55 protein-coding genes (2 of these 55 running past the window's edge) are annotated in these 55,894 nt (G+C 64.8%); 22 read left to right on the top strand and 33 right to left on the bottom strand.

The genetic code is table 11. The annotated features are described in order from the left end of the window. Window positions 1–1,860: the 3' portion of an ATP-binding protein gene (locus LRP30_RS03710; protein WP_249759400.1), read on the top strand. Its footprint begins 57 nt before the window's first position; the window shows 1,860 of its 1,917 coding nt (coding positions 58–1,917); its start codon lies beyond the left edge, outside the window; the stop codon is at window positions 1,858–1,860. 134 nt (window positions 1,861–1,994) lie between these two features. On the opposite strand, the gene LRP30_RS03705 is transcribed toward LRP30_RS03710, so the two are convergent. Next, entirely contained in the window at window positions 1,995–2,285 is a 291-nt protein-coding gene (locus LRP30_RS03705; RefSeq protein ID WP_060737488.1) for a hypothetical protein, read from the bottom strand. Between the two features lie 236 nt (window positions 2,286–2,521). Here LRP30_RS03705 and LRP30_RS03700 point away from each other — a divergent pair, with 236 nt between their 5' ends. Then, window positions 2,522–2,746, top strand: coding sequence for a hypothetical protein (locus tag LRP30_RS03700; RefSeq protein ID WP_249759399.1), 225 nt, complete (start codon window positions 2,522–2,524; stop codon window positions 2,744–2,746). Window positions 2,747–2,811: 65 nt separating this feature from the next. On the opposite strand, the gene LRP30_RS03695 is transcribed toward LRP30_RS03700, so the two are convergent. The 4 genes from LRP30_RS03695 to LRP30_RS03680 form a co-directional block, all read right to left on the bottom strand. Next, on the bottom strand, window positions 2,812–3,492 hold the full coding sequence (locus LRP30_RS03695) for a hypothetical protein (protein ID WP_249759398.1): 681 nt from the start codon (window positions 3,490–3,492) through the stop codon (window positions 2,812–2,814). A gap of 81 nt (window positions 3,493–3,573) precedes the next feature. Beyond that, complete coding sequence (locus LRP30_RS03690) at window positions 3,574–4,284, bottom strand: hypothetical protein (RefSeq protein ID WP_164935137.1); 711 nt, start codon at window positions 4,282–4,284, stop codon at window positions 3,574–3,576. Window positions 4,285–4,417: 133 nt separating this feature from the next. After that, complete coding sequence (locus tag LRP30_RS03685; protein ID WP_128931167.1) at window positions 4,418–4,666, bottom strand: hypothetical protein; 249 nt, start codon at window positions 4,664–4,666, stop codon at window positions 4,418–4,420. 138 nt (window positions 4,667–4,804) lie between these two features. After that, window positions 4,805–5,770 (bottom strand): nitronate monooxygenase, encoded by a 966-nt coding sequence (locus LRP30_RS03680; protein ID WP_128947181.1) that lies wholly within the window; start codon window positions 5,768–5,770, stop codon window positions 4,805–4,807. A gap of 124 nt (window positions 5,771–5,894) precedes the next feature. Between LRP30_RS03680 and LRP30_RS03675 the strand changes: the two genes are divergently transcribed. Next, window positions 5,895–7,457, top strand: coding sequence for an AMP-binding protein (locus tag LRP30_RS03675; RefSeq protein ID WP_249759397.1), 1,563 nt, complete (start codon window positions 5,895–5,897; stop codon window positions 7,455–7,457). Between the two features lie 150 nt (window positions 7,458–7,607). On the opposite strand, the gene LRP30_RS03670 is transcribed toward LRP30_RS03675, so the two are convergent. The 7 genes from LRP30_RS03670 to LRP30_RS03640 all read right to left on the bottom strand — a co-directional run bounded on the left by LRP30_RS03670 (window position 7,608) and on the right by LRP30_RS03640 (window position 13,384). Then, complete coding sequence (locus tag LRP30_RS03670; RefSeq protein WP_249759396.1) at window positions 7,608–8,381, bottom strand: thioesterase family protein; 774 nt, start codon at window positions 8,379–8,381, stop codon at window positions 7,608–7,610. A gap of 147 nt (window positions 8,382–8,528) precedes the next feature. Next, on the bottom strand, window positions 8,529–9,497 hold the full coding sequence (locus tag LRP30_RS03665; RefSeq protein WP_128931163.1) for a nitronate monooxygenase family protein: 969 nt from the start codon (window positions 9,495–9,497) through the stop codon (window positions 8,529–8,531). Window positions 9,498–9,793: 296 nt separating this feature from the next. After that, window positions 9,794–11,194 carry an aspartate ammonia-lyase gene (locus tag LRP30_RS03660; protein WP_249759395.1) on the bottom strand — a complete coding sequence of 467 codons (1,401 nt, stop codon included), beginning with the start codon at window positions 11,192–11,194 and terminating at the stop codon, window positions 9,794–9,796. A 35-nt stretch (window positions 11,195–11,229) separates the two neighbouring features. Then, entirely contained in the window at window positions 11,230–11,766 is a 537-nt protein-coding gene (locus tag LRP30_RS03655) for a hypothetical protein (protein WP_128942334.1), read from the bottom strand. Between the two features lie 78 nt (window positions 11,767–11,844). Next, window positions 11,845–12,447 (bottom strand): YqaA family protein, encoded by a 603-nt coding sequence (locus LRP30_RS03650; protein WP_176945964.1) that lies wholly within the window; start codon window positions 12,445–12,447, stop codon window positions 11,845–11,847. A gap of 45 nt (window positions 12,448–12,492) precedes the next feature. Further along, window positions 12,493–12,897, bottom strand: coding sequence for a phosphoribosyl-ATP diphosphatase (gene hisE / locus LRP30_RS03645; protein ID WP_249759394.1), 405 nt, complete (start codon window positions 12,895–12,897; stop codon window positions 12,493–12,495). Between the two features lie 118 nt (window positions 12,898–13,015). After that, window positions 13,016–13,384, bottom strand: coding sequence for a hypothetical protein (locus LRP30_RS03640; RefSeq protein ID WP_128931160.1), 369 nt, complete (start codon window positions 13,382–13,384; stop codon window positions 13,016–13,018). Between the two features lie 224 nt (window positions 13,385–13,608). Here LRP30_RS03640 and LRP30_RS03635 point away from each other — a divergent pair, with 224 nt between their 5' ends. The 6 genes from LRP30_RS03635 (at window position 13,609) to LRP30_RS03610 (ending at window position 21,260) form a co-directional block, all read left to right on the top strand. After that, window positions 13,609–14,658, top strand: a complete 1,050-nt coding sequence (locus LRP30_RS03635) for an ABC transporter substrate-binding protein (RefSeq protein ID WP_249759393.1) — start codon at window positions 13,609–13,611, stop codon at window positions 14,656–14,658. 83 nt (window positions 14,659–14,741) lie between these two features. Then, window positions 14,742–16,538 carry a glucan ABC transporter ATP-binding protein/ permease gene (locus tag LRP30_RS03630; RefSeq protein WP_249759392.1) on the top strand — a complete coding sequence of 599 codons (1,797 nt, stop codon included), beginning with the start codon at window positions 14,742–14,744 and terminating at the stop codon, window positions 16,536–16,538. A gap of 189 nt (window positions 16,539–16,727) precedes the next feature. Continuing rightward, on the top strand, window positions 16,728–18,221 hold the full coding sequence (locus tag LRP30_RS03625) for a D-alanyl-D-alanine carboxypeptidase family protein (RefSeq protein WP_249759391.1): 1,494 nt from the start codon (window positions 16,728–16,730) through the stop codon (window positions 18,219–18,221). Between the two features lie 189 nt (window positions 18,222–18,410). Next, window positions 18,411–20,096, top strand: a complete 1,686-nt coding sequence (locus LRP30_RS03620) for a long-chain fatty acid--CoA ligase (RefSeq protein ID WP_128931156.1) — start codon at window positions 18,411–18,413, stop codon at window positions 20,094–20,096. 15 nt (window positions 20,097–20,111) lie between these two features. Then, a complete protein-coding gene (locus LRP30_RS03615; RefSeq protein ID WP_249759390.1) occupies window positions 20,112–20,666 on the top strand; it encodes a DUF924 family protein in 555 nt (184 codons plus the stop codon). 108 nt (window positions 20,667–20,774) lie between these two features. After that, window positions 20,775–21,260, top strand: a complete 486-nt coding sequence (locus LRP30_RS03610) for a peroxiredoxin (protein WP_091895200.1) — start codon at window positions 20,775–20,777, stop codon at window positions 21,258–21,260. 175 nt (window positions 21,261–21,435) lie between these two features. Here LRP30_RS03610 and rnhA read toward each other — a convergent pair whose 3' ends face one another. From rnhA to ispH, 3 genes are read right to left on the bottom strand one after another with little or no spacing between them, the layout of a single operon-like run. Next, window positions 21,436–21,900: a ribonuclease HI gene (gene rnhA, locus LRP30_RS03605; protein WP_128931154.1), complete on the bottom strand. Its 465-nt coding sequence runs from the start codon at window positions 21,898–21,900 to the stop codon at window positions 21,436–21,438. Beyond that, window positions 21,897–22,880, bottom strand: a complete 984-nt coding sequence (locus tag LRP30_RS03600) for a homoserine kinase (RefSeq protein WP_249759389.1) — start codon at window positions 22,878–22,880, stop codon at window positions 21,897–21,899. The genes rnhA and LRP30_RS03600 overlap by 4 nt, the downstream gene beginning before the upstream one ends. Window positions 22,881–22,886: 6 nt before the next feature. Next, window positions 22,887–23,855, bottom strand: coding sequence for a 4-hydroxy-3-methylbut-2-enyl diphosphate reductase (gene ispH, locus LRP30_RS03595; protein ID WP_249759388.1), 969 nt, complete (start codon window positions 23,853–23,855; stop codon window positions 22,887–22,889). A 264-nt stretch (window positions 23,856–24,119) separates the two neighbouring features. On the opposite strand from ispH, the gene LRP30_RS03590 reads away from it, so the two are divergent. Further along, window positions 24,120–24,815: a cell cycle transcriptional regulator TrcR gene (locus LRP30_RS03590; RefSeq protein ID WP_164935139.1), complete on the top strand. Its 696-nt coding sequence runs from the start codon at window positions 24,120–24,122 to the stop codon at window positions 24,813–24,815. 139 nt (window positions 24,816–24,954) lie between these two features. Further along, a complete protein-coding gene (locus LRP30_RS03585) occupies window positions 24,955–25,137 on the top strand; it encodes a hypothetical protein (RefSeq protein WP_091895111.1) in 183 nt (60 codons plus the stop codon). A 147-nt stretch (window positions 25,138–25,284) separates the two neighbouring features. On the opposite strand, the gene LRP30_RS03580 is transcribed toward LRP30_RS03585, so the two are convergent. From LRP30_RS03580 to LRP30_RS03560, 5 genes are all read right to left on the bottom strand, one after another. Further along, window positions 25,285–26,031 carry an OmpW family outer membrane protein gene (locus tag LRP30_RS03580; protein ID WP_249759387.1) on the bottom strand — a complete coding sequence of 249 codons (747 nt, stop codon included), beginning with the start codon at window positions 26,029–26,031 and terminating at the stop codon, window positions 25,285–25,287. Window positions 26,032–26,219: 188 nt separating this feature from the next. Further along, window positions 26,220–26,489, bottom strand: coding sequence for a hypothetical protein (locus LRP30_RS03575; protein ID WP_128931151.1), 270 nt, complete (start codon window positions 26,487–26,489; stop codon window positions 26,220–26,222). A gap of 294 nt (window positions 26,490–26,783) precedes the next feature. Then, window positions 26,784–28,694 (bottom strand): propionyl-CoA synthetase, encoded by a 1,911-nt coding sequence (locus LRP30_RS03570; RefSeq protein ID WP_249759386.1) that lies wholly within the window; start codon window positions 28,692–28,694, stop codon window positions 26,784–26,786. A 562-nt stretch (window positions 28,695–29,256) separates the two neighbouring features. Then, window positions 29,257–30,639, bottom strand: coding sequence for a tetratricopeptide repeat protein (locus LRP30_RS03565; RefSeq protein ID WP_249759385.1), 1,383 nt, complete (start codon window positions 30,637–30,639; stop codon window positions 29,257–29,259). 128 nt (window positions 30,640–30,767) lie between these two features. Next, window positions 30,768–31,529 (bottom strand): tetratricopeptide repeat protein, encoded by a 762-nt coding sequence (locus tag LRP30_RS03560; protein WP_249759384.1) that lies wholly within the window; start codon window positions 31,527–31,529, stop codon window positions 30,768–30,770. Between the two features lie 111 nt (window positions 31,530–31,640). On the opposite strand from LRP30_RS03560, the gene LRP30_RS03555 reads away from it, so the two are divergent. Both LRP30_RS03555 and LRP30_RS03550 read left to right on the top strand, forming a co-directional pair. After that, window positions 31,641–33,218 carry a sodium:proton antiporter gene (locus LRP30_RS03555; RefSeq protein ID WP_249759383.1) on the top strand — a complete coding sequence of 526 codons (1,578 nt, stop codon included), beginning with the start codon at window positions 31,641–31,643 and terminating at the stop codon, window positions 33,216–33,218. A gap of 259 nt (window positions 33,219–33,477) precedes the next feature. Beyond that, window positions 33,478–34,248, top strand: coding sequence for a hypothetical protein (locus LRP30_RS03550; RefSeq protein ID WP_249759382.1), 771 nt, complete (start codon window positions 33,478–33,480; stop codon window positions 34,246–34,248). 77 nt (window positions 34,249–34,325) lie between these two features. On the opposite strand, the gene LRP30_RS03545 is transcribed toward LRP30_RS03550, so the two are convergent. From LRP30_RS03545 to LRP30_RS03525, 5 genes are all read right to left on the bottom strand, one after another. Continuing rightward, on the bottom strand, window positions 34,326–35,132 hold the full coding sequence (locus LRP30_RS03545) for a glucose 1-dehydrogenase (RefSeq protein ID WP_128931145.1): 807 nt from the start codon (window positions 35,130–35,132) through the stop codon (window positions 34,326–34,328). A gap of 11 nt (window positions 35,133–35,143) precedes the next feature. After that, window positions 35,144–35,563 (bottom strand): DUF1850 domain-containing protein, encoded by a 420-nt coding sequence (locus LRP30_RS03540; RefSeq protein WP_249759381.1) that lies wholly within the window; start codon window positions 35,561–35,563, stop codon window positions 35,144–35,146. Next, complete coding sequence (locus tag LRP30_RS03535; protein ID WP_249759380.1) at window positions 35,524–37,638, bottom strand: TRAP transporter permease; 2,115 nt, start codon at window positions 37,636–37,638, stop codon at window positions 35,524–35,526. The genes LRP30_RS03540 and LRP30_RS03535 overlap by 40 nt, the downstream gene beginning before the upstream one ends. Window positions 37,639–37,851: 213 nt before the next feature. After that, the gene (locus tag LRP30_RS03530; RefSeq protein WP_249759379.1) at window positions 37,852–38,799 is read right to left on the bottom strand and encodes a TAXI family TRAP transporter solute-binding subunit; all 948 of its coding nucleotides are present in this window, start codon (window positions 38,797–38,799) and stop codon (window positions 37,852–37,854) included. A gap of 295 nt (window positions 38,800–39,094) precedes the next feature. Beyond that, entirely contained in the window at window positions 39,095–39,574 is a 480-nt protein-coding gene (locus tag LRP30_RS03525) for a hypothetical protein (protein WP_164935142.1), read from the bottom strand. A gap of 193 nt (window positions 39,575–39,767) precedes the next feature. Here LRP30_RS03525 and LRP30_RS03520 point away from each other — a divergent pair, with 193 nt between their 5' ends. Next, window positions 39,768–40,085 carry a hypothetical protein gene (locus LRP30_RS03520; protein ID WP_128942347.1) on the top strand — a complete coding sequence of 106 codons (318 nt, stop codon included), beginning with the start codon at window positions 39,768–39,770 and terminating at the stop codon, window positions 40,083–40,085. A 141-nt stretch (window positions 40,086–40,226) separates the two neighbouring features. Here LRP30_RS03520 and LRP30_RS03515 read toward each other — a convergent pair whose 3' ends face one another. Next, window positions 40,227–41,477: a hypothetical protein gene (locus LRP30_RS03515; RefSeq protein WP_249759378.1), complete on the bottom strand. Its 1,251-nt coding sequence runs from the start codon at window positions 41,475–41,477 to the stop codon at window positions 40,227–40,229. Window positions 41,478–41,533: 56 nt separating this feature from the next. Next, a complete protein-coding gene (locus LRP30_RS03510) occupies window positions 41,534–42,160 on the bottom strand; it encodes a CoA pyrophosphatase (RefSeq protein ID WP_249759377.1) in 627 nt (208 codons plus the stop codon). Between the two features lie 70 nt (window positions 42,161–42,230). Here LRP30_RS03510 and LRP30_RS03505 point away from each other — a divergent pair, with 70 nt between their 5' ends. The 5 genes from LRP30_RS03505 (at window position 42,231) to LRP30_RS03485 (ending at window position 46,622) form a co-directional block, all read left to right on the top strand. After that, a complete protein-coding gene (locus tag LRP30_RS03505; RefSeq protein WP_164935146.1) occupies window positions 42,231–42,656 on the top strand; it encodes a PaaI family thioesterase in 426 nt (141 codons plus the stop codon). Between the two features lie 305 nt (window positions 42,657–42,961). Then, complete coding sequence (locus tag LRP30_RS03500) at window positions 42,962–43,984, top strand: aldo/keto reductase (protein ID WP_249759376.1); 1,023 nt, start codon at window positions 42,962–42,964, stop codon at window positions 43,982–43,984. Window positions 43,985–43,999: 15 nt separating this feature from the next. Further along, complete coding sequence (locus tag LRP30_RS03495; RefSeq protein ID WP_249759375.1) at window positions 44,000–45,313, top strand: tetratricopeptide repeat protein; 1,314 nt, start codon at window positions 44,000–44,002, stop codon at window positions 45,311–45,313. A 195-nt stretch (window positions 45,314–45,508) separates the two neighbouring features. Continuing rightward, window positions 45,509–46,087, top strand: coding sequence for a hypothetical protein (locus LRP30_RS03490; RefSeq protein WP_249759374.1), 579 nt, complete (start codon window positions 45,509–45,511; stop codon window positions 46,085–46,087). 229 nt (window positions 46,088–46,316) lie between these two features. After that, a complete protein-coding gene (locus LRP30_RS03485; protein ID WP_164935144.1) occupies window positions 46,317–46,622 on the top strand; it encodes a hypothetical protein in 306 nt (101 codons plus the stop codon). A gap of 33 nt (window positions 46,623–46,655) precedes the next feature. On the opposite strand, the gene LRP30_RS03480 is transcribed toward LRP30_RS03485, so the two are convergent. The 6 genes from LRP30_RS03480 to LRP30_RS03445 form a co-directional block, all read right to left on the bottom strand. Beyond that, complete coding sequence (locus tag LRP30_RS03480; RefSeq protein WP_249759373.1) at window positions 46,656–47,927, bottom strand: NAD(P)/FAD-dependent oxidoreductase; 1,272 nt, start codon at window positions 47,925–47,927, stop codon at window positions 46,656–46,658. Window positions 47,928–47,936: 9 nt separating this feature from the next. Continuing rightward, on the bottom strand, window positions 47,937–48,647 hold the full coding sequence (locus LRP30_RS03475; RefSeq protein WP_249759372.1) for a dihydrofolate reductase family protein: 711 nt from the start codon (window positions 48,645–48,647) through the stop codon (window positions 47,937–47,939). Between the two features lie 14 nt (window positions 48,648–48,661). Next, on the bottom strand, window positions 48,662–49,324 hold the full coding sequence (locus LRP30_RS03470) for a heme-binding beta-barrel domain-containing protein (protein ID WP_249759371.1): 663 nt from the start codon (window positions 49,322–49,324) through the stop codon (window positions 48,662–48,664). Between the two features lie 212 nt (window positions 49,325–49,536). Next, window positions 49,537–52,107, bottom strand: a complete 2,571-nt coding sequence (locus tag LRP30_RS45175; protein WP_276017367.1) for an EAL domain-containing protein — start codon at window positions 52,105–52,107, stop codon at window positions 49,537–49,539. Between the two features lie 339 nt (window positions 52,108–52,446). Continuing rightward, entirely contained in the window at window positions 52,447–53,211 is a 765-nt protein-coding gene (locus tag LRP30_RS03450) for a DUF2182 domain-containing protein (RefSeq protein ID WP_249759370.1), read from the bottom strand. A gap of 78 nt (window positions 53,212–53,289) precedes the next feature. Further along, window positions 53,290–53,922, bottom strand: coding sequence for a DUF1326 domain-containing protein (locus tag LRP30_RS03445; RefSeq protein WP_249759369.1), 633 nt, complete (start codon window positions 53,920–53,922; stop codon window positions 53,290–53,292). A 636-nt stretch (window positions 53,923–54,558) separates the two neighbouring features. On the opposite strand from LRP30_RS03445, the gene LRP30_RS03440 reads away from it, so the two are divergent. The 3 genes from LRP30_RS03440 to LRP30_RS03430 form a co-directional block, all read left to right on the top strand. Beyond that, window positions 54,559–55,029 carry a YbaK/EbsC family protein gene (locus tag LRP30_RS03440; RefSeq protein WP_128947201.1) on the top strand — a complete coding sequence of 157 codons (471 nt, stop codon included), beginning with the start codon at window positions 54,559–54,561 and terminating at the stop codon, window positions 55,027–55,029. A gap of 114 nt (window positions 55,030–55,143) precedes the next feature. Further along, window positions 55,144–55,566 (top strand): CBS domain-containing protein, encoded by a 423-nt coding sequence (locus LRP30_RS03435; protein ID WP_128931131.1) that lies wholly within the window; start codon window positions 55,144–55,146, stop codon window positions 55,564–55,566. Between the two features lie 277 nt (window positions 55,567–55,843). After that, on the top strand, window positions 55,844–55,894 hold the 5' portion of the coding sequence (locus LRP30_RS03430) for a TRAP transporter substrate-binding protein (RefSeq protein ID WP_128931130.1). The gene runs 1,089 nt beyond the window's last position; 51 of the gene's 1,140 nt are visible here — the first part of the coding sequence; it begins with the start codon at window positions 55,844–55,846; its stop codon lies beyond the right edge, outside the window.

Raw genomic sequence — 55,894 nt, 5'->3', positions numbered from 1 at the left:
CGCCTTGTGCCTTATCTACTGCTCCAGGCCCTGATCGTCATCGTCACCGTGCTTGGGCTCCGGCTGCTGCAACCCGGCGATCCCGAAGACTTCGCCGTGAGCGATTTTTCGGCGCGCGAGGACGGCACGATGCGCGCGGTGAGGCTGCCGCACTTCACCGCATCGCGCTATTCGCTGGCCGACCCGCCGCTCTACACCGCCGCCTTCACATTCCGGCCGGGCGATGCGGGATCGGGATGGTCGGTGTATCTGCCGCGCTTCAGCAACGCGGTAGAGGTCGCCGTCAACGGCGTCGTGGTGCTGGATTCCCGGCGTGACGCCAATGCCAACCGGCCGGACCGCAACACGCCGCAAATCGCGGCGATTCCGTCCTCGCTGCTGCGCGACGGCGCCAACGATATCACGGTGCGGCTGTTCGTATGGGGGCCGCTGAAGGGCTTTCTCGACACCGTCTATGTCGGGCCGGACGCCGCCTTGCGTCCCGCCTATGAGACGCGCACGCTGCTGTTCGTCACGCTGCCCGTCGTGTTCTCCGCCTGGCAATCGATCCTCGCGGTCATCCTTGCGATCATGTGGCTGATGCGGCGTCACGAGCCGGTTTACGGCGTGCTGGCGGTGGCGATGGTGCTCGGCGTGGTGCAGGCGTTCGTGCCGCCGCCGGTGCCGCCGGCCACGACGTCGCGGCTCGCCGCCGTGCTGCTGGCATCCGCACCGATCGAGAGCGCGCTGATCGTCGTGTTCGGCATGCTGTTCTTCGGTTGGCGCTGGCCGCGGTATGGCACGCTGCTGTTCGTGCCAGGCCTCGTCGTGTTCGTGGTCGGGCTGATCGGGGGCCCGCCGCTGCCACGCATTCTCTTTCTGGTGCTCGGCATTCCCACGGTCGGGCTGTGCCTGTTCCTGATGGCCTGCGTGACCGCAGCCGCAGTGGTCCGGCGGCAGGACGCGGCAAGCTTCACGATCGGCTGCGCCGTGACCATCGTGCTGGTCTGCTGGGTCCAGGACATGCTCACGGTGTTGGAGATCGCGACCAACAATCGCATCTTCGTTTCGCGCCTGTCCTATTCGGCAATGCTGGTCGCGATCGGCGCCGGGCTGACCTGGCGCTTCGCGCGCGCGCTGAACCAGGTCGACAGCTTTGCCGGACAGCTCGTTGCACGGGTCGGCGAGGCCGAGGAACGGCTGAAGGCAAGCTTTGCCCGCGAGGAGGCGCGCGCCCGCGCCGCTGCGCTCGCCAATGAGCGCACGCGGCTGATGCGGGACCTGCATGACGGCCTCGGCGGCCAGCTCGTCAGCATCGTCGCGCTCTCCGAGCGCGGCCATGAGGGCGCCACCATCACGGAGGCCGCTCGCGCAGCACTGAAGGATCTGCGCCTCGTCATCGATTCCATGGACGACATCGGCGGCGACCTGATGCTCGCGCTCGGCTCCTGGCGCGAGCGCGCGACGGCGCAATTGCGGCCGCACGACATCGCGCTCGACTGGCGCGTGGCAACGCCGCAGGGCCTGCCGCTGCATCCCGAATTGCGGCCATGGCACGTTATCCAGATCGTGCGCATCCTCGACGAGGCCGTGACGAACGCCGTCAAGCACGCAGAGGCGCGCCACATCGCGGTCAGCATCGAGACGCTCGACGACGATCACGGGCCGTATGGCGTGATCAGCGTGACGGACGACGGCAAGGGCTTTGCGCTCGCCGGCAATGGCGCGAGTGCCGGCCAGACCGCGCGGGGCTTGCGCAACATGAGGAGCCGCGCCGCCCGCTGCGGCGCGGTGCTCGATCTGAGCTCGGATGCCTCAGGCACGCGCGTGCGGCTGCAATTGCCGCAGCGTTTTCCCGACAGCGATGCGGCTGCGGGCTGAAAAGCCCCCTCCCCGAACGTGTGGGGCGCACGGAGAGAGGGGACGGGCCGGGTCCTCTGCGGAGGACGGGGGGTGTTCGTCCGCAGGGGCTCCGTTGGCCCGAAGCAATGCAATCAAATCAATCGAATGGAATATCAGCGCACGCCGACGCGATTGACCGGGCCGCCGCGGTTCATCGGGGTACCGGCGCGCACGCCGACACCGGGCGCGCCGACGCCGGGAGTCGCGACCGCGGCCCGCGCAACCGGAGCTCCCGGCGCGACCACCACTGCTGCAGTCGGCCGCACCACGCAGCCCTTGGGCACGCCGACCGTCTTGCAATAGACCACGGCCTGCGCCGGGCTCGTACCCAGCGACACCATCGCCGCACCCGCCAGCGCCATGATCGTCAGCCCGGCGCTCAGCGCTCCCGCTCTTTTCGACATCTTGCTCTCCTGCTTCCCGTTCGGCGTCCCGGTGCAATCACCGGGTTTCGCAGCCGAGGTGCAGCCTGAATGGCAAAAGACCGGGCGCGGATACATGCCATGAAGATGGGGGTGCCATGCCCGAGAGGGCGCACCCGGTGCCATGAACATGGCATGGACCGGCGCCCGGATTTCGCGAGATCGTCCGCCCCGCTTGATCCCAGGCGGGACCAACGACAATCCCAAAGAGGTGCTTTATGAAGATTTCGGTTCTTACCGCGCTGCTGCTCGCCGCCACCGCCGTGTCCGCCGCTGCGCAATCCGGTCCGACGCCGCAGGAGCAGATGGCCTGTCGCGGCGATGCCAGCAAATTCTGCGCCGAACATATCGGCAAGCCGCCGGAGATGAATGCCTGCCTGCGCCAGAACAAGACCAAGCTCTCCGACTCCTGCCGCAAGGTCGTAGAATCGCACGGCGGCTGAGCCGGCCCTCAAGTCCGGGAGCGCTCCAGCCGAGCGAGCCCGGACTCTGTTTTGCGGATCATGCTTTAGTCGTCGTCAGGCCCGAACAGCCTGATCTGCGGGAAGCCGCTGCGTGGGCGGCTTGCGATATCGCGGGCATCGGAGTCTTCTCGGATGTTGCGCGCGACGTCGTCCCAATCAGTGCGGTCGCGCGGGCCGCGCATCTCGCGGGACTCGTAATAGTGGCGGCGCGCGGCCCAGCGTTCGCGGCGCTCCGTCCGGCGCCGTTCGGACGCGGCGCGCTTCACGTCGGAATCCCGCGCCTTGGCATAGGCGTTGTCCGGCGAAGCGGCCGGCTCTGTCGCTGCCTGCTGCTCCGCAGGCCTGGGCGCGGCTGATGCCGGCTTGGACTGTTCCTTGGACGGCTCGACCGCGGCTGCTTGCGACGGCCGCGGTACTGGCGGTTCAGCGGTCGCTTGAGTGGTCTGCGTATCGGGCTTGGCGGGTTCAGACTTTGCCTCGGCCTGCGCCGGTGCGGCAATGATCGCGCCAAAAGCCTGCGAACCGGTGAGATAATTCACGCGCTCGGATGGTGCGTTCATCGCCGCCGCTGTGGCAACGGCATCGGCGCGCTTGCTGGCGTCCGGTCCCTGCTTGGGCGCGATCGGATTCATGATGTTGCCGGCGAGGATGCCGCCGCCGAGACCAATGGCGATGGCCGCGACAATGGTTCCGGCACCGACGAAATAGGCGGTCGAGGCGCGCATTGATCCACTCCCTCTTTGGGGCGAGCAACGCACGTTGATTGCCGGATGTTCCTGATGCCGCAGCAGTTCCCAAAGGAACTGTCAGATCTGCTGCGCGACTTTCTCCAGCCCGATGATGCGGGCGAGCTTGCGCACTTCCTCTTTCTGGTCGTCACGCAGCTGGAACAGCAGCGGCATCGCCGCCGACTTCAACTGCTGAACCTCGTCGCAATTCGGATCGATCGGCACGCCCGGCGCGTTCGGATTGGAGAGCTTGTTTGCCGAGATCTTGCGGACAACGTTGCGGAGCGCCGTCTCGACCGAGGGCCAATAATATTCTTGCGACGACGACAGTTTCAGGCGATCCCTGATGCCCGCGATCTGTGCGTCGGACAGCAGCGCATAGGATTTCTGCGGCTGCGGCTTGGCCACCACCTTCGGCTTGGCCGGGACTTCGACGGCGGGGACCTCCGCTGCGGCGGGCGCCTCGTGCGAACTTGCCTTCGGCATCGGGAAATCGGAAGGCGTGGCGGCGGCAAAGGCCTGGCGCAGCGGCTCGGTCAGCACAGGCGTCTGGGCGAGCTTGTCGGCGGCGACCTGCACCGGCTCGATTGCGGCCGAGGCCAGCGCCAGCGTCGGAACCAGACGGTCGGCCTTGGCGGCGCGATTGGTGGCGAGCGGCTTGGCCGGAGGCGCCTGCGTGATCATCTCCGCGCTGACACTGGGCACGCTGTCACGGCCGAGAATGGCGGTCGTCGCAGCGCCGAGGACGAGGAAACAGGTCAGCGCGACGATGGTGATGGCTTTGGACAAACGTCTCTCCGCGCCCAACTTTCAAGTCCACGTGATCACTGCCCGGAAACTGGGCGATAATTAAGGCTTAACCGTGCAATTGCGGCGGCAATCGCGCGGACTGCGGCGACATCGCCTGAAATGTTCAACGAAATCAGGCAGCTGCCGCAAGTTCGTAGGCATCCTGGATGTCGGCCACGATCTCGGAGGCCTCCCAGACCGCGCGCGGCTCGACCGATTGCAGCGTCACCGTCCAATTGCCGCCGCGGCGGGTGCGAGCGACGCTGACGATGTCGAAGCGCACGTTGCGGCACAGCGGGTGTCGGGCCAGCGCGTGGGCCACGCGAACGCGGATTTCGTCCAACGTCGCGGCTGTCTTGCCGTTGAGATAGTTGAAGTCCATCGCCTGTCCCTCTCGGTCCTGATTGGCGGCCTTGAAGGGATTCTTGGCGGGCGATGGTTAATCTGCCGTTAAGTGAGCGGGGCGGAAGAGCGCGGGATTAACCGTGAGCGGGGCGTCTCCCAGCGTCATGGCCGGGCTCTACTGTCCGCCCGCCTCGCGATATTCGGTAACCGTCCGCGCAACGAGATCGTCGACAGTGAGCACGTCCGTCACCCCCGATGTCGAGTGCCCACCGCTCCAGATGTCGCGCCAGCGTTTCGGCCGGCTCTCGCGCGCGGCGACGTCGATGTCCTTGGCGATGTCGATCGCCCCGCGCGCCGGCAGGTCGTCGGGATCGAGACCCGCGGCCACGATCGACGGCCTCAGCATGCTGGTCTGCAGTCCCGTGAAGGCGGTGGTGAGCAGGACGTCGTCGGCGCTGCTCTCGACCAGCATCCGCTTGTAACGATCATCCGCCATGCTCTCGCGCGTCGCAATGAACTTCGTGCCCATGTAGGCGAGATCGCAGCCGAGCACTTCGGCGGCATGCAGCGCGCGGCCGTCGCTGATGCCGCCGGCGAGCACGATGATGCCGTCGTAGAATGCGCGCACCGCGCGGACGAAGGCGAACGGATTGAGCCAGCCGGTCTGGCCGCCGGCGCCCGCGGTCAGCAGCACCAGCCCATCCGCACCGGCTTCCGCCGCGCGTTCGGCATGGCGGATCGAGGCGACATCCGCCAGCACCAACGCGCCGGCGTCATGCAGCGGCTTCGCTACAGGCGCGGGCGAGCCGACCGAGGTGATGACGATCTCCGGCCTGTGCCGCAGCAGCACGGCGAGATCCTGCTCCAGCCGCGCGTTGGAGTGGTGCACGATCAGGTTCGGACAAAGCGGCGCCGCCTTGCGTCCGGTTTGCTCTTCGTGCTGCCGCAACCGGGTTTCGATCGCGGTGAGCCATTCGTCGAGCTGTTCCGCGCTACGGCAATTCGCGGTTGGGAAGCTGCCGATCACGCCGTTGCGGCAGGCCGCGACCACGAGCTCGACGCCCGACACCAGAAACATCGGCGCCGCGATCAGCGGCAGATCAAGACGATCGCGGAAGCGCTGCAGTCGGTCTGATGGCACGCCAATCTCCTTGTCATTCCTGCCGCCCTGCGCGGGCTTTGTCGTTCCATCCCGCATTCGCTGTGCTAGCGTCGTCAGCAACATTGGCACGCCAGAAGCCGATGACAAAGCACCGAGGAAACATATGTCCGATCCGCTCCACGCATCGTCCCCGGCTTGTGCGCAGACGCTACGGGCGCTGTCGCGCTATCCCGGCCGCACCGCTTTTGCCTGGCCTGAGGGATCGCTGAGCTATCATGGCACCATCGACCTGATCGGACGCATCCAGGGCGTGTTCATGCGGCTTGGATTGCAGCCCGGCGCGCGCGTCGCCTTCCTCACCGCCAACCGCGCCGACACCTGGTGCGCCGGCGTCGCGGCGCAGTTGTCGCGGCTCTGCATCACCTGGCTGCATCCTTTGGGATCGCTGGAGGACCAGCTGTTTCAACTCGAGGATTCCGACGCAGAGATGCTGGTGGTCGACGTGGCCGCCTTCCGCGATCGTGGCGGCGAACTCGCCGCGAAGGCCGGCCGGCTCAAGGCGGTCTTCACCATGGGACCAGCCAGCTATGGCGTCGATCTACTGGCGGCGATCGAGACTGCGGGACACGCCAGCGCGCAGTGCCTCGCCGGCCCCGACGATCTCGCCACGCTGAACTACACCGGCGGCACGACCGGCAAATCCAAGGGCGCGCTGCGCTATCACCGCGAGAATGCCGGGGCCGCCGCCGCGATCCTCGCCGACTTCGAGATCCCCGAGGCCGCGCGCTATCTCACGGTCGCGCCGATCAGCCATGTCGCCGGCACGAAGGTGCTGCCGACCTTGATGCGCGGCGGCACCGTGCACATGCTCGAGAGTTTCGACCCCGAGGCGATGCTGGCGACGATCGCGCGCGAGCGCATCAATTTCACGCTGCTCGTGCCGACCATGATCTATGTGCTGCTCGATCATCCCGCGCTCGGCAAGACCGACCTGTCCTCGCTCGAGCTGGTGCTCTATGGCGCCTCCGCGATGTCGCCGAGCCGGCTGGTCGAGGGCATCGAGCGCATCGGGCCGGTTTTCTCGCAGCTTTACGGACAGACCGAATGCTATCCCGTCTCGGTGCTGCGCAAGGCGGATCACGATCCCAAGACACCGGAGCTATTCCTGTCCTGCGGCTTCCCGATCGCGGCCTGCGAGGTCAAGATCCTCGACGATGACGACCAGGAGGTGAAGACGGGGGAGCCCGGCGAGATCTGCGTGCGCGCGCCGCACGTGATGGCGGAGTACTGGAAGCGGCCCGACATCACCGCCGAGACGCTGAAGAACGGCTGGGTCCACACCGGCGACATCGCGCGCAAGGACGAGCGCGGCTACATGTTCATCCTCGACCGCAAGAAGGACATGATCGTCTCTGGCGGCTTCAACATCTTCCCGCGCGAGGTCGAGGACGTGCTGTCGCAGCATGCCGACGTCGCCATGGTGGCTGTCGTCGGCGTTCCCGACGAGAAATGGGGCGAGGCCGTCACCGCCATCGTCGTGCCGCGCGAGGGCGCAAGGCCCGATCCGGACGAGCTGATCAACCTGGTGAAGATGCGAAAGGGCTCGGCGCACGCGCCCAAGCAGATCCAGTTCGTCAAGCAGCTGCCGATGACCGGCGTCGGCAAGGTCGACAAGAAGGTGCTGCGCGCGGGCTTCTGGAGCGGGCGCGACCGGATGGTGGGGTGAGCGCAGCTCTCGTGTCCCGGACGCGGCGCAGCACGCAAGTGATGCGGCGCAGAGCCGGGACCCACTGCTGCATGCCCCGGCCGAGACATGGGCCCCGGCTCGGCCGCGCAATGCTTCGCATTGCACGGCGTCCGGGGCACGAAGGCCGCCTTACCTTTTCTCGATCACCAGGCTCTGCACCGCCCGGCCGAAATAGCCTTGCCGATCAGCCAGCCGCGACATTGCCAGCCCCGCGCCGTCGGGGCCGATCCAGGAGTCGCCGTCGAGCAGGATCCACTCGCCCACCGGCTGCCGCGCAAAGCTCACGGTGAGATCGGCGTTGATGTAGGTCCAGGCGCGGAAGTCGAGCGTCGAGGCGGTGCCGTTGGAGAAGTCGGCGGCGACCACGGCGCGCATCGCCTGCGAGATCGCCTCGTCTGCGATCAGGGGATGATCGACGCGAAACCAGATCGCCCCGGCACCGGCCTGGCCGAAGCGACCGCGCGCGGCACGCATCGAGACCGAGCGCACGAACGGACTGGTGGCGGCGTGACCATCTTCGACCAGCGAGTCCTCGGGCGAACGCAGCGTAACCGGCAGCTCCTTGACGTCGTCGGGCAGGCTCAGCGCCTGGCGCCTGATCTTGAGCACGGTGGCACCGACCACCTGCACGCCGTCGGCGAGCAGCTTGATTTCGCAAAGCTGGATCTTGCGGCCCTCACGCAAGACCTCGGTCGCGATCGTCAGTGGCGCCACCGGCACCGGACGCATCAGATCGATCGTGACCCGCGCGATCTCCATCGGAACAGGCGTCGGAATGCGTTCGGCTGCCCACGTCACCAGCGACGCCGGCGCAGAGCCGTGCTGCATGCGGCGGTCCCACGGCCCCGCGGCGTCCGGGCTGGTGACGACGCTGTTGCCGTCGACGCGGTAGATGGGGGGCATCGTTTCAATCAGTCTCAGTTGACGTTCCCCGGACGCTGCGCAGCGCGTAGCGGTGCGCTGCTGATCCGGGGTCCATGCGGTGTGCGGCGATGGGTCCCGGCTCTGCGGAGCAATGCTACGCATTGCACCGCGTCCGGAACACGAGAACTACAACGGCGGATCGATCGCTTCGTCGTATTCCTTCTTGAAGCGCGCGATCAGGTCGGCGGCGGGCAGGATGCCCTCGACGCTGCCGATGCCCTGGCCCGAGCCCCAGATCTCCTTCCAGGCCTTCGGCTTGGCGCGCTCGCCGGAGGCGTCGGTGCCGAAGTTCATCTTGGAGGGATCGGAGGTCGGCAGGTTTTCCGGATCCATGCCGGCGGCGAGGATCGAGGGCTTCAGATAATTGCCGTGCACGCCGGTGAAGAGGTTGGAATAGACGATGTCGTCGGCGCTCGAGCCGGCGATCATCTCCTTGTACTTCTCGACCGCGTTAGCCTCCTTGGTCGCGATGAAGGCCGAGCCGATATAGGCGAAGTCGGCGCCGAGAATGCGCGCGGCGCGGATCGCCTTGCCGTTGCCGATCGCACCCGACAGCGCGATCGGGCCGTCGAACCACTTCCGCGTCTCGGCGACGAAGGCGAGCGGCGAGATGGTGCCGGCATGGCCGCCGGCGCCGGCGGCGACCAGGATCAGGCCGTCGGCGCCCTTCTCGATCGCCTTGTGGGCGAACTTCTGGTTGATCACGTCATGGAAGACGATGCCCCCCCAGCCGTGCACGGCCTGGTTCAGCTCCTCGCGTGCCCCGAGGGAGGAGATGATCATCGGCACCTTGTACTTGGCGCAAAGCTGCATGTCGTGATCGAGCCGGTTGTTCGACTTGTGCACGATCTGGTTGACCGCGAACGGCGCCGACGGCTTATCGGGATGCGCACGGTCATGGGCCGCGAGCTCCTCGGTGATCCGCGCAAGCCATTCGTCGAGCAATTCCGGCGGCCGCGCGTTCAGCGCCGGAAACGAGCCGACCACACCCGCCTTGCACTGCGCGATCACGAGATCGGGCACCGAGATGATGAAGAGCGGCGAACCGATCACGGGGATCGAAAGGCGCCCCTTGAATAAGGCAGGCATGGACATTGCGGAACGGTCCTCTCTTGGCGGTCAAACGAAGGCTGGGATCATACCAACAAGGCAATCTTTCCACTGTCAAGTATTGCGTTGTGACGCCGCGGCGGATGCGGCTACCGCAATTCCAACGCGCGGAATTCTTACCCGTACAATCTAACCGTCTTCTTCGTCATTGCGAGCGCAGCGAAGCAATCCAGACTCTCTCCGCGGAAGGATTCTGGATTGCTTCGTCGCAAGGGCTCCTCGCAATGACGTGCAGAAAAAGCATCGATCTCCCATGCGCACCGGAAGTCGACGCGATGACTTCACCCGATCAAATCCGGGTTGATCAGCCGCTCGAACGAGAACATCTCGTCCCACTTCTCCTGCGTCAGCAGCTTGCGCTCGACCACCACGATCTGGTGCAGCGACTTGCCGCTTTTGTAGCCCTCGCGCGCGATCTCGGCGCATTGCTTGTAGCCGAGCAGCGGCTTCAGCACCGTGACGATCCCGAGCGAGTTCAGCACCATGTTGCGGGTGTGCTCCTCGTTGGCGGTGATGCCGACGACGCAATGCTCGCGCAGGCTGTTGACCGCGCGCTCCATGGTGCGGATCGAGAAGAACAGCGCGAACGAGATCACCGGCTCCATCACGTTGAGCTGGAGCTGGCCGGCGCTGGCGGCCAGCGTCACCGTGGTGTCGAGACCGATGACGAGGAAACTGGTCTGGTTCACCACCTCAGGAATGACGGGATTCACCTTGCCGGGCATGATCGAGGAGCCCGGCTGAAGCTGCGGCAAGTTGATCTCGTTGAAGCCGGCACGCGGGCCGGAGGCGAGCAGGCGGATGTCGTTACAGATCTTCGTCAACTTGCTGGCGGTGCGCTTGAGGATGCCCGAGAGCTGCACATAGGCACCGGTGTCGGAGGTCGCCTCGACGAGATCGCCGGCGAGAACGAACTCGACGCCGGTCAGCGCGCTCAGATGCCGGACCGCGAGCTTGGGATAGCCGACGGCCGCGGTCACGGAGGTGCCGATCGCGGTAGCGCCGAGATTGATCTCGCGCAGCAGCGCACGGGCCTCCGAGATGCGATCCACCTCCTCGCCGATCGTGGTGCCCCATCCCCGGAATTCCGCGCCGAGCGACATCGGCACCGCGTCCTGAAGATGCGTGCGGCCCATTTTCAGCACACGGTCGAACTCGCGGCCCTTGGCGAAGAAAGCTTCCTGGAGCTGGCGCAGCGCCGTCATGTAGCTCTCGAGCCGCAGGATCAGCGCCAGGCGAAAGGCGGTCGGATAGGTGTCGTTGGTGGACTGGCCGTAATTGACGTGATCGTTGGGGCTGACGTGCTGGTAATTGCCCTTCGCAAAGCCGAGCGATTCCAGCGCGAGGTTGGCGATCACCTCGTTGGCGTTCATGTTGGTCGATGTGCCGGCACCGCCCTGAATGAAGTCGGTGACGAACTGATCCATCATGTCGCCGGCAATGACGCGGTCACAGCCCAGAATGATCGCGTCCGCGACCTTGGCGTCGATCGCGCCGAGATCGCGGTTGGCCATGGCGGCCGCTTTCTTCACGTAACCAAGCGCCTTCACGAAGTAAGGCTCCTGGCTCATCGGAATGCCGGTGATGTGGAAGTTCTCCTTCCCGCGGATGGTCTGGACGCCGTAATAGATGTCGTCGGCGATCTCACGCTGTCCGAGGAAGTCCTGCTCCGTACGACTCATGGGCGCTCCTTGTTGCATGCGCGCAGGCCATCACGTCAGTTCTGGCACAGCGCGCTGGTCACGAAAGTGTCGGTGCGGCAATCGTCCGGCTTGCGTTGCCGGCCCGGTATCAGGACCTTGGCCGAGCATTTCTCGGCGGAGTCGGCGTTCAGGCTCTTGCCTTCGCGATAGCCCTTGGTCTGGCAGAGCTGGTCGGCGGCCTGCTTGCAGTCGGGCGCGCCGTTCGCGGAGGCCGGACAGGCCACGCGCCCCGAGACCATGGTGGACGGCTTCGCCAGCCGCGACAAATCGTTCATGGTCTCGCTCGGGCTTTTGATCGCCGGCAGGATCGAGGGCAGCTTGTCGAACAGCTTGCCCATTTCGTTGATCAGCCCGGGATTTTCCTCGCGCGCCGGCGGCGCGGAAGGAGCGGGTGTCGGCGGCGGCGGCGCGGCCTGCGTCCCCTGCTCCTGGAGGCCGAGCACGGGCGGCGCGGCTTGCGGCCATGCCGTCCTGCCGGCGAAAACCAGGAGCAGCACTGCTGACATCAGCGTCCCGAACCGCATGGCCGGTTTGCCGGATCGAACCATCATGACGGCAAGCGTAGCCGATGCCGGCGCGGCGGCAAAGCGCCGCGAGGTTATTGAGCGAGCATGGTCCTCGCGCAAACGCTAGATCAGCTTGATCGCCACCACGAAGCCGAGCACCAGCACGGCGGCGCCGATCGCCACCCAGAGGCCGAGATGCTTCTCGATCCTGACCCGGATCCAGTCGCCATAGCGGTTGAGCAGGATCGCGACGACGAAGAAGCGTCCGCCCCGCGCAACGATCGAGCACAGGATGAACAGAAGAATATTGTAGCCGGCAAAGCCTGAGGTGATGGTGACGAGCTTGTAGGGGATCGGCGTCAGCCCCTTCAGCAGGATGATGATCGCACCCCATTCCGCATAGGAGGCGCGGAAGGCATCGACCTTGTCGCCGAGGCCGTAGACCTGGATCAGCCACTGGCCGACCGAATCGAACAGCAGCGCTCCGATGGCGTAGCCAACCATGCCGCCGACCACCGAGGTCACGGTGCAGATCGCCGCATAGACCCAGGCGCGCTGCGGGCGCGCCAGCGACATCGGGATCAGCATCACGTCCGGCGGCACCGGAAAGAACGAGCTTTCTGCGAAGGCCACGGCTCCCATGATCCAGAGCGCGTAGGGCTTGTGGGCGGCGTCGATGCACCAGTCGTAAATACGTTTCAGCATGGCGCCGCGATGAAGCACCATGGGACGGATTTGTCCATGCCGAGATTGAGGCGAATTATGACGTTTCTAGTGGCGCTTGCGCGTGGCACGGCCCTCGAGCGCGACAATTGGCCGCCTTGAGGCAATTCGCGGTGACGCGACCTTGGGCAGCTTCATCCGCGATTTCGGCAGCTTCTCGGCGATGCCGAGCAAATCTTCACGCCGCGTCATCTCCCGCCAGACGTCCTCGGGACGGACCCCGGCCGAGGCCCACAGCACGGTGAGATTGTAGAGCAGGTCGGCGCTCTCCCGGATCACGGCCTCGCTATCGCCGTTGACCGCGTCGATCACGACTTCGATGGCCTCTTCGGCCAGTTTCTTCGCCATTTTGGAAGGCCCGCGCTGAAACAGCCGGGCTGTGCGCGATGTTGCCGGATCAAGATCTCTGGCCGCGAGCACAGCCAGATATAGCCGCTCAAGCGAATCACTCATGGTATCCAAAACTACTCTAAACCCATGGCGAGCGCGTTAACGCGCGACAATAAAAGCGAAAAACAGGCCGGCGCGGCAAGCGCGACGGCCCGTTGTAGTCAACCTTTGGTAGCCGGAGCTAGTAGCAGTTGGTGTAGTAGCCCTGGCCGCAGTACTCGGACGGAGCCGTACCGCCATAGCGCTGATACTGGTAATTCGGGCCCGGACCATAATAGGGCCCGTAAGCAGGACCGCTGTAATAGGCAGGTCCGCCATAATAGCCGTAGCCCGGACCGTAGTCATAGGCGTAGGCGTCACGGCTTGCGGCGATGGCGAGGCCCGTGCCGATGGCTGCGAAAGCCGCAGCTGCGGCCGCGCCGCCTCCACCGCCATGCCAGTGGCGGCCGCCGGCGTATGACGCGGTCGGGGCAATTGCGGTCAGTGCCAGCACCGCGGCGGTGGCAAGAACGGCCTTGCGGCCGGCAAATTTCGAAAAACTGTCAAACATGTGGACCCTCCTTGGGACCTCGAATGGTGTCTATAGACAGGCTCGTGTCTCTCAAACACCCGCATCCCATGTTGGGTTCCCCAACCCCAACACAAGCTGAATGGGGTTGCGTAATCGTGACGCAACCTCCGCTCATCCGCCGTTCATGTTGGCGCGGACAGACTGACCGCCAGCCGGCGCTGCGAGCGTCACGAAACCATAACAATGCGGGACCGGCGCACCCGATGTCGGAATTCAAGACGATCGTCCTTCGTTGTCTGCTGGCTCTCGTGATCTCGCTTGCGGCACTGATTGCACGCGATGTCAGCATGGCCGAGACCGCCGCCCCATCCGTTGCGATTCACTTCACCTTCGACCGGCCATTGGATGCGAGCATGGCGCCGTTCTTCCTGGCCGCAAAGGACGGCAGGTTCGGCGCCGAGCATCTCAGCGTGTCCTTCAACACCGCAGCCGGATCGTCGGAAGCGCTCGCGCGTGTCGCCAAGGGCGACAGCGAGCTCGCGCTGGTCGACATCAACGAATTGATCCGCTTTCGCGACAAGGAGCAGGCCGCGCCGGTCAAGGCAGTGTTCGTGCTGTTCAACCGCGCACCCTACGCGATCGTCGCGCGCAGGAGCCGCGGCATCCACCTTCTGTCCGATCTCGACGGCAAGACCGTCGGCGTTGCCGACAGCGACCTGTCGATGCGGCTGTGGCCGGCACTGGCACAGCAGAACGGCATCAATGCAGCGCACGTCAAATTTCACAAGATCAGCGCGGCGGTGCGCGAGCCGATCCTCTCCGCGGGCCAGGTCGATGCAGTCGCCGGCTTCAGCTATCTGTCGGCGGTGAACCTGCGCGACCGCGGCGTGCCCGAAGCCGATCTCGTCGTCCTGCGCTATGCGGATTACGGCTGCGAAGCCTACGGCTTTGCCGTGGTGGTCAATCCCGCTTTCGCCGCAGCAAAGCCAGACGCCGTCAAGGGCTTCGTCCGCGCCTTGATCGCGGGCATCAACGCGACCGTCATGGAGCCGGGGCGCGCGGCGGAGGAGGCCGCGAGCCGCATCGAGGACGGCGACCGCAACCTGGAGCTGGAGCGCCTGCGCACCGCCCTCGCCGACAACATCCTGACCGACGAGGTCAGGCGCAACGGCCTCGGCGGCATCGACCCGGCGCGGCTCGATCGCTCGATCGGCCAGGTCGCGCAGGACTTCAAATTCCGCAAACGACCGACGGCGATCGAGATCTTCGACGACCAATTCCTGCCGCCGCTGGCGGGGCGGCTGATCAACTGAACAAAACCGAAAGCTTCCGCTGTATCTCGCGTACGATCCCTGCTTAGAATACAGGCTCCGTCGTCGCCGAGTTCCTCGCCCGCATGTCCATCCTCCGTCTCTACACCCGCGTTCTCGAACTGCTCGGCAAGGAGGCGCGGCTGGGCTGGCTGCTCGCGGTCGCCAATCTGCTGCTGGCAGGCTCACAATTCGCCGAGCCCGTGCTGTTCGGCCGGATCGTCGACGTGCTCTCGGGCAAGACCGTAGCCGGCTCGAACTCGGCCTGGCCGTTCCTGGCCACCTGGGTCGCCTTCGGACTGTTCACCATCGCATGCAGCGCGCTCGTGGCCTTGCAGGCCGATCGGCTCTCGCACCGCCAGCGCCAGGCGGTGCTGACCGATTATTTCGAGCACATCCTGCAACTGCCGCTGACCTTCCACTCCGGCACCCATTCGGGCCGGCTGATGAAGGTGATGCTCAACGGCACCGACGCACTATGGCGGCTATGGCTCGGCTTCTTCCGCGAGCATTTTGCCGCGATCCTCTCGGTCGTGGTGCTGCTGCCGCTGTCGCTCTACCTCAACTGGCGGCTCGCGATCCTGCTGTTCGTGCTCTGCATCGTCTTCACCGCGCTGACGACCTTCGTGGTGCGCAAGACCTTCGGCATGCAGATGGAGGTCGAGGAGCACTACAGCGAGCTCTCTGCGCGCGCCTCCGATGCGCTCGGCAACGTCGCGCTGGTGCAGAGCTTCGTCCGCGTCGAATCCGAGGTCAAAGGGCTGCGCTCAGTCGCCGACGAGCTGCTGGCCGCGCAGATGCCGGTGCTGTCATGGTGGGCGCTCGTCACCGTCATCACGCGCGCCTCGACCACCATCACCGTGCTCACGATCTTCACCGTCGGTATCGCGCTGCACGACCAGGGGCTGACATCCGTCGGCGAGATCGTGATGTTCGTGAGCTTCGCGACGATGCTGATTCAGAGGCTCGAGCAGGTCGTGAGCTTCATCAACAACGTGTTCATGGAAGCGCCGCGGCTGCGCGAGTTCTTCAACGTGCTCGACGCCGTGCCCGCGGTGCACGACAGGCCCGACGCGATCGATGCCGGCAGATTGTCCGGCCTCGTCGAGTTCCACGACGTTACCTTCTCCTATGACGGCAAGCGCCCTGCGGTCGAGGACCTCTCGTTCACGGCGCTGCCCGGCCAGACCATCGCGCTGGTCGGTCCGACCGGCGCCGGCAAGTCGACCGCGATCGCGCTTTTGCACCGCGCCTTCGACCCGCAGTCCGGCTTCATCAAGATCGACGGCATGGACGTGCGTGGGATCACGCTGACGTCGCTGCGGCGGAACATCGGCGTGGTGTTCCAGGAGGCGCTGCTGTTCAACCGCTCGATCGCGGAGAATCTGCAGGTCGGCAAGCCGGATGCGACCGAGGACGAGATGCGCAAGGCGGCCGCGCGCGCGCAGGCGCTCGAGTTCATCGAGCGCAGCGGGGGCTTCGAGACCAACGCCGGCGAACGCGGCCGCATGCTCTCCGGCGGCGAGCGGCAGCGGCTGTCGATCGCCCGCGCGCTGCTGAAGGATCCGCCGATCCTGATCCTGGACGAGGCGACCAGCGCGCTCGACGCCGTCACCGAGGCCAAGGTGAATGCCGCTCTCGACGAAGTGATGAAGGGCAGGACCACGTTCGTGATCGCGCACCGCCTCTCCACCATCCGCAACGCCACGCGGATCCTGGTCTTCGAGAACGGCCAGGTGACCGAAAGCGGAACTTTCGATGAACTCGTGGCCAAAGGCGGCCATTTCGCCGAGCTCGCCAGGGCCCAGTTCATGGTCCAGGAAAACGCACGGGCCAGCGTGACGGCAGCCGAGACTGCCGCGACTCCGGTCAAATCCCAGTAGCAAGTCCCCATAGGCCCGTCGAAATTCGGCCTATTTCATTGCGGAATACCGCACCGATCCCCCTATTCTCGACGCATCAGCCGGTATAGGTTTGCGACGCCGCAAGCGGCGGCGCTGGATTTCAAAACCGACCATCAGATCACGAGAACCGCAGGGAATCGGCGGGTCTCCAAGGACCGGAATCGGATAGTGCACGCCCCTCGCCCGCTGCTTCGCAAATCGCTGTTCAACCTGTTCGCTGCGGGCCTCGCATGCGCCGCATTGCTCGCGCCGGGCGCAGCGCGCGCCGAAGCGCTGCTGCTGATCGAAGCCGACAGCGGCAAGGTGTTGCAGGCCGATAACGCGACCATTCCCTGGTACCCCGCCTCCGTCACCAAGATCATGACCGCCTATGTGACGCTGAAGGCGGTCAAGGACGGCAGGCTCACGCTCGACACGCTGCTCACGGTGTCGCCGACGGCAGCCTCGCAGTCGCCATCGAAGATGGGCTTCCGTCCGGGAACGCAGCTCACCGTCGACAACGCGCTGAAGATGATGATGGTCAAGTCGGCGAACGACATGGCCGTGGTGCTTGCCGAAGGCGTTGGCGGCTCGATCGACGGCTTCTCCGCGATGATGAACGACACCGCGAAGAAGCTCGGCATGACGCAGACGAGCTACGTCAATCCCAACGGCCTGCCCGCCGACGGCCAGATCACGTCCGCGCGCGATCTCGGAATCCTGGCGCGCGCGTTCCTGCGCGACCTGCCGGAATACGAGTACTTCGTGCACATCCCGGCGATCCGCTTCGGCAAGCGCATCACCGGCAATTTCAACAAGCTGATCGGCCGCTATCCCGGCGCCGACGGCTTCAAGACCGGCTTCATCTGCGCCTCCGGCTACAATCTCGTGGCATCGGCCACGCGCAACGGCCGCCGGCTGATCGCGGTGGTGCTGGGCGCCAATTCCGGCACCGCGCGCGCGGTGAAGGCGGCGCAGCTGCTCGAGCGCGGCTTCAGCCAGGACAATCTGACATGGCTGCGACCCTCGCTCGGCACCGTCGACAATCTCGTGCCGGTCGACGCCTCGCCGCCGAATTTGCGCGACGAGATGTGCGGGCCCAACCGCAAGCGTCCGGCCAGCGACGATGACGATGCGCTGATCGCGGCCAATGGCAGCACGACCGGATCGGCCTCGGCCACCGGCGGCGAAGCCCAGGTCACCTTCTTCACGGCCGGCCTGCAGCCGCCGCTGATGAAGGCCTCCGAGCTGATGGCCTCTGCTCCGGCCGCTGCCGAGCCCGTGCTGGTCTATACCGGCCCGACCCGCACCGGCCCGGCCCTGATCGCGGCGGTCGCGGCCGATGCCGACCAACAGACGGTGGCAAAGCCGCGTGGCAAGAAGTCGCGCGTCGCCAAGAAGCCTGACGCCGCCGACAAGCCGAAGGACGGGAATAAGGACGCGGGCAAGGAATCCAAGACGGCGGCAGCGAAGCCGGCTGCCAAGCCTGACGCCAAGACCGACACCAAGAGCGATACCAAGACCGCAGCCAAGCCGGCCGGGACCAAGCATGCCGCGGCCAAGCACGATGCGGCGGCAAAACCCGCCGAGAAACCGGCGGCAACCGGCGATCAGGCTCCCAAGCCCGCCAAGCCCAAGGCCGCGACCAAGCCCGCCGCCACCAAGCCGGCCAACAACAGTTAACGGCCCCTCAGGCTGGACCGCGCCCGCACTTCGCACCTGCGGCAGCGCGGTCTGTGATGATTCCAGTAGCTACTCCCGGACCTTTGCCCTAAGCCTCGACGGCTTGCCACCCGTTCCAGCAGGCTCGATACTGGCGGCAATGAGGCAAGCCCGAGACACAACGGGCTCAGTTAGATGAGGGGAGTTTCCATGGAGCGCATCTGGCTCAAGCAATATCCGCCCGGCGTGCCCGCCGATATCGAGCCGACGCAATACGCCTCGCTGGTCGACCTGCTGGAGGAGAGCTTCACCAAGTTCGCCGACCGCAAGGCGTTCATTTGCATGGACAAGTCGATCAGCTATCGCGACCTCGACCAGATGTCGGTCGCGCTTGCCGCCTATTTGCAGGGCCGCGGGCTGCAGCGCGGCGCTCGTGTCGCCATCATGATGCCTAACGTGCTGCAATATCCGGTCGCGACCGCTGCCGTGCTGCGCGCCGGTTTCGCGGTGGTCAACGTCAATCCGCTCTATACCCCGCGCGAGCTCGAACACCAGCTCAAGGATTCCGGCGCCGAGGCCATCATCGTGCTGGAGAATTTCGCCCACACGGTCGAGCAGGTGATAGCGAAGACGCCGGTGAAGCACGTCATCGTCGCCAGCATGGGCGACCTGCTCGGCTTCAAGGGCGTGATCGTCAATCTCGTCGTCCGTCGCGTCAAGAAGATGGTACCGGCATGGTCGCTGCCGGGCGCGGTGCCGTTCAACGACGCGCTCTCCGCCGGCCGCGGCATGACCTTCAACAAGCCAAAGCTCTCGCCGGGCGACGTCGCCTTCCTGCAATATACCGGCGGCACCACCGGCGTCTCCAAGGGCGCCACCCTGCTCCACCGCAACATCGTCGCTAACGTCTTGCAGAACGACGCCTGGCTCCAGCCGGCGCTCGCCGCGCCGCCGCATGTCGATCAGCTCATGATCGTCTGTGCGCTGCCGCTCTATCACATCTTCGCGCTGACGGCCTGCTACCTGCTCGCGGTGCGCGCCGGCGGCTGCAATCTCTTGATCCCCAATCCGCGCGACATCGCCGGCTTCGTCAAGGAGCTGGCGAAATACCAGGTCAACAGCTTCCCCGCCGTGAACACGCTCTACAACGGCCTGATGCATCATCCCGACTTCAAGAAGCTCGACTTCTCCAAGCTGAAGATCTCGAACGGCGGCGGCATGGCGGTGCAGCGCTCCGTGGCCGATCAATGGAAAGCGATCACCGGCTGCTTCATCGCCGAAGGTTACGGCCTGTCGGAGACCTCGCCGACGCTGACCTGCAATCCCGCGACGGCAACGGAGTTCACGGGTACGATCGGCATCCCCGTGCCTTCGACCTGGATCTCGATCCGCGACGACGACGGCAACGAGGTGCCGCTCGGCCAGGCGGGCGAGATCTGCGCCAAGGGCCCGCAGGTCATGTCCGGCTACTGGAACAGGCCGGAGGAGACCGCGAAGGTGATGACCGCTGACGGATATTTCCGCACCGGCGACATCGGCGTGATGGACGAGAAGGGCTACACCAAGATCGTCGACCGCAAGAAGGACATGATCCTGGTCTCGGGCTTCAACGTTTATCCCAACGAGATCGAGGAAGTGATCGCGAGCCATCCGGGCGTGCTCGAATGCGCCGTGATCGGCATCCCCGATTCCAAATCGGGCGAGGCGGTGAAGGCCTTCGTGGTCAAGAAGGACCCCAACCTCACGGCGGAAGCCGTGATCAAGTTCTGCCAGGAGCAGCTCACCGGCTACAAGGTGCCCAAGCACATCGAATTCCGCAACGACCTGCCGAAGACCAATGTCGGCAAGATCCTGCGCCGGCAGCTTCGCGACGAGAAGAAGGCGGCGGCGGCGTAAGGCCGCTTTCCATTCATGCTGGAAGTCGGCGACATCACGCCATCGGACATTCTCGCCTTCTGGCGCGAGGCCGGCCGCGAGTGCTGGTACAAGCGCGACGACGCTTTCGACGCAGAGGTCAGGCGCCGCTTTCTCGCCCTGTGGCAGAAGGCGGCCGCCGGCGAGCTTGCATCATGGGAGATGAGCGACGACGGCGCGCTCGCGCTCGTCATCGTGCTCGATCAGTTCCCCCGCAACATGTTCCGCGACACGCCGGAGGCTTTTGCCAGCGACGCGCAGGCGCGCGATGTTGCCCGCCGCGCCATCGAAAGAGGCATAGATCGCAGGATCGATCCCATCCTGCTCGAATTCCTCTATCTGCCCTTCATGCATTCCGAGCACCTGGCTGACCAGCTGCATTGCGTTGCGCTGTTTCAAAACACCGACAATGCCGTGAACCTGAAATATGCCCGCGAGCACGCCAACATCATCCAGCGGTTCGGCCGCTTTCCCCACCGCAATCGCCTGCTCGGCCGTGACACGACTGAGGAAGAGCAGGCCTTCCTCGACGGCGGCGGTTTTACGGGCTGATGACATCACGGTGAACAGCCGCTGCCTTCGCCGCTTCCGCCGCCGGCAATATTGTGCAGGCCGGCGCCACGGTCTAAAAAGCGGGATCGATATTCAGGGAGACTGATGATGGCGATCCAGACTGGCGACAAGCTGCCCGAGGCGAAATTCCGCGTGATGACGGCGGAAGGTCCGCAGGTGAAGACCACCGACGATATCTTCAAGGGCAAGAAGGTGGCGCTGTTCGCGGTGCCCGGCGCCTATACCGGCACCTGCCACAAGATGCATCTGCCGAGCATCTTCCTCAACGCCTACGCCATGAAGGACAAGGGCGTCGACACCATCGCCATCGTCTCCGTCAACGACGCCTTCGTCATGAACGCCTGGAAGCGCGACACCGACCAGCGCGACGAGGCCATCTTCCTCGCCGACGGCAATGCCGATTTCACCAAGGCGATCGGCATGGAGCTGGACGCCTCCGCCAACGGCCTCGGCATCCGCTCCAAGCGCTATTCGATGCTGGTCGAGGACGGCGTGGTCAAGAAGCTGAACCTCGAGGCGATGCCCGGCAAGGTCGAGGTCTCCGGCGGCGATACGCTGCTGGGGCAGCTGTAAGGCACGACACTCTCGCGCCACTTGCACAACTGTCATCGCCCGCGAAGGCGGGCGATCCAGTACGCCGAGGCTTCTCGGCTCAATCACAGCCGTATCTGGAATACTGGATCGCCCGGTCGGTCAAGCCGGGCGATGACACCGGAGAGCTTGGCGACGTCCGAGACGACGGCGTCGTCTACTCCCTCACCCTCTGCTGCAACCGCGCCATCGCGATCCCGTCTCGCGCGAGCTGATCGGCGCGCTCGTTCTCCGGGTGCCCAGCATGGCCCTTGATCCAGTGCCAGCGGACCTCGTGCTGCTTCAGCGCGGCATCCAGGCGCTGCCATAGCTCGACATTCTTCACCGGCTTCTTGTCGGCGGTGCGCCAGCCGTTGCGCTTCCAACCGAAGATCCACCCCGTGATGCCCTGACGGACATATTGACTGTCGGTGTAGAGATCGACCGTGCACGGCTTCTTCAGCGCTTCGAGCGCGGAGATCGCCGCCATCAACTCCATCTGGTTGTTGGTGGTGTGGCGCTCGCCGCCGTTCAGCTCCTTCTCCTTGTCGCCGAACTTCAGGATCGCGCCCCAGCCGCCCGGCCCGGGATTTCCCGAGCAGGCGCCGTCGGTATAGATCGTGACATTGGGAAGCTCGCTCACGCCACCAGTCCTGAGGGCATCAGCCCATAGTCGCGAACGCTCGTCACGCTCTGATGGAAGCGCAGCTTGCGGACATATTCCAGCGGATCCTTCGGCTTCACCAGCGCGCCCGGCGGCACGTTGAGCCAGTCGACCAGCCGCGTCAGCAGGAAACGGATCGCAGCGCCGCGCGCCAGCAGCGGCAGCGCAGCCTCTTCCGCCTCGGAGAGCTTTCGTACCCGGCCATAGGCATTGAGGAAGGCGCGCGCCTTGGTGACGTTGAAGGAATGATCCGGCTCGAAGCACCAGGCGTTGAGGCAGATCGCGATGTCATAGGCCAGCATGTCGTTGCAGGCGAAGGTGAAGTCGATGATCCCCGAGAGCCGGTCGCCGAGAAAGAAGACGTTGTCGTTGAAGAGGTCGGCGTGGATCACGCCCTCCGGCAGGTCGGTCGGCCAGACCCCGCTCGAGAGATGATCGAGCTCGGCGGCGAGAAAGGCGCGCAGGCCCGGCTGCACCTCGTCGGCACGGCTTGCGGCCGCATCGAACAGCGGCCGCCAGCCCGCGACCGAGAGCGCATTGGCGCGCTTGATCGCGAAGTTGGCGCCAGCCAGGTGCATTTTCGCCAGCCCCTCGCCGACGCCGGCGCAATGGGCCACATTCGGCTTGCGCGGCCACACGCCTTCGAGAAAGGTGATGATTGCGGCGGGGCGGCCCGACAGCTCGCGCAACGCCTCGCCGTCTCTTCCCTTCACCGGCAGCGGACAATTGACGCCGTGCTCGGCGAGATGCGTCATCAGCGCGAGGAAGTAGGGCAGGTCGTTCTTCGCCACGCGTTTCTCATAGAGCGTGAGGATGAACGATCCGGTCGTCGTATGCAGCAGGAAGTTGGAGTTTTCGACGCCCTCGGCGATGCCCTTGTAGGAGAGCAATTCGCCGAGATCGTATTGCTTCAGGAAATCCGCAAGCTCGTCGGCGGCAACGTCGGTGTAGACCGCCATGCAGATTTACTCTGCGGCGGCTTCGGGGCGCACCGAGCGCGGCAGCGGGAAGAACTCGTTCTCTTCCGCGGCCGAGACCGTCTCCACATGCAGCGTGTAGCGCTCGGCGAACGCGTCCATGATCTCCTCGACGATCACTTCCGGCGCCGACGCGCCCGCAGTGATGCCGAGGCTCGTGATGTTGCCGAACTTGTCCCAATCGAGGTCGGTGGCGCGCTGCGCCAGCACCGCGATTTTGCAGCCCTCGCGCTCGGCGACCTCGCGCAGGCGCTGCGAGTTCGACGAATTCGGCGCGCCGACCACGATCAGGGCGTCCACCACCGGCGCCACCTTCTTCACCGCGAGCTGGCGGTTGGTGGTGGCGTAGCAGATGTCTTCCTTGTGCGGCCCGTTGATGTTCGGGAAGCGCTCCTTGAGCAGCGCCACGATCTCCGCGGTGTCGTCGATCGACAGTGTGGTCTGGGTCACGAAGGCGAGGTTGTCAGGGTCCTTCGGCGTGATGGTCTTGGCGTCCTCTGCGGTCTCGATCAAGGTCACGGCGCCGACCGGAAGCTGGCCGAGGGTGCCGACCACTTCGGGATGATGCGAATGGCCGATCAGGAAGATCTCGCGACCGCGCTTGAAGTGGATCGCGGCCTCGCGGTGCACCTTGGTCACCAGCGGGCAGGTCGCATCCAGCGAGAACAAATTGCGCGACTGGGCATCGGCCGGAACCGACTTCGGCACGCCATGGGCCGAGAACACCACCGGCGCGGTGGTGTTCTCAGGGATCTCGGCGAGCTCCTCGACGAAGATGGCGCCCTTCTTCTTCAACCCATCGACGACATACTTGTTGTGCACAATCTCGTGGCGAACATAGACGGGGGCGCCGTATTTATCGAGCGCCCGTTCCACGGTGTCGATCGCCCGGACCACCCCGGCGCAGAAGCCGCGGGGAGAACAAAGCACGATCTTGAGGTCTGGTTTGGCTGACATTGAGCGATCTCGGGACCGAATCACCCGTTTCGCCTTCCGGCGGGGGCGGTCGATGGATGGAATTGGGCTTAAAACAGCTGCTTGGACCTTACAGCGACTTTAAAAGGAATTGGGCCCCCTTTCGGGCGCTGTCAAGGCACTATCTATAGCAGAACCATTGCGTGGCTACCCCCTCCGGGCTTATATAGCGCGAATTCCCTGTCATCGCTGATGACCACCGGTTTCGCCTCCAGAGGGGTGGGCGAAGCACAAAGGAGATTTGCCATGAGCAACGCACCTCTGATGCCCAAGGCGACCGCCGTCTGGCTGCTCGACAACACTGCGCTGACCTTCGACCAGGTCGCCGATTTCACCAAAATGCATCCCCTCGAAGTGCGCGCGATCGCCGACGGCGACGCTGCCCAGGGCATTAAGGGTATGGATCCCCTCTCAAACGGTCAGTTGACCCGCGAGGAGATCGAGAAAGGCGAGAAGAACCCGGACTACCGGCTTCGCCTCCAGGAGAGCAAGGTGGTGCTGCCGCCCCAGCCCAAGCGCAAAGGCCCGCGCTACACCCCGGTCTCACGCCGCCACGAGCGCCCGAGCGCCATCCTCTGGCTGCTGCGCAACCATCCGGAGCTGAAGGACGCCCAGATCATGCGCCTGGTCGGCACCACCAAGAGCACGATCGCGAGCGTGCGCGACCGCACCCACTGGAACACATCGTCCCTGACCCCGATCGACCCCGTCACCCTCGGCCTCTGCTCGCAGATCGAACTCGATTTCGAGGTGCAGCGCGCCGCCAAGGAAAAGCCGATCGACGCAGCCTATGGCGGCGCCACCCTGCTGCCGGCCTCCGAGACCACCAAGAAGGACGAGTACGAGCCCGCGGAGAAGTCCAGCGACGACCTCAATGTCGACGCCGTATTCGCCAAGCTGAAGACGCTCGGCGGCAAGAAGCAGGAGGACGAGGAGGAGTAGGCTTCCTTCCTGCACCGCATCCGGTTCGAACGCGGCGGATCGATCCGCCGCGTTTTTGTTTGCGGCCGGGAACTTTCGCGACACCGCTCCCGGAACGATGCGGCTGACGTCGCATTGTTTCCAGCGCGGAGGATGAGCGATGCGGGACGAAAACCATTTTGCGTTGATGCTGGGGCGCGCTGTCCTGGCAGCGTGGGGCGACATGCCCCGGGATATCCAGGAAGCCCTGTTCGAGATTGCCCTGACGGACCGCCCTGGCGATCGCGACGATTTGGCGAAGCTGCTGCATGAGCGGCATCCGCGGACGGCGCACGCGGGATAGCCGCTTCTCACCCCTCATCTTATCGCATTCGCTGGTGAGACGATGCCAAGCACCGTCAATGTCAGGCCCCGGCGATGACGATCCCATAACAATCAAACGGAAACTACACCGCGGCGCCGGGGCCCTACCCGGCGCCGCGAAACGCCGTCAGAACTTGTAGGTGACGCCCGCGCCGACCAGCCACGGGTCGATATGCGCAGTGCCGGTGACGGGCAGGCCAGAGACGGTCGCCGAGTAGTCCGGCCGCAGCCAGAGCTTCTTCACGTCGACGTTGAGACCCCAGTGCCGGTCGAGCATGTAGTCGAAGCCGAACTGCACCGCCCCACCCCAGGCATTGCTGACGTGCAGGCTCGTGGTGGTGGCGACGATCGCGGGCGGCCCGACGATCGCGGCCGGCGTGTTGGCGGCCGAATTGTTGAAGAACACGGTGTAGTTCACACCGGCGCCGATATACGGCTTGAACGCGCCGAAATTGTCGAAGTGATATTGCAGCGTCAGCGTCGGCGGCAGCAGCGTGGTCTTGCCGATCGGCAGGTTCGCGAGCGAGCCGGTGCCGCTGATCGAATGCCTGGTCACACCGAGAATCAGCTCGGCCGCGATGTTCCTGGTGAAGAAATAGCTGATGTCGAGCTCTGGCACGACCTGGTCGCTGATCGAGAGGCCCGAATTCGGCGACGACAGCGACGGCACGCCCGCAACATTGACAGTGCTGCCGCCGGCGTCCGGCAACACGCCAAGCACGCGCAGGCGCACCATCCAGGGATTGAAGCTTTCTACCTGTGGCGGCGCCTTCTTGTAGACCGGCAGATCGGCGGCCTGCACTGAGGCAGAAGTCACCGCGAGCATCGCGCCAATCGCTGCGAGCCGTGACAAGTTTCTTATCGTTCCGTCCATCTTCATTCCCCTTCATCTCTCGCGCGTCGTTGCGCGATACGAGCGTCAGAGCAGAAAGGAGATGATGAAGGATTTGACGCCGATCAAATCAGGACAGGCCGCCTGCGATTCGGTCGCGGCGTGGCAGATGTGTCACGGGAAACGTGAATGCGGGCAAGCGGCGCGGCATGATAATTCCGCGCCAGCGTTCACGGCCGTTCCGGATGGTTCAGCATGTATTCGCCGAGATCGCGCTGACGGCGGTCGGCGCGCGCGGTGGCCGCATTGCGCTGGACGTCGCGGTCCTTGCGGCAGGCCACGTATTCCGGCGAGCCCTGCGCATAGCCGCGGCTCTGACAGACCGCGTCGTCGTCGTCGCCGCCCACCGCCACCGGCGTCTGGTAACGCGCAGAGCAGGCGGAGAGAGCTATGGCGAGAGCTAAGGCTGCAAGCAGACGCGACGTGGCGGCGAGTGGCATACGAGGTCCCCTATTGGCCGGCACTGTTTAACGCGGAATGCGGAGAATGTAAGTCCTTGGATACCGTCCCATCTCGCTGTCATTCCCCGCGACCCGGCTACGCCAAGGCTTCGCCGGGGTTGAGGTCCAGGGGGCGCCGAAGCTTTAGCGTAGGCGGCAGGCGGGGAATCCAGTACGCCGCGGCATCTCGGCTCTGGCATCGCCGCCTCTGGAATACTGGATCACCCGCTTTCGCGGGTGATGACAGCGGAAGTTTGGTGAAGCGGTACGCACTCACTGGCAGGATAGCGCGCCTCACACCCTCCCCTTCAGCGCCGCGCCGATCTCGTCGAGCACCTTGGGATCCTCGATCGTCGCCGGCATGGTCCAAGCTTCGCCGTCGGCGATCTTCTTGATGGTGCCGCGCAGGATCTTTCCGGAGCGCGTCTTGGGCAGGCGGCCGACGGTGACCGCGAGCTTGAAGGCGGCGACCGGGCCGAGCTTGTCGCGCACCAGCGCGATGATCTCCTTCTCGATCTCGGCGGGCGCACGCGTCACGCCCGCTTTCAGCACCAGGAAGCCGCAGGGCACCTCGCCCTTGATCGCGTCCTTGACGCCGAGCACCGCACATTCGGCCACATCCGGATGCGAGGCCAGGATCTCCTCCATGCCGCCGGTGGAGAGGCGATGGCCGGCGACGTTGATGATGTCGTCGGTGCGCCCCATGACGAAGACATAGCCGTCCTCGTCCTTGTAGCCGGCGTCCGAGGTTTTGTAATAGCCGGGAAATTCGCTCAAGTAGGATTCCTTGAAGCGCTCGTCCTGATTCCACAGCGTTGGCAGGCAGCCCGGCGGCATCGGCAGCTTGATGACGATCGAGCCCATGGTGTTGGGGCCGACTGGCTTTGCCGCTTCGTCGACGATGTCGACTTGGTAGCCTGGCATCGGCACCGTCGGCGAGCCGTGCTTCACCGGCAGCATGCCGAGGCCGACCGGATTGCCGGCGATGCACCAGCCGGTCTCGGTCTGCCACCAATGATCGATCACCGGCACCTTCAGCTGCTGCTCCGCCCATTCCACCGTCGGCGGATCGGCGCGCTCGCCGGCGAGGAACAGCGTGCGGAATTTCGAAAGGTCATATTGCCGGATGAATTTTCCTTCGGGATCCTCCTTGCGGATCGCGCGGAACGCGGTTGGCGCCGTGAAGAAGGCGACCGCCTTGTGCTCAGAGATCACGCGCCAGAATGCGCCGGCATCGGGCGTGCCGACCGGCTTGCCCTCATACATGATCGAGGTCGCGCCGTGGATCAGCGGCCCGTAGACGATGTAGCTGTGGCCGACCACCCAGCCGATGTCCGAGCCGCACCACCAGACCTCGCCCGGCTTGACCCCATAGAGATTGAACATCGACCAATTCACCGCGACGAGGTGACCGCCATTGTCGCGCACCACGCCCTTGGGGATGCCTGTGGTGCCTGACGTATAAAGGATGTACAGCGGATCGGTGGCCGCGACCGGCACACAAGGGGCTTTCTTGCCGTCGTTCATCGCCTTGCGGCGCAGGCTCGCCCAATCATAGTCACGGCCGGGCGTGAGGTCGCAGGTGTGCTGCGGACGTTGCAGCACGATACAGGCCTTCGGCTTCGTGCTCGCGAGCTTGATTGCCTCGTCGAGCAGCGGCTTGTACTGCACGATGCGGCCGGGCTCGATGCCGCAGCTCGCGGAGAGAATGAGTTTCGGCTGGGCGTCGTCGATGCGGGTGGCGAGCTCCTTGGCGGCAAAGCCGCCGAACACCACGGAATGCACCGCGCCGATGCGCGCGCAGGCGAGCATTGCGACCACCGCCTCCGGCACCATCGGCATATAGAGGATGACGCGTTCGCCCTTGGCGACACCAAAATCCCGCATGATCGCGGCAAGCGCCTGCACCTCGCTCAAGAGCTCGGCGTAGGTGAACTTGGTGACGCTGCCCGTCAGCGGCGAATCATGGATCAGCGCGACCTGGTCGGCGCGGCCGCGTTCGACATGGCGGTCGAGCGCATTGTAGCAGGTGTTGACCACGCCGCCGGCGAACCAGCGGCCGTAGGTTCCTTGCGTGGAATCGAAGATGGCCTTCGGCGGCTCGATCCAGTCGATCTCCTTGGCCGCCTCGGCCCAGAAGCCCTCGGGGTCCGCCAGCGAGCGCGCGTGGACCTCGTGATAGAGACTCTTGCCCTGGATGTTCATTCCCGCGCTCCCGCTCCCTTTATGGCCTGGCCCTGACCCTTGTGGCAGGATAGGCGTCCCGCCATGACCAGGATCAAGTACCGGCCTTGTTTGAGGGCTATTTTCCCGGGAACGGGCCGCGGTTCAAGCCGAAAAGGATGACGTCCTTCCCCCTCTCCCCGCTTGCGGGGAGAGGGTCGGGGTGGGGACGGCGGCAGTTGGACTCGCGGAGAGTCCCCCCTCACCCGGAATCCGCGCGTCGTGCGCATTCCGGCCTCTCCCCGCAGGAGGTAGGGCTATCGCATATGGCGTGAATAATGCTTCGGCATCGGCAGTGGGCTCCCTCTCCCGCTTGCGGGGAGGGCTGGGGTGGGGGTGCCTCCGCGTCGGGATTGTCGAGAATTGCGGAGGCGATCCCAGTGCGGTGAGAGCCCTCACCCGCCGCGCTCGGGACGATGCTTCGCATCGCCCGGGACGCGTCGGCCTCTCCCGCAAGCGGGAGAGGCGGAGCAAACTCGCGGGTGGTCCCCGCGAAATGCATATGCGATAGCCCTACCGCAGGCGGGGAGAGGCGAGAACCCGACTACCCCTCCATCGCATTCAGCCTCTGCAGCCGCTCCTGCATGACCTTTTTCAGATCATAGCCGGGGCGACGGAAGCTCGCATCGCGCGTGGCAAGGAAATCGCGCTGGGACTTGCGCAGGCCATCCGCCGAGCGCTTGCTCGCGGATTTCAGCACCCGCTCGTAGGCCTCGGCGATCTGGCGGTCGAGCACGCCGAGCTGCGGATCGGCGCAGATCACCTTCTCGACCTCGCGCTTGGCGGAGGCGCAGTCGAACGACGGTTCGCTGGGAGCGGCGTTCAGCACACTGCGCGGCTCGCCGCCGAATTTTGCGATCTCGGCGATCATCGCGCGGCGGCCGTTGAGTGCGTTCTCATTGGCGGGATCGAGCCGCAACGCCGCCTCGTAGTCGGCCAGCGCCTTCTTGCGCTCGCCCATCTTCTTGTAGAGCACGGCGCGGTTGTTGTAGGTCTTGGCAAAATTCGGATCGAGTTTCAGCGCGTCGTTGTAGTCCGACAGCGCAGCACCGAGCTCGCCCTTGAACTGGTAGGAGTCACCGCGGTTGGTCAGGAAGTTCACCCGCTGCTCGAGACGGATCGCCTGATCGTAATCGGCGATCGCCTTGTCGTACTCCTTCATCGCGGCATAGGTGAGACCGCGGTTGTCGAAATACTCCGGCACCTTTGGATCGAGCCGGATCGCCTCGCTGTCGTCTGCGATCGCCTTGTCGAGCTCGCCGAGCTTCTTGTAGGCGGCGCCGCGGTTGGTGTAACTGCGCGCCCGGCTCGGATCGAGGCGCAGCGCCTCGCTGAGGTCAGCGACGGCCTTGTCGTAGTCGCCGCGCAGATAGAAGGTCGCGCCGCGGTCGGACCAGGCCTGGGCGAAATCCGTCTTCAGCTTGATGGCCTGATCGTAGTCCGCAATGGCGCGGTCGAGGCGATGCTGGTTGGTGTAGACGACGCCGCGCGACTCGTACGCCTCCGCATCCTGCGGATCGAGCTCGATCGCCTTGGTGAGATCCGTCCCCGCCCGATTGAGGTCGCCGCCGGCCTCGCGCAAGAGGTTGCCGCGCACGCGCCAGGCCTTTGCGTTCTTGCCGTCGAGCGCGATGGCGCGGTCCAGATCGCGCAGCGCCTGCGACTGGCCTCCGGAGGTTCGCGCATTCGCTTCGGCGCGAGCGACGAGCGCCATGGAGCGTTCAGACGCCGGATTTGCGCTCTGGTCGATGATGGCGCTGCACGCGGGGATCAGGTCCGCGGGAATAGCCTTGCTGCCCGGCACGCAATCGATGCCGGCGGCGGCTGGAGCGACGAGGGCTAGGCTCATTGCCGCGCCGAGGAAGGACGCGCGCAGCGAAATTTTGGCAAACGAGGGCGTTTGCGCGGGATAAGGCGTGCCGCACATGGCATAGGGCTCCGTGACGTCGGGTTCTCACCGTTGTCGCGGCTGGCGAGGGATGGGTTCAATGAGGGCCGTCAGGGGAGCACTGGCGCTTCTCTCCCTCGCCTCGCACGCGGGGAGAGGCGAAGGGCTCAATATCCGTCCACCCCGTTCAGCCGCTGCAACCGTTCCTGCATCGCCTTCTTCAGGTCGTACCCAGGCCGGCCGTACCCGGCATTTCGGCGGGCAATGAAGTCGTCCTGCTCGCGCTGGAGCGCCTTGGCTTCGCCCGCATTGCGCGCCTCGCGGATCACGCGGGCATTTGATGCAAAGATCTCCCGGTCGAGATCGGCGAGCTCGCGATTGCCGCAGATCGCCCTTTCCACAGCATGGCGCGCTCGCGCGCAATTGAAGCTGGGCTTGCCGGCGACCGCCATCTGCGCCCCGATCCGCTCGAGCTCGCGCGCCATCGCCTTGTGATTGGCCTTGGCCTTCTCGTGGTTGGGATCGATTCTGAGCGCCGCACCGAAATCCTGTACCGCCTTGGGCTTGTCGCCCTTCTTCAGCCAGAGCTCGCCGCGCGCGTTGAAAATGTCCGCGAGGGCGGGATCGAGCAGAAGTGCACGGCTGTCGTCGGCGATCGCGCGGTCGACCTGGTCGTGACGCGCATAGAGCGCGCCGCGCGCGATCAGCGCCTTGATCAAATCTTCCTTCGCGGTCTTCTCGTTGTCGATCACGGCCGCGCAGGCCGTGACGGCCTTGTCCATGTCATCGGCCGCGGTCGCCGCAAGGCATGGTGCGACGTCGACCTGCGGCACCGCGACCGGCTCGCCGCCCGTCGCGGCATGGGCCGCGGTGAGCGAGAGCGCGCAGAGCAGCCCGGCAGCTGACAGTTGAATGAGAAAAGAACGCATGCTCGTTACAGTCGGAAAGTCTTGCTTGTCGTCAGCCTTGTAGTCGGCCTCGCCTTCAATCTTGCCTTGTCGCCCCACTATCCATCATTGCGGCCGGATTGGTGCTAGCTTGTGGCGTCGCTCAAATCGGTTTCGGGGATCATCGTGTCGACATTCGAATGGATCATCGTGCTTCTGCTCGGCGCCGTTGGCTTATCGGCGCTGGCGCGGCGGATCAAGGTCCCCTACCCGACCTTCCTCGCCATCGGCGGCGCGCTGATCGCCTTCGTGCCGTCGAGCCCGTCCTGGACGCTGGAGCCGGACCTGGCTTTAGCGCTTTTTGTCGCACCGGTCCTGCTCGATGCCGCGTTCGACACCTCGCTGCGCGATCTGCGCAACAATTGGGTTCCGGTCTCGACCCTGGTCGTCGCCGCGGTCGGCCTCACCACGGTTGGCGTGGCCTATGTCGCGCACCGGCTCATGCCCGACATGCCCTGGGCCGCTGCGGTCGCGCTTGGAGCCATCGTGGCGCCGCCGGATGCCGCGGCCGCGGTCGCGATCCTGAGCCAGGTGAAGCTGCCCCACCGCATGGTCAAGGTCCTGGAGGGCGAGAGCCTGCTCAACGACGCAACCGCGCTACTGATCTATCGCATCGCGGTCGGCGCGATCGCCACCGAGCACCTGACGTGGAGCCAGGTCGCGCCGACCATGGCACTGGCGCTGGTCGGCAGCGTCATTGCCGGCCTGCTCGCAGGGCGCATCATTCCGCTGTTCATGGAGCGGGTAACGGAGGCGCCGAGCGCCATCATCGTGCAGTTCGCCACCACCTTCCTGGTGTGGATCGCCGCCGAGCATCTCGGCCTCTCCGGCATCCTTACCATCGTGGTTTACGCCATCACCGTCGCGCGCACGGCGCCGGCGCGCATCCCGGCGCGGCTGCGGGTGCCGTCCTATGCGGTCTGGGAGACGACAGTGTTCGTGCTCAACGTGCTCGCCTTCATGCTGATCGGCATGCAGATGCGGCCGATCTGGACGCGGCTCGATGCCGACGTGCGTTGGGAATATTGCGTCGCCGCCGCCTGGATCCTGCTCACCGTGGTGCTGGTCCGGCTGCTATGGGTGACGTTCTACCGCACGACGCTGCGCGTGCTGGTCGCCCGCGGCATCTATCATCCGAAGGATCCAAAACAGGTCGCCTCGGCCAAGGGCGGTCTCATCATCTCCTGGTGCGGCATGCGCGGCCTCGTCACGCTCGCCACCGCCTTCGCCCTGCCGGAGAACTTTCCCTATCGCGACTTCATCGTCTTCATCGCCTTTGCAGTGGTGCTGGGTTCGCTGGTGATCCAGGGCTTGACGCTGCGGCCGCTGATCCTCGCCTTCGGCCTCAAGGACGATGATCCGGTCGGCACCGAGGTCGCGCGCGGACGCGCCATCGCCTATCGCGCCGCGCTCGACGCCATCGAGAGCGATCCATCGGAGGAAGCGGAAATCCTCAGGCTCGAATATCGCGCCATCCTGATGCAGGCCGAGACCGATCCGAACGGCGGCATCGCCAATGGCGAATTGCCCGCCGATCCCCTACGCCGCCGCGCCATCGAAGCCGCGCGCAAATCGATCTTCGATCTGCGCGCCACCGAGGTGATCGGCGACGACGCCTTCCACAAACTCGAGGAAGAGCTCGATCGCGCCGAATTGAGCGCGGGGGGATAGGCCAAATCGGCCGTCGTCCCGGACAAGCGAAGCTCCAGACAACGCGCAGCGTTGACGGGAGCGGAGCGCCGATCCGGGGCCCATAACCACAGGATGTGGTTTGACGAAGACTCGGAGTTGCCAGCTCGTGCGGTAACTCAACCCTGTGGTTATGGGTCCCGGATCTGCGCGCGCTTGAGGGCGCGCTTGTCCGGGACGACAGCGGAGGGGTGAACGGCAGGCGTTTGAACCAAACCGCTCCTTCCCAGACTCATTCCAGATGACGACCCTGATCGACGACCGTCGTGTCCGCGCGCGAGATGCGTCGCCTGCACGATATTTTTATCTCCACATGGCGCTGGCTTGCGCCGCCACCGCGTTTCTGGGCTTTGCACCGACCTATTGGGTGCCACTCGCCAACCGGACGTTTTCCGCAAGCCCGGTCATCCATTTTCACGGACTCTTGTTCTTCACCTGGTCGCTCTATTTCGTGCTCCAGACCTGGCTCGCAGCGTCCGGCCGCGTGGTCAATCACCGCTCGCTCGGCATCGCCGGTGTGTCGCTGGCGACCGCGATGACGATCTTCGGCTTCCTCGCCTCCGTGCATGTGATGCAGCATTCCGCGGCGCTCGGGCAGAAGGAGGCCGGCATCGCGTTCTCGATCGTGCCGATGAGCGGGATCGCGTTCTTCGCGGTGGGGTTCGTGCTCGCGATCATGAACACGCGGAGGCCCGAGATTCACAAGCGCCTGATGCTGCTCGCGGCGGTCTCGATTCTGGATGCCGCGATCGCGCGCTGGTTCCTCACCTTCCTTGCCCCTCCCGGACCGCCGGGCCCGCCGCCGGTGCCCGTCACCATCGCGCCGGCTGTCGTCGCCTCGCTTCTGCTCGTCGTCGCCATGGTGCGCGACTGGCGCACCGAGGGCCGCGTCCACCCGGTCTACATCTACGGCACGCTCGCGCTGCTGGTGGTGAAGGTGCTGAACTGGCCGGTCAGCGAGACGGCGGCCTGGCATGCATTTGCCGGCGGGATATTAGCGCTGGCGCAGTAGACGGCAGCCAAATATTCAGCGTCGTCCCGGCCTAGTGCGCAATTGCGCACTAGGCCGGGACGACGGCTGAGATGGGACTACGCCCCCGCCTTGCAGGTGATCCCGCCGTCCACCACGAGTTCGATCCCCGTCACGTATTTCGACTCGTCCGACGCCAGGAACAGTGCGGCGTTGGCGACGTCGAAGGCGTCGCCCATGTGGCCCATCGGCACTTGCGCGTCACGCGCGCGCCACATCGCCTCGACGTCACCCTTGGCATAGCTCGCGGCGAGGCCGGCAGAGTGCTCGACCATCGGCGTCTTCATCAGGCCCGGCAGGATCGCATTGACCCGCACATGGTGGCGCGCGAACTCGATCGCGGTGGTGCGCGTCATCTGGTTCATTGCCGCCTTCGAGGTACCGTAGGTGACGTAGGAGATGCCCATGTGGCGGATCGAGGCGATCGAGGAGATGTTGATGATCGAGCCGCCGCCCTGTTTCACCATGACGGGAATGACGTGCTTCATGGCGAAATAGGCGCTCTTGAGGTTGACGCTGAAGACGCGATCCCAGCTCTCCTCGGTCACCTCGACCACGCTGCCCATCTCGGCGATGCCGACATTGTTGTCGAGCACGTCGATGCGGCCATGGGCCTTCAGGCACGCCGCCACCATCGCCTCGATCTCGGCAGACCGCGAGACGTCGGCCGTGAACGCCGTCGCCTTGCCGCCTTCGTCATTGATGATCTTCGCAGTCTCCTCGGCGGCCGCGCCGTTGCGATCGACGCAAAACACCTGCGCGCCCTCGCGCGCAAAGGTCACTGCGGTCGCCTTGCCGTTGCCCCAGCCGGGTCCAATCGAGCCGGCCCCCACCACCATCGCAACCTTGCCCTTGAGCCGATCCATCGTGATCTCCCCTATTTCTCTTGTTGTTTGCAGATGCTCATTTTGGTGACGTTATCACCGATCGGATGCCCCACAATCTCCGACAACGTCCGGCACCGCCCGTCATCGCACAACCGCCACTCTCCCGCCGCGCCGGAATTGCCGAGCACGACCTCCGGCATCGGCGCGCGGTCCGGCCGCCACTGAAACCAGCCGCCAATCAGCCGCGCCTCGGGCGGAGGCTCCATGCCGGGGCCGGTGCCCTTGACGCGGGCCTGCACCAATTCGAGACCGGCGGGGGTGACGCGCCAATCTTCCTGCCAATCGACCTTCGCGATCGAATGGGTCCACACCAGCGTGAAGGCGGACAGCGTCAGCGCCTTCACGCCGCCTGCGGTTGCGAAGCAGAGGCTCACACCGCCTCGACCACTGCCGGCGGACGCTGCCGCCATTGCCACAGCACGAGCGCCGCGGAGAGCACGAAGCCGGCAGTATCGCTGAACGGGAAGTCGCCGAGCAGGCAGAACGCGGCGCCGAGCGCGACCAGCCGCTCGATCAGCGTCAACCGTGTAAACAGGAAGCCGATCGCGACCATGCCGAACAGCGCGATCGCCACCAGCGCCTTCAGGCTCGCGAGCGCGACCGCGCCGTAAAAGCCGAGCTTGACCGCCATGGGATCGCCGGCTTGCAGCATCAGGGCCGGCGAATAGACGAAGATGAAGGGGATGACGTAGCCGGCGAGCGCGATGCGCATCGCCTCCCAGCCGATCTTGTCCGGGTTCTCCTTCGCGATCGGCGCTGCCGCAAGCGCAGCCAGCGCCACCGGCGGCGAGAGGTCGGCCATGATGCCGTAGTAGAACGCGAACATGTGGCTCGCGATCAGGGGCACGCCGAGCTTGGCAAGCGCCGGCGCGGCGAGCGCGGCGGTGATGATGTAGGTCGGGATGGTCGGGATGCCGGTGCCGAGCAGGATCGACAGCAACATGGTCATGATCAGCGCCAGAAACAGGCTCTTTTCGCCGAGACCGATCACCCAGCCGCCGAAGATGGTGCCGACACCGGTCTGCGACATCATGCCGATGATGACGCCGACGATGGCGCAGGCCATGCCGACGGTGATGGCGGATTTGGCGCTCTCAGCGAGCGCATCGCGGCAGGCGCGCAACGCCGCAAAACCGCCGCGCACGAAGGCGGTGATCACGATCAGCCCGACCACGACACAAGCAACCGGCACGATCTGAAGCCCGTCCCGCGAGAGCGCGGCGACGACGAGCGCGAGGCCGATCCAGAAGATGTAGCGGATGACCGTCGCGGACACGCCGGCCGTGATGCTGGTGCCAAGGATCAGCGCCACCGTCAGCGCAAGGCCCATGCTGCCGGCATAGAGCGGCGTAAAGCCTTCGAACAGCATGTAGACGAGGGCGGCGAGCGGCAGCACGAGGTACCAGCGCGTCACCAGCGCCTTCCAGGCGCTCGGGATCTCGGAGCGCTTCATGCCGACGAGGCCATGCTTGCCGGCTTCGAGGTGCACCATCCAGAAAGCTGATGCGAAATAGAGGATCGCAGGAATCGCCGCAGCCTTGACGATCTCCGAATATTGCACGCCGAGCGTCTCGGCCATGATGAAGGCGACAGCGCCCATCACCGGCGGCATGATCTGCCCGCCCATCGAGGCCGTCGCTTCGACGCCGGCCGCAAACGCGCCGCGGTAACCGAACCTGATCATCAAGGGAATGGTGAACTGGCCGACGGTGACGACGTTGGCGACGCCCGAGCCGGAAATCGTGCCCATCATGCCCGAGGCGAACACCGCGACCTTGGCAGGACCGCCACGGGTGCGGCCGAACAGGCCGAGCGAGACGTCGGTGAACAGCTGGATCATGCCGGCGCGCTCCAGGAACGAGCCGAACAGGATGAACAGGAAGATGTACGTCGCCGAGACGTAGATCGGCACACCGTAGAAGCCCTCGGTGCCGAACGACAGATGCGTGACGATCTGATCGAAATCATAGCCGCGATGGTTGAGCGGCGACGGCAGGTATTGGCCGAAGAACCAGTAGACGAGACACGCGCCGCACATCAGCGGCAGTGCCGCGCCCATCAGCCGCCGCGTGCCCTCGAAGATCAGCACCGCGAGCAGCGTGCCGACCGCGAGATCAAGTCGCGTCGGATCGCCGTCGCGGGCAATCAGATCGGCATAGAAGATCCACTGATAGAGGCCGCAGAAGAAACCCGCGCCGCCGATCACCCATCCGAGCGCACGGCCGAAATTGCTCTTCGCCGTGAAATTGGCGATCAGGCCGAAGGTGAGCAGAACCAGGAAGCCGACATGGACGCCGCGCACCACCTGGCTCGGCAAATAGTTGAAGGCGGCGACATAGAGCTGGAAGGTCGCAAACGCGATGCCGATCCAGTATGCGAGATGGCCCCACCAGCCCGGACCAAAGCCTTCCGGAAAGCCGTGCTCGAAATTGTCGAACTCGACCTTGATGGGCGCAGCTTCGGTGCCCTCTGCCTTTTCCAGCATCTCATTCGTCCTCAGCCTGTCCATGCCGGATAGCATTGGCACGTGGCTCCAAAAACGTCATGCCCGGGATTGTCCCGCCTGTGGGGCCGAAGCCCCTTCGGCGCGGCGAAGGCCCGGGCATTCGCGATAATCCTCTCCGTCATTCCGGGGCGATGTGACGGGACCGCGTAGCGCGGCCCGAAACATCGAACCCGGAGTGACAACGGAGGGAGGCTACTTGATCAGCCCCTTTTCCTTGTAATAGCGGATCGCGCCGGGGTGCAGCGGAACCGGGCTCCCGGCGGCCGCAGTCTCGAGCTTGATCTCCTTGCCGGCCGCATGCGCGTTGGCGAGCTCGGGGAGCGACTCGTAGACCAGTTTTGTCATCTGATAGGCGAGATCGTCAGATACCGCGGAACTCGTGACGAGATAATTGACCACGGCAGCCGTCGGCACGTCCTTGTCCTGCCCAGTATAGGTGTTGGCTGGAATGATCGCGGAGATGAAGGGCGGGCCGATCTTGTCGACGGTCTCCTTCGGCACCGACACCACCGTGATCGGGCTCGAGGTCGACAGGTCCTTCAGCGAAGCGACACCGAGGCCCGCCGATTGCAGCGTCGCGGCGAGCTGGCGGTTCTTCATGAGATCGACGGATTCGGCGAAGGGCAGATATTCGACCTTGCCGAGATCCTTGTAGCTCATGCCGGCCGCCGAGAGGATCGCGCGGGAATTCAGCTCGGTGCCCGACTTCGGCGCCCCGACCGACAGGCTCTTGCCCTTGAGGTCGGCGAGCGTCTTGATGCCGGACTCAGTGGTCGCGACGATCTGGATGTAGTTCGGATAGATCGCTCCGATCGTGCGGAGCTTGTCGAGCTTGGTCTTGAAGCCCGCCTCCTCCTCGCCATTCCAGGCCGCTTTCAGCGAGTCACCCAGCGTGAACGCCAGTTCGCCGCGGCCCTGCTGCAGCAGGATGAGGTTCTCGACCGACGCCTTGGTGGCCTGCACCTGCGTCTTCACGTTCGGAATCTTGTCGCCGTAGATCTTCCCGATCGCGACCCCGAGCGGATAGTAGACGCCGGAGGTGCCGCCGGTCAGCACGTTGATGAAGGATTGCGCATGTGCGCAAGGCGCCGACGCCGCCAGAGCAAGAGCCGCGGCCACGCCGAAGAACGTCCGTTTCATGGTTGTTGTACTCCCCAAACCGGCGGCGAAATTGGCCGGATGAGGGCAGCGGGTCAACCCATCCAAAAGGCAAAACAGGACTGCGGTAAATGGCCGTTCCGGCTGGATTTTTGGGAACCCGGCGGTGCGGCGAGGTGGCGCAGCGCTCACCTCTCCCGCTTGCGGGAGAGGTCGCGCCGAAGGCGCGGGTGAGGGCTTTCTCCTCTAGGGGATTATCCCGTTGTGGGAACACCCTCTCCCCGACCCTCCCCCGCAAGCGGGGGAGGGAGCGCAGCTTCTACGAGACGACGCCCCCTCACTGGAACGTCATGTCCAGGCATTTGGAGATGTCGGAGCCGAGGCCTGAGGAGATGATGATACAGCCGCGCACCTTTTGCGCGCTGACGTCGGTGGCCCAGACCGAGTAGCCGCCGGGGCCGAAGAACGAGTTGGTGTTCGGCGGCTCGGTCTCGGTGGCGTCGAAATCGTATTTGCCGTCGGTCTCGAAGATGCGCGGCTTCTTGGTGCAGCCGCCGTCGGTCTGCACGTTGATGACTTCCTTGTTGTCGCGGGTCAGCGCCAGCGAGACCTGGCAGCGGAAATATTCCGAGGTCTTGGTGTTGAAGAGATAGGTGTAGGACTTGCAGGTGGCGGTGTTCAGCTTGCCGGGGGCAAGGCCGCGGCTGCACGAAATGCGCTGGTTGTGGCTGAGCTGGTAGTCATCGGCCCGCGCGGCCGGCGCCACCGCCGTCAACGACAATGCAGCAGCCCAGCAAAGTTTGATCACATGGCGCATCCGAATCATCCCCACCAATAATTTTGTCGAGTTGCGTTCTAGACGGAAAGCGGAACATAGTCGCGAGGGGACGAAGGGAAAATCACAAACTGCTGGGCAGAACGTGATGCGCTGCGGCGCTTTCGCAAATTGACCCGGAAATGCCGTTCGTGATTTGTTCAAGCCGGCACCCCAGCGACGGGGAGGATGGATGATGGCATTTTCAACGAAGACATTTGCACTTGCTTCAGCAGCACTCGTCACGGTGCTCGGCGCGTTTGCCGTGCCCGCATTGGCGCAAGTCCCGGCAACGCCGTGGGAGCTCAAGCCCGACATGGGCTACGCCTATGACAGGGACGGCAAGACCTATTCCTACAAGATGGGTACCAGCAATGCCGGCGAGCTGCTCAAGGGCGCCAAGAAAGTGCCGAAGGGCACGCTGTTCTTCATCGGCCACAACGGCCAGCTCTACATGCGCACCGGGCCGTATCTCGAAGGCGACGGCAAGTTCAAGTTCGGGCCGGATCAGTAGGCGCAGAGCCGAGAAACTGTAGGGTGGGCAAAGGCGCGGCAGCGCCGTGCCCACCATCGGTCAGCGCATTCCGATCGAGAATAGTGGGCACGCTTCCGCCTTCGCCCTTCGAGCTACGGCGGACAAGTCGCTTTGCCCACCCTACGGCAGCTTCGCCGGGACGACATCTGATATCCAAAACACCCCTGCCAGCTCCCGCGCGCCGGCTTTGCTGCCGTTCGAATCCATGCGCTCATCCGTCACGGCCAGCAGCTTCGCCACCGTGTTGTGGCGGATCGCGACCGGGTTGCGCTCGTAGCCGCCGCGCCGGAAGAAGTTCGAAGTCGGCACCTGCTCGCGCATCGCCTGCGGCATCGTCACCATGTCGAGGCCGGTGCCGTCGCCGGTGAGGTTCATCATCTCGAGCTCGGCTGCGGTGAGCGGCCGTGTATAGCCCTTGGCGCGCGCGAACAGCACCGAGGTCAGCAGCTTGTGGGTCTGCAGCATCGGGCCGACGTCGACGTCGAGCACCATCGCATGCATGGCCCAGCCCTGCGCGGTATTGCCGATCTTCTCGTGCTCCGACCAGGTGTCGGGCACCGACTTCGCATGCGCGACCATTTTCTTCAGAACAGCGAGCTTGTGCTCGAGCGACTGGCGCGCCGGCCCTGAGCTGCGCGCCACCTTGTCCGAAAGCGCGCGGACGAATTCATGGCCCTGCTCAGCCAGCAGCTCGACGCTGTTGGTGGTCAAGAGCTGATTGTAGCCCATCGCAGTCGAGATCGCGCGCTTGCCGCCGTGCTCGATGCCCGCCTGTACATCGTAACTGCCGGTGCCGCCGGTCTCGAACGAATAGACCCGCACCGCCTGCTCGCGCGTCAGCCCCGAGGCGAGCGCGTAGCGCGCATAGGCGCGCTTGAACTCGACCTCACTGGTTGGGCGCTGCGGCGTGAACTGATAGAGCTCCTGCGCCGCGCGCAGGAAATCAGCGACCACCGGAATGGGTTTTCGGGGCGGACGCTCCGGCGCTTCCTCCGGCTCCGGGTTCACCGGCCGCTTCGGCCCGGTATAAAGCGGCGGATGCTCCAGCACGTAATCATCGAGGGTCACCTGCTGCCCGCTGCGCCGCTTGGCGTTGCGGGTTTTCCGCTTCTCGGAGATCTGGCTCCAATAGGCGCCCGCCTCGGCGTCGAAGGCGGCGCGCGCCGCCTGGTATTCCGCGAGCTTGCGGCGATATTCGAGCACGGCCGGCGAGGCCCCGCCTTGCGCAAAAAACTGCGACAACAGCTGAGCATTGGCATTGCTGACGGCGGGCGGCAGCGCGTCGGCCTCACCGCCGCGCGCGGCGGGCGCGAGCAGCACGAGCGCGAATGGAACCAGCGTCAGGGCGAGTCGAATCGGTGTGTGATGCATGCTGCCCTCTTAGCAGGCATCCGGTAACCGTCACGTTAACGCGCCGTTTACCATCGTCACTTCCAGGCGAACACCGGCTGTTCCAGCTCGGTCACGCGGGTGGGTCGCCCCGCCAGCACCTCTCGGAACTGGTAGATCAGCGCCGCCGTCGGCGCGTGGATCAGGCTCATCTGATGATGGAAGCGGATCACGCGGCGCGCGCTTTCGGGGATCGCGATGAAGTCGAAGGCGTCATCGCGCTCGATCGTGGCGAGCGCGATGCGATGGACGGACGCGACCTCGTCCGGGTTCGGCCTGATCGCGGCGCTCTCGGCGGCCCAGACCACGACCGGCGTGATCAGATAGCCGGAGCGTGTCGGATAGTCGTCGAGCGTGCCGAGCACGTCCGCGCCGGTGAGGCGGAGGCCAAGCTCCTCGTCGAGCTCGCGCAGCGCCGCCTCGACCGGCGTCTCGCCGGCGTCGCAGCGTCCGCCCGGCAAGGCCCATTGGCCGCGATGGGCGCGTAAGTGCGATGCGCGCATCGTGAGCAGCAGCGCAGTCTCGTCGCCCTCGCCTGCTGCGGTCAGCGCAACCGCCACCGCGGCACGCTTCAATGCCGGCTGCGCTTCTTCCTCAGGCAGGCGCGCGAAGGCCGCGCAGGCATCCGCGATATTCCGCCGTGTGGCATCGTCGAACGGTCTCATGATGCTTGACTACACCACGTCCGGCCTCGATGAAATGAGATCGAAGGTCCGCACAGGAATGGACGACGACATGACCAACAAGGCCGCCGCAAGGCTGAAATCAGACGGCTGGACCATCCTCGAGACCACGGGCTTCATGCACCTGATCGGCCCGTTGTGGGAGCGCAAGATCGACGGCCATTACGAGTTCGCCCTCGCGACCGAAGACAAGCACCACAACCGCCGCGGCATGGTCCAGGGCGGCGTGATGATGACCTTCGCCGACCGCACCTGCGGCATGACCGCCCGCTACCTCTCCGGCAAGGAGTTCATGGCGACGGTGCAGCTCGACACCCATTTCGTCGAGGCCGGCCAGATCGGCGACATCCTGATCTCCCGCCCGCGCGTAGTGCGTTCGACCCGCAGCCTCATCTTCATGAGCACCGAGGTCACGGTAGACGATCGCTGCATCGTGATGGCCAATGGCGTGTTCAAGATCTTGAAGGGGCCGGGGTAGGGCGCGTCTCGTCGGACCGCCGCTGCGCACCACACCCACCGCTGTCATTCCCCGCGAAGGCGGGGGAATCCAGTACGCCGCGGCGTCTCGATCAATTGCAGGCGTCTCGGCGTACTGGATCGCCCGATCAAGTCGGGCGATGACACCGATTGTGAGGCATGAGCGTACCCCACACCGTCATTGCGAGCGCAGCGAAGCAATCCAGCATGTTTCCGCGGACGCTGTTCTGGATTGCTTCGCTGCGCTCGCAATGACTGACGTAGCTGGCTATGCTGGCACCAACGCAAGCGTTGAGGAAGCAGCCCATGCAATACCGCCAGCTCGGCCGCAGCGGCCTGAAAGTGTCGCCGATTTGTCTCGGCACCATGATGTTCGGCGGGCCGACGGATGAAGCCGCGTCCAAGCAGATCATCGCGAAAGCGTTCGACGCCGGGATCAACTTCATCGACACGGCGGACGCCTATTCGAAGGGCGCGTCCGAAGAGGTCGTTGGCCGCGCCATCGCCGGCAATCGTCACGCCTGGGTGCTCGCCACGAAGCTCGCTAACCCCATGAACAACGAAATGGGCGACGATCCCAATCGCGGCGGCCTGTCGCGGCGCTGGGTGCTGCAGGCCGCCGACGAGAGCTTGACGCGGCTCGGCACCGATCACATCGACATCTACTACCTGCACAAGGAAGATCATGCGACGCCGCTGGAGGAGACGGTACGCGCGATGGGCGACCTGATCCGCGCGGGCAAGGTGCGCTATTTCGGCGTCTCGAACTACCGCGCCTGGCGCGTCGCCGAGATCTGCAACATCTGCGACCGGCTTGGCATCGACCGGCCCGCGGTGAGCCAGCCCTATTACAACGCCATGAACCGCATGCCGGAGGTCGAGCATTTTCCGGCTTGCGCCTATTACGGCCTCGGCATCGTGCCCTACAGCCCGCTCGCGCGCGGCGTTCTCACCGGCAAGTACCAGCCCGACGCGGCGCCGGACGAGGAGACGCGCGCGGGCCGCAACGACACCCGTATGATGCAGACCGAATGGCGGCCGGAATCACTCCAGCTCGCGCAGGAGATCAAAGCCCATGCCGAGAAGAAAGGCATCACCGCCGGCCAGTTCGCGGTCGCCTGGGTGCTGAACTCCGCTTTCGTGACCTCCATCATCGCCGGCCCCCGCACCGACCAGCAATGGGACGACTATATCCGCGCACTCGACTATCGCTTCACCACGGAGGACGAGGCGCTGATCGACCGGCTGGTCGTGCCGGGCCATCCCTCGACGCCCGGATACAACGATCCGGCCTATCCGATCGAAGGACGCCGCGCGCGGACGGCTTGAACTCCGGAGACGACCATGGCGCTTGAAGACCGCTACGGCCTGCCGCTCTCCACCACATCCGATGCGGCAGCATCCGCTTATCGCGAGGGCGTCGACCTCATGCTCGCGGGGTGGACCGGCACGGCGGAGGCGCTGGAGCGCGCGATTGCGGCCGACCCGGATTTTGCGCTGGCCCATATCGCCCGCGCTCGTGTGCATGCCTTCTATCAGCAGGGCGATCTCGCGCGCAGCAAGGCGGCGGTCGCGCGCGAACGCGTTGCGAAGCGCGGCACGGAGCGCGAGCGCTCCCATGTCGAGACGCTGGCGCTGGCGATCGAGGGCCGGCTGCCCGAGGCGATCGCAGCGATGCGCAAGCACATCGAGACATGGCCGCGCGATGCATTGGTGCTGTCGCTGCCGCTCGGCGCGTTCGGTCTGTTCGCATTCTCTGGCATGGCCGATCACGACCGCGCCCGGCATGAGCTCTGCGAGAGCGTCGCGCAGCACTATGGCGAGGATTGGTGGTTCCTCACCATGTATGGCTGGGCGATGACGGAGAACGGCGATGTCGCCCATGGCCGCAGCGTCACCGAGCGCGGATTCAATCTGCGCCGCGCCAATGCCCATGCCGCGCATGCCGTGCTGCATGCGATGTTCGAGGACGGCTCGATCGACGACGCCGATCGTCTCGTCGACGACTGGATCCCCGCTTACGACCGCGCCGGAATTTTGCACGGCCACATCCGCTGGCACCAGGCCCTCGGCGCGCTCGAGCACGGCGATGCAGCGCGGGCGCTGTCGATCTATGCCGACGTGCTTCAGCCGTCAGTCGCGCAGGCGCCTCCGCTCAACGCCGTCACCGACGGCGCCTCGCTGCTATGGCGCCTGTCGGCCTACGGCCATGCCGTGCCCGAGGCGCTCTGGCGCGATGCCGACGCGGCCGCGCAAAAACTATTCCCGAAATCCGGCCTGCCGTTCGCCGACGTCCACATGGCGCTGTTCGCCGCCGCAACGCAGAACCACGAGGCGCTTGCCGCGCGCCTTGCGGTGATCGAGCAGCGGCTCGCGGACGGCAAGCTGCCGGCCGGCCCGGTGGTGCCCGCGATCTGCCGCGCGCTTCTGGCCTTTGCAGATGAGAATTACGCGGCCTGCGTGCAAACGCTCGCGCCGGTTCTCGCCGATGTCGTGCGCATCGGCGGCAGTCACGCCCAGCGCGAATTGATCGAGGACACCTATATTGTCGCGCTCATGCGCAGCGGAGAGCTGCCGCGTGCCCGCGCCCTGCTCGAGGCTCGCCTGCACCGCCGCCCGTCCCTGCGCGACAGGGCCTGGCAGGCGGCGATGGGCTAGCGCTGCCACGAAAAAAACACCGGCCTGACGGCAAGTGCCACTGGATGGATTTGGGGCGATCTCGCGAATCGCCGTTGGGGTGGCGCGGTGGTATTCCGGTCGGGTTCGGCAAGACAAACGGGATCGCAACCAATTTGCGGTTCGATGGTTATCGGACGGAACTTCTCCGTGGTTCCCTGGCATGTGAGCCTTCCGATGCGCCTCCGCCGACCTGCCCTCGGTGCCGCTCTCATTGCCCTGGCAAGCCCTTGTTTTGCTGAGACTTCCGCCCCCGTCCCGGTCAACAATCCGCTGGTGCAGCAGAATTCCTTTATCGACCTGCTGGCGCTGATGTCGGGCAAGTGCAAGACGCTCAAGGTCGCCGGGCGCACCTATGCCTGCAAGACGGTGGCCTACGCCCATGGCGACAAGGGCCGGGTCAATTTCGCGGTCGCGGTCGACGATCCCGCCGACGCAAATCACGTGGTGTCGTTCTCCGGCGAGAACGGCAAGCGCGCCGACGACAATTCCTACGAGTTGCCGATCGATCGCATGCTGCTCAACTCCAAGGACCGTCCGAAGGTCGATGGCCTGCCGGTGCCGGCCGAGCAGACCTCCACCGGGGTCTGCCGCCAGACCGGCAATTTCGCCGCCAGGAAGGTGAACGACGTCACCTGCTCCGCCACCGACAGCGAAGGCCGCAAATACGAGCTCCTGTTCGTCTCCGACGGCACGCCGGTCAGCGTGCGCCGCATCCGGCAGTCAGCGCCGTCGATCCAGGATCCGTTCAAGTAGCGGCAGCCTTGCCGCCCGCGCATCGTCATCAAAGATGTCGCCAATGCGTCAATCGAGGCGAGGTGATGGCAGCATCGCGATCGACGTCGGTGCTGCGGCGATAAATCTCACGACATGCGATCATTCGCGCGAACCGGACGTCGCATGCTGCGTCGTTTCGACGCCTGCGCTGGCCGGAACGCGCCGGATGCTCATCTGTTGTCACACGACGTTTAACTGGAGTGATGACATGAAGTATCTCATTGTCGCGATGGCCGTTAGTGCTGCGGCACTTGCCGGCGGATCGGCGGCGAACGCGGCCGGTGGTTCAAGCGCGGGGCAGACCGCGCACGAAAGCCAGTCCACCGACATTAGCGCGCACCGCAGGTACCACCGCTGGCATGGTCACCATCATTGGCGGCATCACGGCTACTATCGGCCCTACTATAGAAGCTACGGCTATTACCCCCGGCACAGCTATTATGGTGGTAGCCCCTACGGATATTACGGCGGCGGTCCCGGCGTGACATTCAGCTTCGGCGGCGGTCGCTGGTGAGACAAAAGGCCCGCAGAGATGCGGGCCTTCTTCTTAGCTCCGCAAGATCGTCCTCGCCGTCTCCAGGCCGCTAGCCAGTGCCGCTTCGACCGTGCCCATATCGCGGCCGCGATAGAGCGCTTCGCCGGACAACAGCACCAAGCCATCGGCGCGGGCGAGAATCGCTTGCGCCTCGCGCGTCCGCGGCGTCGCCCAGGAATAGGCCCCGCGGGCGAAGGGGTCGTGCGCCCAATTGGTTGCAGCCGCCGCCACGAGATCGCGCGCGATATCATCGCGCGACCGCTTGAAGATGGCGGCGAGCGAATCGAGCCCGGCCTCGATCAGTCCTTGCGGCTCGAGATGCGACAGCTCCGCTGTCCGCGGGCCGCCGAACCAGCCGGTGAGCAGCGGATGCTGGTCCGGATATCGCGTCCACCACACCGGAATCACTTCGTTCGACAGCAGGAAGATCATGTCGGCGAGGTCGTCCTGTCGGTCGCGCCACCAGGGCCGCGCGAAGCGGAGCAGGATCTTGATGACGTTGCCGAAGCCGATGTCGTCGGCGGCAGCAAGCCTCGCGCCGACGTGTGCTGGCAGCGCGATCTTGCGCAGCAGCGGCAGCGGCACGGTGAGGATCGCCCGGTCGCAGGTAAGTCCATCGCCGCTGGCGCAGCGAACCACCACGGCGCCGCCCTCCTCCTCGATCACCGATACGGCGCAACCGAGCCGGATCGCAACGCCGCGGGCGCGGCACTCGGCCGCTAGACAATCGATCAGCACGCCATAGCCACCATTGATGCGCGCCTGCGGAGAGTGGCCGCCATCCATCCACTCCTCACGCAGCGCCAGCGTCGAGGCGCGCGCGGGGTCCGCCGCATCATAGCCCTCGACCATTCGCTCGATGGAATGGCGCAGCCGCGCATAGTCCGCTCCGGCAAAATGACGGCGCAGGAAGTCGGCGACGGCGAGATCGTCCTTCAAGTCCCGCAGCGCAGCTTGCAGCTTCGCCTCGTGCGGATCGTGGCGGTCCTCGCGCGAGAGGATTGCGCCGTCAAAGCTCCATTGCGTGCCTCCGATCGCCTGAAGCGACAGACCGGCCTCGCGCAGCAAAGCCCGCGTGACCGGCGCCTCACCATGGACGAACTCGGCGCCGCCATCGGCGGGGTAGCCGAACTGCGCCGCCGGCAGCGGATGGATGCGCCCGCCGCAGCGCTCGCGCGCCTCCAGGATGGTCACGCGTCTATCCGCACGCGCCAGCTCCCGCGCCGCCATCAGGCCGGCGGCGCCGGCACCGACGATGACGATGTGCTCCGATGGTCCCGACATGCCGGCGCGCTACTTTACCGCGGCCTGCGGATCGTTCTTGATCAGATAGCGCAGCAGCAGGACGCCGCCGCCGAGCTCCCGCGTGCTCTCCAGCGTCATCGCCGTGATCGGCGCGCGCTTGTCGCTGTCCGCTGCCGTCGAATCGAATACGAACGGTGCGCCGCTCGCGCCATCCACTGCGGGGCTGAGGATCAGGTTGAATTCGTCGATGAGGCCGGCGCGCAGGAACGCGCCATTGGCAACGCCGCCGCCCTCAACCAGCAGACGCTTCACGCCGAGCTCACGGCTGAGAATGTCCAGCGTCAGCGCCAGATCGATCTCGGACTTGCCGGCGAAGATGTAGGACACGCCTTCGCCGCGCAGCCCTGCGAGATGCGAATCCGGCACGCTCTCGGTCAGCACGACGACAATTGGATCGCCGCCGATATCGGAGCGGCCCCAGCCGATCTTGCCCTGCGCGTCGAGCACGACACCGTAGATTTTTGCATCGCGTCGTGCGAACCGGTTCTCGCGCGGAAATTTCTCGCTCGTCCCGGTCGGGTACGACTTGCCCTTGGCGAATTCCGAGCCGGTGACGCGGCCGATTACCCAGGCATCGCCGCCGAGCTCGTCATGGATTTTCTCGAACCAGTCCGTGCCCGCGCCCTTCGGGCGCCAGCGGCTGGGATGCGTGCGGCCATCCAGGCTGGCGTGCATCAGGCAGATGACATAAGGCTTCATGTGATTCTCCGGTCTCAGGCCGCCGATCCGCCGCCCTTGGCGCGATCGTTCACGATCACCGCAAGCGGATTGAGCTTTGGCGGCGCGATGAGCTTGAGCGTGTTGGTGTCGTGGTGATTGAACGGCGCGCCGCGCACGAACAACTCGGTCTGGATCAGATAGGTCCAGCTGCCGTCGTCGTTGAAGCTGATGTCGCAGCGATAGGAATCGGTGCGGAAGGCCTGCTCCAGGAAGTCGGTCGAGCAGATCCCGTAAGCGGTATCGCCGCGCTTTGCCGTGACGGAGATCTTGCTGCCGTCCGGCCCGGCCTTGCCTGAGGCGAGCAGCACCTGCCCGCGCGGGATCGCCAGCGTCTGCATGATCAACCCGGTCGCGGGCTCCCACAGCCAGTAGCCGACCTGGTCGTGGAAGGTGATGTCCTCCTCGGGCGTGTTGATGTGGATGTGGTAGCGCAGCCCGTAGAACAGCTGCGGCCCGTTGGCCTGCGGATCGATGGGATCCATGCGAATGCGCTCGATGAAGGTGCGCCGCTCCGGCCCCTCCGCCTTCGGATTGACGTCGATGCCCTTGTCCGCCTGCCAGCTGCCGGCGAGACGGCGGAGCGGACCGAGATTGGCAAGACCGTCGGGCGAGACGTCCTCGGGCTCGGTGAAGATGTCGGCAGGAAGGGGAAGCATGGTTGTCCTCGCGCAGATTGCGAGGGCAGCAATAGCACGGAGGCGAGAACGCGGCTCGTGCTCAAGTCTCACAATTGCGAATGGACATAGGCCCCACGCGCAGACGGTTGTGGGAAGGAGCTTGCCAAGGGAGCGAAGCCGGGACGGTCAATTCCATCCCCGACGGGGAGGATAGCACGCGCGAATTTAAGATCCGCGTCCTGCCCTTCTCCTCACGCCGCCGCCCGCCGCCTCCGCCGCGTGGCGGGAGCTTGCCACGACAAGCCGGCGAGCGGCACGGGCTTGCTGAAGTAGTAGCCTTGTCCTAGCGGAATTCCGAGCGAATGGAGCTGTCTGAGCTGTTCGGAGGTCTCGACACCCTCGGCGACGATCGAGAGCTTCAGGGTCTCGGCAAGCTGTACGATGGATTTCAGCACGGCGACGGTCTCGCGCCGGTCAATCCTGTCGATGAAGGATTTGTCGATCTTGACCTTGTCGAACGGAAAAGCCGTCAGATAGGACAATGACGAGTAACCGACACCGAAGTCGTCAAGCGCAATGGAGACGCCGAGCGCCTTGAGGCGCTGGAGCGTCTTGAGATTTTCCTGGGTATCGGCGAGGAAAACGCTCTCGGTGATCTCGAGCTCGAGCCGGGTTTGCGGAAGTCCACTCTGCGCCAGTGCGAACGTCACGGTGTCGACGAGGTTGGTGCTGGCGAACTGCAGGGCGGACAGGTTGATCGCGACCTTGACGTCGTCCGGCATGGTCATCGCATCCCGGCACGCCTTGGTCAGCACCTGATTGCCGAGTTCAACGATCAATCCACCCGCCTCTGCAACCGCAATGAACTCGGTGGGGGAAATGAAGCCCCTGGTGCCGTGATGCCAACGCGCGAGAGCCTCGACCGATTTCACACGGCCGGTGCCGAGCTCGGTCACAGGCTGATAGAACACTTCGATTTCCTCGCGCCAGATCGCCTCACGAAGCTCGATCTCGAGCACGTTGCGCTGATCCGCTTCGGCCTTGAGCTCCACCGAGTAGGTATGGAAGCAGTTCCGGCCGGCGTTCTTCGACTTGTAGAGTGCAAGGTCGGCGTTACGAAGGATCTCATCGACGCGGCTGCCATGCTCGGGAGCCACGGCGATGCCGATGCTGCAGCCGATCACGATGGGATGATCGTCGATCTGATAGGGCTCGGCAATGGCCTGAACCAGCCGCGCGGCGAGGCTGGCGGCGCCGTCGTGCATCGCGCCCCGGCCCGGCGCAACGATCACGGCAAACTCGTCGCCGCCGATCCGCGCCGCCGTGTCGGCGTCACGGATCTGCGCCTTGATCCGGCCCGCGACCTGCTTCAGCAAGGCATCGCCACATTGGTGACCAAGCACGTCGTTGACGGACTTGAACTTGTCGAGATCCAGCAGGAGTACGGCGAAGGGAGCTCCCGAGGCACCGGACGTCGCGAGTGCCTCGTCGATGCGCTCCTTGAACAGATTGCGATTGGCCAATCCGGTCAGACTGTCGTAATGCGCGAGCCTTTCGATCCGGTCCTCGGATGCCTTGCGTTCGGTGATGTCCTCATGGGTGGCGACCCAGCCACCGCCCTCGCGCCGTCCGTAGGAGACATAGACAACCCGCCCATCCGGAAACTGCACGGTGTTCGAGGTGTGCTCCGACTTGGCGAGCCGATTCTTCAGATCGACCAGGTAAGCCTCGACGTCGAGAACGGCGGTCTGTTTTGCAAACACCTCGCGGAAGTCCATGCCGATCCGAATCTCCTCCGGCACGAGACCATAGAGTTCGAGCCATTGTTGATTGAATGCGATCAGGCGGTCGCTGCCGTCGAACATGCTCAAGCCCTGGGGAAGGTTTCTGAGCGCGTCTTCGAACTTGCTGGCGAATTCGCGCAGCTCGCGCTGGGCGCGATCCAGCGCCTGTCGGCGTCGCCAGTGGAACATGGTCGCAGTCAGAATGATGAACGTGAGCAGCAGCGCGCCGCCGAGATAGACCTTTTGCCTGGTATCCGCGCGCGAATAGATCTCGCGCTCCGAGATACCTACGGTGAAGATGAGTGGAAACAGCCGCGATCTGCGCGCGGTCACCAGCCGGTCATCGCGGTTGGGATGGTTCTCGTTCCAATACTGGGCATAGAAGCCGTCCCGAAGCTCGCCTTCGACGCGATTCGGCGCACGCAGCCCCAACACCGCGTCCTGGTTTATGCCCCGCGCGGCGAGCACGACCTGGTTTGCATTTCTGAGGACCAGCGTTCCTCCTGCGCCGAGCTTTGCGGTGTCGTAGAATCGACCGACGACATCGACGCTGATCGAGCCGACGACCACGCCCACGGGATTCCTGGCAAGATCGAAGAGCTTTCTTGCGAGCTGTATGGTCCATTTGTTGGACGCGCGGCCCAGAACCGGTTTCGCCACATAGAGGCGATCGTCGGCCTGCGACATGGTTTGAATGAAGTGCTCGCGATCGCCGAGATAGAGCGGCGGACCGGAATAGCCCGTCGTCGTATCCGTCATGTAGCCATCCGCCCCGATCAGGGCGAACTGGACCACGTCGCCGGTGGCGATGCGAGCCTTCTCGGACCAGAACTTCAGGCTGAAGGTCAACGGGTCCTGGGCGTAGAGCGCTCGCACCACCAGCAACGACTGGTCCACGCGCTCGAAGATGCGCTCGGTGTTCTCCTCGAACAATTCGGCGACGCTGTTGCCGTGCGACCGCGCCTGCTCGACCGCGTCGGTCCGTTCCGATGACGTGATCGCGAAATAGCCGATCCAGACCAGGGGCAGGAAGAACAATGCGATCTGCAGCGGAGCATTCCGCAGGATCGTTCTTCCGGCTTTGCGGACGGAACTTGCGGGAATCACGACACGCGCCCTCGCCTCAGCCGCCAGGGCAGAACTGCGCTCGCCGCCAGTGATGGCATCGCCTGTCTCCGCCTCGATTGAGACCGCCGCGGCCGAAAGTGGCGCGGGTGCTGTTCATAGCCCGAAGCTAGGCGGGACAGCCTTAAGTTTCTGTTTGGATAATGCTCAATTCTTTAGCTTACAACATCCGTATGACCACGGATGTCGGCTGTTTTTGAGCAACCACGCGGTATTGGCAGGGCGATACCTTTGGTCGTCTTTACCGGCCGCTCAGATCGCTCGCGCAAGAACGATCGTGCCGGACAGGATGAGGACCGCGCCTGCCGCATGACTCAATCGTTGGCCGAACGGCAGCAGCTTCTCGGCGACGACATAGAGCGCGATGCCGATGATCCAGGCCAGATTCATCACGCCGCCGACGAACAGCAACACCATCAGAAACCAGCAGCAGCCGACGCAGTAGCTGCCATGGCGAAGTCCCATCCGGAATGCTCCGCGCGTGCCGGGCCGCCAATGCCGGCTGAGAAACAGCAGCGGGCTCTCGCAGTAGCGCAGGCAGGCATGTTTGAGCGGCGTGAACTGATAGAGGCCGGCGGCAAGCAGGATGATGCCGCCCAAAACCGCGCTGGTGCTGGCCATCGCCATCGACAACAACCCGAAATATTCGAGCGCCCATTGCGCCAGGACCGCAACGACACTGAACGCGGCCCATGTCACGAGATAGCCGGCGAGAAAGATCCAGGCATCGATTGCCGCCTGGGATGCAGTCTCCTGCTTGCGCTTGACGGTCGCATACAAAAGAACGGTCGGCGCCGCGCTCGGCGCCATCATCGCGATCATCATCACCCACCACATCACGAACAGCAGCGCGGCATAGAGCGGCGTCCACGGCATCGGCGCCATGTCCGGCATGTCGGCCATCATCTCTGTGTCCATGCCGGCGCCGCTGGCGAGATAGGCCCAGGCGAGTGCTACCACTGCGGCGGTCCCGATCGCGACGATCAGCCGGTCGCGGTGGAGCAGGTGTTCCAGCATCAAGCGCCCCTGCATGGACTTGCCCAGCCTAGCGATGAGGAGCTGACACCGAGATCTTGTCTCGATGTCAGCGCCGCATCATGCCGCAACGCCCTCGGGCGTCTGCACGACATTGGCGAGCGAGCTGTGCGTGCCCTTGGTCTCGAACGGGATCGCACCGGTCGAGCGGATGTTTGCGGACGCGACCTCGGCAGCCCTGTGCTCGAACCCCTCGGGCATCACCACCTGGATGCGGTGCGGCTGACCCGTCACCGGATTCTTGATCGGCTCGACGTCGGTTTCGAGCACGCCCCTGACGACGAGTTTTGCGACGCGTCCGTCCTTGTCGAAGGAAAATTCGAAGGGCGCAAAAATCGGATCGTGAATGGTGGTCACGATCAGGCTGAAGATGTGGAATAGCGTGCCCTCGGCCGAATGCTTGCCCGACAGAATGTTGAACAGCGCCTGCCGTTGCTCCGGTGTGGCGCGCTCGTCGACGATGGGCTGCATCTTGCCGTTGCCTTCATGCAGCGCGCCGGGGAAATCTACGACCACGGCGAAACAGAGGCCATCAAGCTTGACGCCCTCAAAATGTCCCGCGGTGATCCGCATGCCGACCATGCCCTTGCAGTATCCGTGGGTGGGGGGAGCATTGAAATCGCAGGGGCAGCCAAACGCGCAGTTGCAATTCTTCATCCATTCGCCTTCGAGACGCCAGTCCGGTGCAGCCATGGCACATCTCCCAATGTGAGCGGGGAACGCGGCAGCCGTAGAGGATTTTGTTCAGCGTTATGTCGAGGCAATGCGAAAAAGCGCGAGCGGGATCGAGTCCGATCAGAAGGCCGGCATCGCGGGAAAGTCTGTGGCCAGCTGCCATTCACTGTCCCTATGGCCAAGAGCATATCAGCGGCAGCCGGGCGCGTACAGCGAACGGACGCGGCAGAGCAGCCGGGCTTTCAGGACGTCCGAAATCAGAGGAATGGAGCTCCATTTAAAATAAAGCTGCGGACTCCTATACGATTGAAATATCTATATAATTCCAACCAGCCGCTTTCCCGCTCATGGCCGTGGCGACGGCGAGTGCTTTCCATGAAGGCGGGATTGGCCTCGTCTTGCCATCACACCGAACCGTCCCTGGCAAAAAAGTCCGTGCAGCGGCGGCGTGCATGGATAGCGCTGGCGTGGCGCGTGCGTTGCGGCCTCCGCGCCTGGGATCACGGATGAGGTGAGCGTGCGCTTCGAACGTCCAACTCAGTTGCGGCATGCGAGGGCAAGGCCTATGCTGAAGGCCGGCAATCACGCAGCCGCCCATCGTGCGGCGGGGGCAACCTCACGGTGGATGGTTGCATCCATCCGAAAGGCGAAGCCATGTCCATCGCCCCCACACTGCATCGGTATCTGGCTGCCGAGAACATCCAGTATGCCGAGATTCCGCACGATCTCACCATGTCATCCACGCGCACGGCGCAGGCTTGCCACGTCTCGGGCGATCGTCTCGCCAAGGCCGTCGTGCTGCGGCACGACGGCGGCTATATGCTCGCGGTCGTGCCGGCATCGCACCATCTCAACCTGCCGGACTTGAAGGAGAGGCTTGGCGAGGATCTCGCCATGGCCAACGAAACCGAGATCAACCAGCTGTTCATGGACTGCGCGCACGGAGCCATTCCGGCGGTCGGCCGGTGCTACGGGCTCGATCTCATCGTCGATGACAGCATCCGGGCCCAGCCCGAGGTCTATATCGAAGCCGGCGATCACGAGACGCTGCTCCAGCTCACCCATGCGCAGTTCGAGCGCCTGACGGCCAGTGCACCGCATGGACGCTTCAGCATGCATGACTGACGCGACATGGCGGCGAGATGATCCCGGTACGCACCGTCACGGCGTGCGTGCGGCCGCGCTCGGTTCGATGTATAGTCAATTCAGCGGGGGCTGCGTTCGCAACGGAGGTCCTCCATGAAAGTCAAAGACGTGATGCACAAGGGCGTCGATTGGGTCAGCCCCGACACCCCGATCATCGAGATCGCGAAGTTGATGCAAGGGCACGACATCGGCTGCATTCCGATCGGCGAAGGCGACCATTTGGTCGGGATGGTGACCGATCGCGACATTGTCTGCAAAGGTCTTGCGAGCAGGGACTTCAACGCCGCGCGCATGACGGCGCGGGACGTGATGACCGAAGGTATCCATTGCTGCCGGGAAGACGATGATCTGGCGAAAGCCGTGCATCACATGGAGACGCTGAAAATCCGCAGGCTACCCGTGATCAACAAGAGCAAGCGGATGGTCGGCATGATCAGTCTCGGTGATATCGGCCAATCCGCCACCCCTGATCTGTTGACGCAATGCGTCAAGAGCGTGTCGGCCCATCATCATTGAGGCAAGGCCGGCTCGATTCCGAACCTTCGTCGGATCGCCCGCAGCCCCCCGCGGGCGCGGAGTGCTCTTGAGCGTGCATTGAGCGCACTGTTCACCGCAGTTCGGCTTCGCCGCGCTCGGCAGCGAGCGCTGCGGCGCGTCATCACCGCAGTCCGCGTCGTAGCGTCGCATCGTTCCGAACATTCTTGCCAAACCCCTGCGCAAGACTTTGACTTGTTCCAATAAAAAAGCAGCCGATCCGCAAGGGATCGCTATTTCCAAAGGGGAGGAGGCAACCATGACCAAATCAAAGAAGGGCAGCACTTCGAGTCGTCGCAGCTTTCTCAAG

This window comes from Bradyrhizobium sp. C-145 (assembly GCF_023375135.1).
Lineage (GTDB): Bacteria > Pseudomonadota > Alphaproteobacteria > Rhizobiales > Xanthobacteraceae > Bradyrhizobium > Bradyrhizobium zhanjiangense.
The sequence above is the reverse complement of the archived record's forward strand: the minus strand, read 5'-3'. Positions and strand labels throughout refer to the sequence as shown.

Bases quoted from the DNA above. Each gene is read 5' to 3' on its own strand.
- LRP30_RS03705 (WP_060737488.1), bottom strand. From the start codon at position 2,285: ATGTCGAAAAGAGCGGGAGCGCTGAGCGCCGGGCTGACGATCATGGCG.
- LRP30_RS03700 (WP_249759399.1), top strand. From the start codon at position 2,522: ATGAAGATTTCGGTTCTTACCGCGCTGCTGCTCGCCGCCACCGCCGTG.
- LRP30_RS03695 (WP_249759398.1), bottom strand. From the start codon at position 3,492: ATGCGCGCCTCGACCGCCTATTTCGTCGGTGCCGGAACCATTGTCGCG.
- LRP30_RS03685 (WP_128931167.1), bottom strand. From the start codon at position 4,666: ATGGACTTCAACTATCTCAACGGCAAGACAGCCGCGACGTTGGACGAA.
- LRP30_RS03675 (WP_249759397.1), top strand. From the start codon at position 5,895: ATGTCCGATCCGCTCCACGCATCGTCCCCGGCTTGTGCGCAGACGCTA.
- LRP30_RS03670 (WP_249759396.1), bottom strand. From the start codon at position 8,381: ATGCCCCCCATCTACCGCGTCGACGGCAACAGCGTCGTCACCAGCCCG.
- LRP30_RS03665 (WP_128931163.1), bottom strand. From the start codon at position 9,497: ATGTCCATGCCTGCCTTATTCAAGGGGCGCCTTTCGATCCCCGTGATC.
- LRP30_RS03660 (WP_249759395.1), bottom strand. From the start codon at position 11,194: ATGAGTCGTACGGAGCAGGACTTCCTCGGACAGCGTGAGATCGCCGAC.
- LRP30_RS03655 (WP_128942334.1), bottom strand. From the start codon at position 11,766: ATGATGGTTCGATCCGGCAAACCGGCCATGCGGTTCGGGACGCTGATG.
- LRP30_RS03650 (WP_176945964.1), bottom strand. From the start codon at position 12,447: ATGGTGCTTCATCGCGGCGCCATGCTGAAACGTATTTACGACTGGTGC.
- hisE (WP_249759394.1), bottom strand. From the start codon at position 12,897: ATGAGTGATTCGCTTGAGCGGCTATATCTGGCTGTGCTCGCGGCCAGA.
- LRP30_RS03640 (WP_128931160.1), bottom strand. From the start codon at position 13,384: ATGTTTGACAGTTTTTCGAAATTTGCCGGCCGCAAGGCCGTTCTTGCC.
- LRP30_RS03635 (WP_249759393.1), top strand. From the start codon at position 13,609: ATGTCGGAATTCAAGACGATCGTCCTTCGTTGTCTGCTGGCTCTCGTG.
- LRP30_RS03630 (WP_249759392.1), top strand. From the start codon at position 14,742: ATGTCCATCCTCCGTCTCTACACCCGCGTTCTCGAACTGCTCGGCAAG.
- LRP30_RS03620 (WP_128931156.1), top strand. From the start codon at position 18,411: ATGGAGCGCATCTGGCTCAAGCAATATCCGCCCGGCGTGCCCGCCGAT.
- LRP30_RS03615 (WP_249759390.1), top strand. From the start codon at position 20,112: ATGCTGGAAGTCGGCGACATCACGCCATCGGACATTCTCGCCTTCTGG.
- LRP30_RS03610 (WP_091895200.1), top strand. From the start codon at position 20,775: ATGGCGATCCAGACTGGCGACAAGCTGCCCGAGGCGAAATTCCGCGTG.
- LRP30_RS03600 (WP_249759389.1), bottom strand. From the start codon at position 22,880: ATGGCGGTCTACACCGACGTTGCCGCCGACGAGCTTGCGGATTTCCTG.
- ispH (WP_249759388.1), bottom strand. From the start codon at position 23,855: ATGTCAGCCAAACCAGACCTCAAGATCGTGCTTTGTTCTCCCCGCGGC.
- LRP30_RS03590 (WP_164935139.1), top strand. From the start codon at position 24,120: ATGAGCAACGCACCTCTGATGCCCAAGGCGACCGCCGTCTGGCTGCTC.
- LRP30_RS03585 (WP_091895111.1), top strand. From the start codon at position 24,955: ATGCGGGACGAAAACCATTTTGCGTTGATGCTGGGGCGCGCTGTCCTG.
- LRP30_RS03580 (WP_249759387.1), bottom strand. From the start codon at position 26,031: ATGGACGGAACGATAAGAAACTTGTCACGGCTCGCAGCGATTGGCGCG.
- LRP30_RS03575 (WP_128931151.1), bottom strand. From the start codon at position 26,489: ATGCCACTCGCCGCCACGTCGCGTCTGCTTGCAGCCTTAGCTCTCGCC.
- LRP30_RS03570 (WP_249759386.1), bottom strand. From the start codon at position 28,694: ATGAACATCCAGGGCAAGAGTCTCTATCACGAGGTCCACGCGCGCTCG.
- LRP30_RS03565 (WP_249759385.1), bottom strand. From the start codon at position 30,639: ATGTGCGGCACGCCTTATCCCGCGCAAACGCCCTCGTTTGCCAAAATT.
- LRP30_RS03560 (WP_249759384.1), bottom strand. From the start codon at position 31,529: ATGCGTTCTTTTCTCATTCAACTGTCAGCTGCCGGGCTGCTCTGCGCG.
- LRP30_RS03550 (WP_249759382.1), top strand. From the start codon at position 33,478: ATGACGACCCTGATCGACGACCGTCGTGTCCGCGCGCGAGATGCGTCG.
- LRP30_RS03545 (WP_128931145.1), bottom strand. From the start codon at position 35,132: ATGGATCGGCTCAAGGGCAAGGTTGCGATGGTGGTGGGGGCCGGCTCG.
- LRP30_RS03540 (WP_249759381.1), bottom strand. From the start codon at position 35,563: ATGGCGGCAGCGTCCGCCGGCAGTGGTCGAGGCGGTGTGAGCCTCTGC.
- LRP30_RS03535 (WP_249759380.1), bottom strand. From the start codon at position 37,638: ATGCTGGAAAAGGCAGAGGGCACCGAAGCTGCGCCCATCAAGGTCGAG.
- LRP30_RS03530 (WP_249759379.1), bottom strand. From the start codon at position 38,799: ATGAAACGGACGTTCTTCGGCGTGGCCGCGGCTCTTGCTCTGGCGGCG.
- LRP30_RS03525 (WP_164935142.1), bottom strand. From the start codon at position 39,574: ATGCGCCATGTGATCAAACTTTGCTGGGCTGCTGCATTGTCGTTGACG.
- LRP30_RS03520 (WP_128942347.1), top strand. From the start codon at position 39,768: ATGGCATTTTCAACGAAGACATTTGCACTTGCTTCAGCAGCACTCGTC.
- LRP30_RS03515 (WP_249759378.1), bottom strand. From the start codon at position 41,477: ATGCATCACACACCGATTCGACTCGCCCTGACGCTGGTTCCATTCGCG.
- LRP30_RS03510 (WP_249759377.1), bottom strand. From the start codon at position 42,160: ATGAGACCGTTCGACGATGCCACACGGCGGAATATCGCGGATGCCTGC.
- LRP30_RS03505 (WP_164935146.1), top strand. From the start codon at position 42,231: ATGACCAACAAGGCCGCCGCAAGGCTGAAATCAGACGGCTGGACCATC.
- LRP30_RS03500 (WP_249759376.1), top strand. From the start codon at position 42,962: ATGCAATACCGCCAGCTCGGCCGCAGCGGCCTGAAAGTGTCGCCGATT.
- LRP30_RS03495 (WP_249759375.1), top strand. From the start codon at position 44,000: ATGGCGCTTGAAGACCGCTACGGCCTGCCGCTCTCCACCACATCCGAT.
- LRP30_RS03490 (WP_249759374.1), top strand. From the start codon at position 45,509: ATGCGCCTCCGCCGACCTGCCCTCGGTGCCGCTCTCATTGCCCTGGCA.
- LRP30_RS03485 (WP_164935144.1), top strand. From the start codon at position 46,317: ATGAAGTATCTCATTGTCGCGATGGCCGTTAGTGCTGCGGCACTTGCC.
- LRP30_RS03480 (WP_249759373.1), bottom strand. From the start codon at position 47,927: ATGTCGGGACCATCGGAGCACATCGTCATCGTCGGTGCCGGCGCCGCC.
- LRP30_RS03475 (WP_249759372.1), bottom strand. From the start codon at position 48,647: ATGAAGCCTTATGTCATCTGCCTGATGCACGCCAGCCTGGATGGCCGC.
- LRP30_RS03470 (WP_249759371.1), bottom strand. From the start codon at position 49,324: ATGCTTCCCCTTCCTGCCGACATCTTCACCGAGCCCGAGGACGTCTCG.
- LRP30_RS03450 (WP_249759370.1), bottom strand. From the start codon at position 53,211: ATGCTGGAACACCTGCTCCACCGCGACCGGCTGATCGTCGCGATCGGG.
- LRP30_RS03445 (WP_249759369.1), bottom strand. From the start codon at position 53,922: ATGGCTGCACCGGACTGGCGTCTCGAAGGCGAATGGATGAAGAATTGC.
- LRP30_RS03440 (WP_128947201.1), top strand. From the start codon at position 54,559: ATGTCCATCGCCCCCACACTGCATCGGTATCTGGCTGCCGAGAACATC.
- LRP30_RS03435 (WP_128931131.1), top strand. From the start codon at position 55,144: ATGAAAGTCAAAGACGTGATGCACAAGGGCGTCGATTGGGTCAGCCCC.